Origin of the sequence: Bradyrhizobium sp. Bra78 (assembly GCF_024519855.1) — a bacterium.
GTDB classification, from domain to species: Bacteria; Pseudomonadota; Alphaproteobacteria; order Rhizobiales; family Xanthobacteraceae; genus Bradyrhizobium; species Bradyrhizobium japonicum_G.
Genome location: NZ_JALJRE010000003.1, coordinates 572,249 through 629,919, shown reverse-complemented (window position 1 = coordinate 629,919; position 57,671 = coordinate 572,249). Strand labels below are relative to the sequence as shown.

48 protein-coding genes and 1 pseudogene (2 of these 49 running past the window's edge) are annotated in these 57,671 nt (G+C 64.6%); 27 read left to right on the top strand and 22 right to left on the bottom strand.

The genetic code is table 11. The features are described from left to right. The 3 genes from OC450_RS10235 to OC450_RS10225 all read left to right on the top strand — a co-directional run. Positions 1–471, top strand: the final stretch of a protein-coding gene (locus OC450_RS10235; RefSeq protein ID WP_211382782.1) for a methyl-accepting chemotaxis protein. 1,224 nt of this gene lie to the left of the window's left edge; the window shows 471 of its 1,695 coding nt (coding positions 1,225–1,695); its start codon lies off the left edge, out of view; the stop codon is at positions 469–471. A 169-nt stretch (positions 472–640) separates the two neighbouring features. Beyond that, positions 641–3,820, top strand: a complete 3,180-nt coding sequence (locus OC450_RS10230; RefSeq protein ID WP_262047799.1) for an efflux RND transporter permease subunit — start codon at positions 641–643, stop codon at positions 3,818–3,820. Continuing rightward, positions 3,807–5,003 carry an efflux RND transporter periplasmic adaptor subunit gene (locus tag OC450_RS10225; protein ID WP_262047798.1) on the top strand — a complete coding sequence of 399 codons (1,197 nt, stop codon included), beginning with the start codon at positions 3,807–3,809 and terminating at the stop codon, positions 5,001–5,003. Before OC450_RS10230 ends, OC450_RS10225 begins: the two co-directional genes overlap by 14 nt. 106 nt (positions 5,004–5,109) lie before the next feature. Here the strand turns inward: OC450_RS10225 and OC450_RS10220 are convergent, their stop codons facing one another. Together OC450_RS10220 and OC450_RS10215 are read right to left on the bottom strand one after the other, a co-directional pair. After that, positions 5,110–6,627, bottom strand: a complete 1,518-nt coding sequence (locus OC450_RS10220; RefSeq protein WP_262047797.1) for an acetyl-CoA acetyltransferase — start codon at positions 6,625–6,627, stop codon at positions 5,110–5,112. Positions 6,628–6,741: 114 nt separating this feature from the next. Continuing rightward, complete coding sequence (locus OC450_RS10215) at positions 6,742–7,875, bottom strand: nitronate monooxygenase (protein ID WP_262047796.1); 1,134 nt, start codon at positions 7,873–7,875, stop codon at positions 6,742–6,744. A gap of 249 nt (positions 7,876–8,124) precedes the next feature. On the opposite strand from OC450_RS10215, the gene OC450_RS10210 reads away from it, so the two are divergent. Beyond that, positions 8,125–9,783: a flavin-containing monooxygenase gene (locus tag OC450_RS10210; RefSeq protein ID WP_262047795.1), complete on the top strand. Its 1,659-nt coding sequence runs from the start codon at positions 8,125–8,127 to the stop codon at positions 9,781–9,783. A 115-nt stretch (positions 9,784–9,898) separates the two neighbouring features. Further along, positions 9,899–10,771 carry a glutathione-dependent disulfide-bond oxidoreductase gene (gene yghU, locus OC450_RS10205; protein WP_256806402.1) on the top strand — a complete coding sequence of 291 codons (873 nt, stop codon included), beginning with the start codon at positions 9,899–9,901 and terminating at the stop codon, positions 10,769–10,771. 63 nt (positions 10,772–10,834) lie between these two features. Here yghU and OC450_RS10200 read toward each other — a convergent pair. From OC450_RS10200 to OC450_RS10185, 4 genes and pseudogenes are all read right to left on the bottom strand, one after another. Continuing rightward, positions 10,835–11,453: pseudogene (locus OC450_RS10200) on the bottom strand (flavin reductase family protein). A gap of 146 nt (positions 11,454–11,599) precedes the next feature. Next, a complete protein-coding gene (locus OC450_RS10195; RefSeq protein WP_211382790.1) occupies positions 11,600–12,877 on the bottom strand; it encodes an acyl-CoA dehydrogenase family protein in 1,278 nt (425 codons plus the stop codon). Positions 12,878–13,029: 152 nt separating this feature from the next. Continuing rightward, complete coding sequence (locus tag OC450_RS10190; RefSeq protein ID WP_211382791.1) at positions 13,030–13,410, bottom strand: VOC family protein; 381 nt, start codon at positions 13,408–13,410, stop codon at positions 13,030–13,032. A 123-nt stretch (positions 13,411–13,533) separates the two neighbouring features. Beyond that, complete coding sequence (locus tag OC450_RS10185; protein ID WP_262047794.1) at positions 13,534–14,313, bottom strand: SDR family NAD(P)-dependent oxidoreductase; 780 nt, start codon at positions 14,311–14,313, stop codon at positions 13,534–13,536. 165 nt (positions 14,314–14,478) lie between these two features. Here OC450_RS10185 and OC450_RS10180 point away from each other — a divergent pair, with 165 nt between their 5' ends. The 3 genes from OC450_RS10180 to OC450_RS10170 are packed head-to-tail and all read left to right on the top strand — an operon-like array spanning position 14,479 to position 16,630. Further along, complete coding sequence (locus OC450_RS10180; protein WP_211382793.1) at positions 14,479–15,267, top strand: enoyl-CoA hydratase/isomerase; 789 nt, start codon at positions 14,479–14,481, stop codon at positions 15,265–15,267. Continuing rightward, complete coding sequence (locus tag OC450_RS10175) at positions 15,264–16,250, top strand: phosphotransferase family protein (RefSeq protein ID WP_256806400.1); 987 nt, start codon at positions 15,264–15,266, stop codon at positions 16,248–16,250. The genes OC450_RS10180 and OC450_RS10175 overlap by 4 nt, the downstream gene beginning before the upstream one ends. A gap of 2 nt (positions 16,251–16,252) precedes the next feature. Beyond that, complete coding sequence (locus tag OC450_RS10170; protein WP_256806399.1) at positions 16,253–16,630, top strand: DUF6285 domain-containing protein; 378 nt, start codon at positions 16,253–16,255, stop codon at positions 16,628–16,630. 110 nt (positions 16,631–16,740) lie between these two features. On the opposite strand, the gene OC450_RS10165 is transcribed toward OC450_RS10170, so the two are convergent. Continuing rightward, positions 16,741–17,520 carry an enoyl-CoA hydratase-related protein gene (locus OC450_RS10165; RefSeq protein ID WP_211382796.1) on the bottom strand — a complete coding sequence of 260 codons (780 nt, stop codon included), beginning with the start codon at positions 17,518–17,520 and terminating at the stop codon, positions 16,741–16,743. A gap of 210 nt (positions 17,521–17,730) precedes the next feature. Here OC450_RS10165 and OC450_RS10160 point away from each other — a divergent pair, with 210 nt between their 5' ends. Continuing rightward, a complete protein-coding gene (locus OC450_RS10160; RefSeq protein WP_256806398.1) occupies positions 17,731–19,005 on the top strand; it encodes an acyl-CoA dehydrogenase family protein in 1,275 nt (424 codons plus the stop codon). Positions 19,006–19,181: 176 nt separating this feature from the next. Here the strand turns inward: OC450_RS10160 and OC450_RS10155 are convergent, their stop codons facing one another. Together OC450_RS10155 and OC450_RS10150 are read right to left on the bottom strand one after the other, a co-directional pair. Next, positions 19,182–20,762 (bottom strand): fatty acid--CoA ligase, encoded by a 1,581-nt coding sequence (locus OC450_RS10155; RefSeq protein ID WP_262047793.1) that lies wholly within the window; start codon positions 20,760–20,762, stop codon positions 19,182–19,184. Positions 20,763–20,842: 80 nt separating this feature from the next. Then, a complete protein-coding gene (locus tag OC450_RS10150) occupies positions 20,843–21,715 on the bottom strand; it encodes an SDR family oxidoreductase (RefSeq protein ID WP_211382799.1) in 873 nt (290 codons plus the stop codon). 116 nt (positions 21,716–21,831) lie between these two features. Between OC450_RS10150 and OC450_RS10145 the strand changes: the two genes are divergently transcribed. The 4 genes from OC450_RS10145 to OC450_RS10130 all read left to right on the top strand — a co-directional run bounded on the left by OC450_RS10145 (position 21,832) and on the right by OC450_RS10130 (position 25,790). Next, a complete protein-coding gene (locus tag OC450_RS10145) occupies positions 21,832–22,641 on the top strand; it encodes a crotonase/enoyl-CoA hydratase family protein (RefSeq protein WP_262047792.1) in 810 nt (269 codons plus the stop codon). A 159-nt stretch (positions 22,642–22,800) separates the two neighbouring features. Continuing rightward, on the top strand, positions 22,801–24,345 hold the full coding sequence (locus OC450_RS10140) for an acyl-CoA synthetase (protein ID WP_262047791.1): 1,545 nt from the start codon (positions 22,801–22,803) through the stop codon (positions 24,343–24,345). A gap of 124 nt (positions 24,346–24,469) precedes the next feature. Further along, positions 24,470–25,264, top strand: coding sequence for an enoyl-CoA hydratase/isomerase family protein (locus tag OC450_RS10135; RefSeq protein WP_256806395.1), 795 nt, complete (start codon positions 24,470–24,472; stop codon positions 25,262–25,264). Between the two features lie 121 nt (positions 25,265–25,385). After that, positions 25,386–25,790 carry a YccF domain-containing protein gene (locus OC450_RS10130; protein WP_262047790.1) on the top strand — a complete coding sequence of 135 codons (405 nt, stop codon included), beginning with the start codon at positions 25,386–25,388 and terminating at the stop codon, positions 25,788–25,790. 169 nt (positions 25,791–25,959) lie between these two features. Here OC450_RS10130 and OC450_RS10125 read toward each other — a convergent pair whose 3' ends face one another. After that, entirely contained in the window at positions 25,960–26,406 is a 447-nt protein-coding gene (locus OC450_RS10125; RefSeq protein ID WP_262047789.1) for a c-type cytochrome, read from the bottom strand. A 622-nt stretch (positions 26,407–27,028) separates the two neighbouring features. Between OC450_RS10125 and OC450_RS10120 the strand changes: the two genes are divergently transcribed. Continuing rightward, positions 27,029–27,550 (top strand): HdeA/HdeB family chaperone, encoded by a 522-nt coding sequence (locus OC450_RS10120; RefSeq protein WP_249128937.1) that lies wholly within the window; start codon positions 27,029–27,031, stop codon positions 27,548–27,550. A 279-nt stretch (positions 27,551–27,829) separates the two neighbouring features. Here the strand turns inward: OC450_RS10120 and OC450_RS10115 are convergent, their stop codons facing one another. The 3 genes from OC450_RS10115 to OC450_RS10100 all read right to left on the bottom strand — a co-directional run bounded on the left by OC450_RS10115 (position 27,830) and on the right by OC450_RS10100 (position 30,684). Then, positions 27,830–28,594, bottom strand: a complete 765-nt coding sequence (locus tag OC450_RS10115) for an outer membrane protein (RefSeq protein ID WP_211382806.1) — start codon at positions 28,592–28,594, stop codon at positions 27,830–27,832. Positions 28,595–29,833: 1,239 nt separating this feature from the next. Beyond that, the gene (locus tag OC450_RS10105) at positions 29,834–30,028 is read right to left on the bottom strand and encodes a hypothetical protein (RefSeq protein ID WP_262047787.1); all 195 of its coding nucleotides are present in this window, start codon (positions 30,026–30,028) and stop codon (positions 29,834–29,836) included. A gap of 194 nt (positions 30,029–30,222) precedes the next feature. Further along, the gene (locus tag OC450_RS10100) at positions 30,223–30,684 is read right to left on the bottom strand and encodes a hypothetical protein (protein WP_256806393.1); all 462 of its coding nucleotides are present in this window, start codon (positions 30,682–30,684) and stop codon (positions 30,223–30,225) included. Between the two features lie 591 nt (positions 30,685–31,275). On the opposite strand from OC450_RS10100, the gene OC450_RS10095 reads away from it, so the two are divergent. Together OC450_RS10095 and ppc are read left to right on the top strand one after the other, a co-directional pair. Further along, positions 31,276–31,554 (top strand): hypothetical protein, encoded by a 279-nt coding sequence (locus tag OC450_RS10095; RefSeq protein WP_262047786.1) that lies wholly within the window; start codon positions 31,276–31,278, stop codon positions 31,552–31,554. Positions 31,555–32,440: 886 nt separating this feature from the next. Beyond that, positions 32,441–35,230, top strand: a complete 2,790-nt coding sequence (gene ppc / locus OC450_RS10090) for a phosphoenolpyruvate carboxylase (RefSeq protein WP_211382809.1) — start codon at positions 32,441–32,443, stop codon at positions 35,228–35,230. Positions 35,231–35,272: 42 nt separating this feature from the next. Here ppc and OC450_RS10085 read toward each other — a convergent pair whose 3' ends face one another. From OC450_RS10085 to OC450_RS10075, 3 genes are all read right to left on the bottom strand, one after another. Continuing rightward, the gene (locus OC450_RS10085; protein WP_211382810.1) at positions 35,273–36,187 is read right to left on the bottom strand and encodes an SDR family oxidoreductase; all 915 of its coding nucleotides are present in this window, start codon (positions 36,185–36,187) and stop codon (positions 35,273–35,275) included. A 137-nt stretch (positions 36,188–36,324) separates the two neighbouring features. Further along, positions 36,325–37,464: a thiolase C-terminal domain-containing protein gene (locus tag OC450_RS10080; protein WP_211382811.1), complete on the bottom strand. Its 1,140-nt coding sequence runs from the start codon at positions 37,462–37,464 to the stop codon at positions 36,325–36,327. Positions 37,465–37,467: 3 nt separating this feature from the next. Next, positions 37,468–37,881, bottom strand: a complete 414-nt coding sequence (locus OC450_RS10075) for a Zn-ribbon domain-containing OB-fold protein (RefSeq protein WP_027568974.1) — start codon at positions 37,879–37,881, stop codon at positions 37,468–37,470. Between the two features lie 177 nt (positions 37,882–38,058). On the opposite strand from OC450_RS10075, the gene OC450_RS10070 reads away from it, so the two are divergent. From OC450_RS10070 to OC450_RS10050, 5 genes are all read left to right on the top strand, one after another. Beyond that, complete coding sequence (locus OC450_RS10070; RefSeq protein WP_211382812.1) at positions 38,059–39,408, top strand: amidase; 1,350 nt, start codon at positions 38,059–38,061, stop codon at positions 39,406–39,408. Then, positions 39,401–40,087 carry a DUF2848 domain-containing protein gene (locus tag OC450_RS10065; RefSeq protein ID WP_211382813.1) on the top strand — a complete coding sequence of 229 codons (687 nt, stop codon included), beginning with the start codon at positions 39,401–39,403 and terminating at the stop codon, positions 40,085–40,087. The genes OC450_RS10070 and OC450_RS10065 overlap by 8 nt, the downstream gene beginning before the upstream one ends. A 158-nt stretch (positions 40,088–40,245) precedes the next feature. Beyond that, on the top strand, positions 40,246–40,992 hold the full coding sequence (locus tag OC450_RS10060; RefSeq protein ID WP_262047785.1) for a 2OG-Fe(II) oxygenase: 747 nt from the start codon (positions 40,246–40,248) through the stop codon (positions 40,990–40,992). Between the two features lie 9 nt (positions 40,993–41,001). Further along, positions 41,002–41,655: a DNA oxidative demethylase AlkB gene (gene alkB, locus OC450_RS10055; RefSeq protein ID WP_211382815.1), complete on the top strand. Its 654-nt coding sequence runs from the start codon at positions 41,002–41,004 to the stop codon at positions 41,653–41,655. Positions 41,656–41,710: 55 nt separating this feature from the next. Further along, positions 41,711–42,952: an MFS transporter gene (locus OC450_RS10050; protein WP_211382816.1), complete on the top strand. Its 1,242-nt coding sequence runs from the start codon at positions 41,711–41,713 to the stop codon at positions 42,950–42,952. On the opposite strand, the gene OC450_RS10045 is transcribed toward OC450_RS10050, so the two are convergent. The 6 genes from OC450_RS10045 to hpaH are packed head-to-tail and all read right to left on the bottom strand — an operon-like array spanning position 42,930 to position 49,266. Then, a complete protein-coding gene (locus OC450_RS10045) occupies positions 42,930–44,558 on the bottom strand; it encodes a thiamine pyrophosphate-dependent enzyme (RefSeq protein ID WP_256806390.1) in 1,629 nt (542 codons plus the stop codon). The genes OC450_RS10050 and OC450_RS10045 overlap by 23 nt on opposite strands. A 25-nt stretch (positions 44,559–44,583) precedes the next feature. Then, positions 44,584–45,453 (bottom strand): fumarylacetoacetate hydrolase family protein, encoded by an 870-nt coding sequence (locus OC450_RS10040; RefSeq protein ID WP_211382818.1) that lies wholly within the window; start codon positions 45,451–45,453, stop codon positions 44,584–44,586. A gap of 3 nt (positions 45,454–45,456) precedes the next feature. Continuing rightward, the gene (gene hpaD, locus OC450_RS10035) at positions 45,457–46,440 is read right to left on the bottom strand and encodes a 3,4-dihydroxyphenylacetate 2,3-dioxygenase (protein WP_211382819.1); all 984 of its coding nucleotides are present in this window, start codon (positions 46,438–46,440) and stop codon (positions 45,457–45,459) included. A gap of 45 nt (positions 46,441–46,485) precedes the next feature. Next, positions 46,486–48,024 (bottom strand): 5-carboxymethyl-2-hydroxymuconate semialdehyde dehydrogenase, encoded by a 1,539-nt coding sequence (gene hpaE / locus OC450_RS10030; protein ID WP_211382820.1) that lies wholly within the window; start codon positions 48,022–48,024, stop codon positions 46,486–46,488. Beyond that, entirely contained in the window at positions 48,017–48,415 is a 399-nt protein-coding gene (locus OC450_RS10025; RefSeq protein WP_262047784.1) for a 5-carboxymethyl-2-hydroxymuconate Delta-isomerase, read from the bottom strand. Before OC450_RS10025 ends, hpaE begins: the two co-directional genes overlap by 8 nt. A gap of 44 nt (positions 48,416–48,459) precedes the next feature. Then, the gene (gene hpaH, locus OC450_RS10020; protein WP_262047783.1) at positions 48,460–49,266 is read right to left on the bottom strand and encodes a 2-oxo-hept-4-ene-1,7-dioate hydratase; all 807 of its coding nucleotides are present in this window, start codon (positions 49,264–49,266) and stop codon (positions 48,460–48,462) included. A 112-nt stretch (positions 49,267–49,378) separates the two neighbouring features. On the opposite strand from hpaH, the gene hpaR reads away from it, so the two are divergent. The 6 genes from hpaR to OC450_RS09990 all read left to right on the top strand — a co-directional run. Next, a complete protein-coding gene (hpaR, locus tag OC450_RS10015; protein WP_262047782.1) occupies positions 49,379–49,897 on the top strand; it encodes a homoprotocatechuate degradation operon regulator HpaR in 519 nt (172 codons plus the stop codon). A 118-nt stretch (positions 49,898–50,015) separates the two neighbouring features. After that, positions 50,016–51,101 carry a malate/lactate/ureidoglycolate dehydrogenase gene (locus tag OC450_RS10010; RefSeq protein ID WP_211382824.1) on the top strand — a complete coding sequence of 362 codons (1,086 nt, stop codon included), beginning with the start codon at positions 50,016–50,018 and terminating at the stop codon, positions 51,099–51,101. Positions 51,102–51,243: 142 nt separating this feature from the next. After that, a complete protein-coding gene (locus tag OC450_RS10005; protein ID WP_211382825.1) occupies positions 51,244–52,020 on the top strand; it encodes an HpcH/HpaI aldolase family protein in 777 nt (258 codons plus the stop codon). A gap of 67 nt (positions 52,021–52,087) precedes the next feature. Continuing rightward, the gene (locus OC450_RS10000; protein WP_211382826.1) at positions 52,088–53,611 is read left to right on the top strand and encodes a UxaA family hydrolase; all 1,524 of its coding nucleotides are present in this window, start codon (positions 52,088–52,090) and stop codon (positions 53,609–53,611) included. Between the two features lie 104 nt (positions 53,612–53,715). Continuing rightward, entirely contained in the window at positions 53,716–56,985 is a 3,270-nt protein-coding gene (locus OC450_RS09995) for a DUF2126 domain-containing protein (protein WP_262047781.1), read from the top strand. Positions 56,986–57,012: 27 nt separating this feature from the next. Next, on the top strand, positions 57,013–57,671 hold the beginning of the coding sequence (locus tag OC450_RS09990) for a circularly permuted type 2 ATP-grasp protein (protein WP_262047780.1). Its footprint extends 1,867 nt past the window's final position; only the first 659 of its 2,526 coding nucleotides appear in the window; it begins with the start codon at positions 57,013–57,015; its stop codon lies off the right edge, out of view.

Sequence of the window (57,671 nt, the reverse complement as noted above, 5' to 3'; positions counted from 1 at the left end):
CAGACCAACCTGCTGGCACTGAATGCCACGATCGAAGCGGCGCGCGCCGGCGAGGCCGGCCGCGGCTTCGCCGTGGTGGCATCCGAGGTAAAGGCGCTGGCCGAGCAGACCGCGAAGGCGACCGGCGAGATCGGCCAGCAGATTGGCGGCATCCAGGCGGCGACGCAGGATTCGGTCACCGCAATCAGTCAGATCAGCGACACCATCGCGCGCCTATCGGAAATCTCCTCGGCGATTGCGGCTGCCGTGGAAGAGCAGGGTGCCGCGACCCAGGAGATCGCCCGCAACGTGCAGCAGGCGGCCAACGGCACCCAGCAGGTCTCTTCCAATGTCGGCGACGTCCAGCGCGGCGCATCCGAAACCGGATCGGCGTCCTCGCAGGTGCTGTCGGCGGCGCAGATGCTGTCCCGCGATTCCAACCGCCTCAAGCTCGAGGTCGGCAAGTTCCTGAATTCCGTCCGCGCGGCGTGAGGCGCTCGGCCGCATTGCTGCGATGCCGATTTCGCAGTGCGGTAGCAGGGAAGTGAAAGCAGGAAAGCCGCCGGTCATTAGCGTTTCCGGCGGTGCTCGGGTAAAGGGAAAAGAGGATCCCCGCGGGGGCGGATTCCGTATCCCTGCCTGACCTGGAATTGCCTGGCGAATGATTGCTCTGGTCCGTATTGCCCTGAGCCGGCCCTACACGTTTGTCGTGCTCGCGCTCCTGCTCCTGATCATCGGACCGCTGGCGGCGCTGCGGACGCCGACCGACATCTTTCCGGACATCCGCATCCCCGTGATCGGCGTGGTCTGGCAGTACACCGGCCTGCCGCCCGACCAGATGTCGGGCCGCATCACCACGCCATTTCAGCGCGCGCTGACGACGACAGTCAACGACATCGAGCACATCACCGCCAACTCCTATAACGGCTTTGGCATCATCAAGATCTTCTTCCAGCCCAATGTCGACATCCGCACCGCCAACGCCCAGGTCACCGCGATCTCGCAGACGCTGATCAAGCAGATGCCGCCGGGCGCGACGCCGCCATTGATTCTGAACTACTCCGCCTCGACCGTGCCGATCATCCAGGTGGCTCTGTCGGGCGATGGCCTCACCGAGCAGAACCTCGCCGACATCGGCATCAACCAGCTCCGCACGCCGCTGGTCACCGTGCCCGGCGCGGCGATCCCATACCCCTTCGGTGGCAAGCTGCGTCAGGTCCAGATCGACCTCGACCCGACCGCGCTCCAGTCTCGCGGCCTGTCCGGACAGGACGTCGCCAACGCGCTCGCCGCGCAAAACCTGATCACGCCGGTCGGCACCCAGAAGATCGGCCAGTTCGAATACAACATCCAGCTCAACAACTCGCCGCTCAAGATCGAAGAGCTCGGCAATCTGCCGATCAGGACCGTCAACGGCGCGATGGTATATGTGCGCGATGTCGCGACCGTGCGCGACGGCAATCCGCCGCAGACCAACATCGTCCACGTCGACGGCAACCGCTCGGTGCTGATGATGGTCTTGAAGGCGGGCGCGACCTCGACGCTCGACATCATCGCCGGCATCAAGCAGAAGGTGATCGACGTCAAGGACCAGCTGCCCGACGCGCTGAAGATCGGCTTCATCGGCGACCAGTCGGTGTTCGTCCGCGGTGCGATCGAAGGCGTCGCGCTCGAAGGCGTGATCGCGGCGCTGCTCACCAGCGTCATGATCCTGCTGTTCCTCGGCAGCTGGCGCTCGACCGTCATCATCGCGGTCTCGATTCCGCTGTCCGTGCTCGGCGCCATCATCATGCTGTCGGCGATCGGAGAGACGCTCAACATCATGACGCTCGGCGGCCTGGCGCTCGCGGTCGGCATCCTCGTCGACGACGCCACCGTCACCATCGAGAACATCAACTACCATCTGGAGCAGGGCAAGCCGGTCGAGCAGTCGATCCTCGACGGCGCCAACCAGATCGTGACGCCGGCCTTCGTCTCGCTGCTCTGCATCTGCATCGTGTTCGTGCCGATGTTCTTCCTCTCCGGCGTCGCCCGCTTCCTGTTCGTGCCGATGGCCGAAGCGGTGATGTTCGCGATGATCTGGTCGTTCATCCTGTCGCGCACCCTGGTGCCGACCATGGCGAACTACCTGTTGCAGGCGCATGTCCATCACGAGGGCGGACCGCCGAAGTCACGCAATCCTTTCGTCTGGTTCCAGCGCGGCTTCGAGGCGCGGTTCGAGCGCATCCGCGGCGGTTATCATGACTTTCTCGGCCTCGCACTGGCCCATCGCGCGGTGTTCGTGATCGGCTTCCTCTGCGTGGTCGGCGCGTCCTTCGCGCTGGTGCCGTTCCTCGGGCGCAACTTCTTCCCCGCGGTCGATGCCGGCAACATCCTGATGCATGTCCGCACCCAGGTCGGCACCCGCGTCGAGGAGACTGCCAACCAGCTCGCCGACGTGCAGAAGGCGATCCGCAAGCTGATCCCGGGCGAGATCGAGACGCTGACCGACAACATCGGCATGCCGATCTCCGGCATCAACATGACCTACAACAACACGGGTGTAATCGGCCCGCAGGACGGCGACATCCAGATCAAGCTGAAGGAAGGCCACAAGCCGACCGAAGAGCATGTGCGCGTGCTGCGCGAGCAGCTGCCGCGGCTGTTCCCGGGCGTCAGCTTCGCCTTCCTGCCGGCCGACATCGTCAGCCAGATCCTGAACTTTGGCGCGCCGGCGCCGATCGACCTGCAGGTTCGCGGCGCCAATATCAGTGCCAATTTCGCTTATGCCAACAATCTGCTGGCCAAGGTCCGCAGGATTCCCGGCGTTGCCGATGCGCGCATCCAGCAATCGCCGAACAATCCGACCTTCAACATCGATGTCGACCGCACTCGCGCGCAATTTGTCGGTCTGACCGAGCGCGACGTCACCAACAGCCTCGTGGTCAATCTCGCCGGCTCCTCGCAGGTCGCGCCGACCTACTTCCTCAATCCGGACAACGGCGTGTCCTACTCGATCGTGATGCAGACGCCGCAATACCAGATCGACTCGCTCAGCGCGCTCCAGACGCTGCCGATCACCGCGGCCGGCAATGCGCAGTCGCCGATCCTCGGCGGCATCGCCGACATCAAGCGCTCGACGTCGAGCGCGGTGGTCTCGCAATACGACATCCAGTCGATGGTGCAGATCTTCGCCACGACCTCGGGGCGCGATCTCGGCGCGGTCGCGACCGACATCCGCAAGCTGATCGCCGATACCGCCAAGGAGGTGCCGAAGGGCTCCTCCGTCGTGCTGCTCGGCCAGGTGCAGACCATGAACAGCGCCTTCACCGGCCTGCTGTTCGGCCTGCTCGGGGCCGTCGTGCTGATCTATTTCCTGATCGTCGTGAACTTCCAGTCCTGGTCCGATCCCTTCGTGATCATCACGGCGCTGCCGGCCGCTCTCGCCGGCATCGTCTGGATGCTGTTCGCGACCGAGACGACGCTGTCGGTACCGGCGCTGACCGGCGCCATCATGTGCATGGGCGTCGCCACCGCCAACAGCGTGCTCGTGATCTCGTTTGCTCGCGAGCGCTACGAGGAACTCGGTGACCCCGTCGCCGCTGCCCTCGAAGCGGGATTCGTCCGGTTCCGCCCGGTGCTGATGACCGCGCTCGCCATGATCATCGGCATGGCGCCGATGGCGCTGGGGCTCGGCGAGGGCGGCGAGCAGAATGCACCGCTCGGCCGGGCCGTGATCGGCGGCCTGATCTTTGCAACCTTCGCCACGCTGATGTTTGTTCCCGTGGTGTTCAGTATGGTACACAAGAAGCAAGGCGCCAAGGCCGCCGCCCCCTCGGAGACCCCGCATGTCGCCCACTGAATCCCGCTCCCCGGTGTCGCGCCGGAAACTGGGCATTTTCGGCGTGGTGGTGCTGATTGCGGCTGGCTTCGTCGTGGGCACCGGCATCCGGGCCCGCGAGGAGCAGGGCTCCAAGCTGAAGGAATGGACCGACGATCAGGCGGTTCCCAGCGTCGCGGTGACGCTGCCCAACGCCAGGGCTCTTAACGCCAACCTCGACCTGCCGGGCCGGTTGGAGGCCTATTACCGTGCCCCGATCTTCGCCCGCGTATCCGGTTATTTGAAGAGCTGGAGCGCCGATATCGGCGCCCGCGTCAAGGCGGGTCAGGTGATCGCCGAGATCGAGGCGCCCGACCTCGATCAGCAGCTCTTGCAGGCCCGCGCCGATCTCGCCAGCCAGCAGGCCAGCGCCCGGCTGTCGGAGGCAACGCTCAACCGCCGCAAGACGCTGGTCGCCTCCAATTTCGTCTCCGCGCAGGAGATCGACGAGCGTACCGCCGATCTCGCCAACAAGAACGCCGCCGTGCATTCGGGGCAGGCCAATGTCGAGCGGCTGGAAGCGCTGGCCGGCTACAAGAAGATCACGGTGCCGTTCGACGGCGTGGTCACCGCGCGCGACACCGATGTCGGCGCGCTGATCAATGCCGGCGGCGGCTCGGGCCCGGCGATGTTCGTGGTCTCCGATATCACCAAGCTGCGCGTCTACGTCAACGTGCCCCAGAACTACGTGCCGGCGATCAAGATCGGCGCCAAGGCCACCCTCGTGATGCCGGAATATCCGAACCGGACCTTCCAGGCGACGGTGGAGGCCTCCTCGCAGGCCGTCGACGTTGCCTCCGGCACCACGCGCATGCAGCTTGGGCTCGACAATTCCAGCGGCGAGCTGATGCCCGGCGGCTATGCCAGCGTGAAGCTGAGCCTCCAGCGCGATTCCACCCCGCTCAGTATCCCGGCAAGCGCCCTGATCTTCAACGGCAACGGCTTGCGCGTCGCGACCGTCGGCGCAGACGACAAGGTCTTGTTCAAGCCGGTGACGATCGCGCGCGACCTTGGCCGCGAGATCGAGCTCGCCTCGGGCATTGCTCCCGACGACCGCATCATCACCGCCCCGCCGGACGGCCTGTCCGACGGCGACCCGGTCCGCGTGACCGGCGCCAAGGGCAAGCCGGCCACGGCGTCGGAGAAGCAGGCGCCGAAGGGGTAGGGCTGTCTTGTAGGGTTGGGCAAAGCGAGGCGTGCCCATCACTCTATGCGATCCCGAAAATCATGGTGGGCACGGCGCAAGTGCGCCTTTTGCCCACCTACGAGCGCTACGCCCCCCGCCACTCCGGAACGCCATCGGCGGCCATCGCGATCTCTCCGAGCGAGCCGACCGGCGTGCGGTCCATATTGAGCAGATGCGCCAGCGTCGCCGTGTCGCTCGCCGGAATCCGCGCCAGCGTGCGCCGGTCGTCTTCGGTGCGCAGCATCACCACGCCGTGCTCGACATCGCCACCACGGCCGTAGAGCACCGTAAAGCTCTCGACCTTACCCTTGCCGCCGGCGTCCGTGACGAACTCCGGCACCGCGCGCTTGTTGCGGTCGGCGTCCGCCTGCACGCTCGTCTCCTGCGCCAGCGCCTGACGCGGCGGCATCTTTGAAACCACCAGCGCGTGATGCTTGGTAACGAAGCCGCCCTGGCCGTAGAGCAGGCCAAGCCTTGCGCCGTCGCGCAGGCGCCGCACCATCGCGCAGGCCGCATGCGTCATGTAGGTGTTGAGCGGCGCACCGAAGAAGGTGAGGCCGCCGGTCACGGTCGGCTGCACGTCGGCGGATAGGCCCAGTGTCCGACGCGCCATCTTGGGCACGCACGGGAAGCAGCTGTACAACTCGATCGCGTCGAACGCCTTGCCGTCGCCGCCGGCAAGGTCCATCGCAGCCTTCAAGACGGCGTTCTGCGGATGGCTCTCGAAAAACTGGTCGCGCAGCAGATAGTCGCGCGGCTCTTCCGCCGAGGCGCCGCCGAGCGGGTAGACGAGCTTGTCCTCGGCAATGCCGGCCGCGCGGGCCTTGGCGAGGCTGGTCAGCAGCAGCGCACCGCCCATGTTGACGCTTGGGTTGGCCACCATCAGCTTGTTGTAGGGCCACGCGATCAGGCGGTTGTCCGCGGTCGGCGTCGTGATCTCGTCAGGCGCATAGCGCCGCTTCAGCCAGGCATTGGGATTTTGCGCGGCGGCTTCCGAATAGCGCGACCACAGCGTTCCCGATTCCGCCATCGCTTCGCGCGGCGTCTGGCCCCAGTGCGCGGAGGAGGCCGCCTCATAGAAGGGATAGACGGTGACGGGGCGGAACACGCCGAGCGTCACGGCCAGCGGTTTCTGGAACGCCGCGCCGCGCTTGGGCTCCTCGACGTCATGGGCAAACGGTGTCCATGGCAGCTTCGCGCCTGCGCGCTCCGCCTTGGTCGCGGTCGACTGCGCTTCCGCGCCGCAGATCGCGGCCACCGTGCATTCGCCGCGCGCGACGCGCTTTGCCGCCTCGTGGATGTAGCGGATCGGGCTCTCGCCGCCGACCGGGCCGTAATAGCAATGCGCAGGCGCAATGCCGAGCCGCTGCGCCAAAAGCTTCTCCGGATCGCGATAGCGCCAGCTCAGGAAGTTGACGACGTCGAGCGACTGCACCTCGTCGAGCAGCTTTGCGCCGGCATCCTGCTCGGCGCGCCGCAGCGCCTGTTCAAGCAGGTCGAGCGGCTCGAGGCCCGCGGTGATCTCCTTCGGGCGGTCGACGATCTCGCCGATGCCGACGATGACGGGGATGCGGTCTTCGGGGATATTGGTCTTGTCGGTCATGGCCTCAATTCACGATATCGGTTGTTTCGTCATTGCGAGCGAAGCGAAGCAATCCAGACTGCCTCTGCGGAAGGACTCTGGATTGCTTCGATGCGCTCGCAATGACAGAAGGGATCACTCCGCCACCAGCGCATTCATGTGCTCGACGGCCTCGGCAAAATCTTCCTTGAACTCCTGCACCACGGCACCGGCCGACTTCACGCTGTCGATCAACCCGACGCCCTGGCCGACGAAGTAACTCACGAGATCGCGCGCCCTTGCATTGCCGCTCGCCGCCGCGCGGTCGATCGAGTTGAAGGCGTCGCGGCTGATGATGCTCTGCAGCGGCATCGGCAGCGCGCCGGGACTTTCCGGCGCGCGGTCCCAGGCATCGGTCCAAACCGAGCGAAGCTGCCGCGCCGGCTTCCCGGTGCGGCCCTTCGAGCGCACCGCATCGCGCGAGGACGCCGCAATCATCTTCTCGCGAAAGATCTCCGTGGTCTCGGCTTCGACGGTCGCGAGCCACACCGAGCCGGTCCATGCACCGGCGGCGCCCATGGCCATGCAGGCCGCCATTTGTCGACCCGTCATGATGCCGCCGGCGGCCAGCACCGGCACGTCGCGGATCGGCTTGATCGCCTTGATCACCTCCGGCACCAGCACCAAGGTCGAGACCTCGCCGCAATGGCCGCCGGCCTCGGTGCCCTGCACGACGAGGATATCGACACCGGCTGCAACCTGGCGCAGCGCGTGCTCCTTGGCGCCGACGAGCGCGGCAACCGGCACGCCATGCGTCTTGCCCATCTCGATCATCGCCTTCGGCGGTACGCCCAGCGCATTGGCGATCAAACGGATCGGATGGTTGAAAGAGACCTCCAGGAGTTGCAGCGCCGTCTTCGCATCGAATGGCTGCGGCTGGTTGTCGGCCACGTTGGTTGCGGTCAGCTCGATGTCGTACTTCTTAAGGAGGCCTCGCGTGTAGTCGCGGTGCTCCTGCGGCACGCGCGCCTCCAGGCTCTTCCACGTGACGTCCTTCTCGCCTGCGGTCGAGATGTTTTCGGGGATCAGCACGTCGACGCCGTAGGGCTTTCCGTCGACGTGCTCGTCGATCCATTTCAACTCGCGCTCAAGCGTATCGGGCGTGTGCACGGTCGCGCCGAGCACACCAAAGCCGCCGGCGCGGCTGACGGCGGCGACGACATCGCGGCAATGGCTGAAGGCGAGCAGCGGGAACTCGATGCCCAGCATGTCGCAGATTGGCGATTTCATCGTTCTCTCCCGGCGGCCTCGCGTTCTTGTTGCTTGCGCTGGCGAAGCAAAGGCGACGCTAGCCTATCGCCGCTCGCGATGCCATTCCGGATTCGGCCGAGCATCTTGCGTGTAGACGCCGCGCGGTACGCTGGCCGTTCCGCCGCGCAAAATAAGCAGGGCAGCAGGCGCCGATAAGCCTCTTGCGCTTTCGCCGACCTGAGAGAATGCTGGTGCCAACAACAGAAAACAACAAGGGAGCGCCAGCCGATGTCGTCAGCGCAAGCGAGTCCGGTCCAGGCCACGGAAGCCTATGACGTGGTCGTCGTCGGCGCGGGTTTCGCCGGCATGTACATGTTGCACCGCTTGCGCGGTCTTGGCTTCTCGGTGCGTGTCTACGAGCGGGGCGGCGGCGTCGGCGGCACCTGGTACTGGAACCGCTATCCCGGCGCGCGCTGCGATGTCGAGAGTATGCAGTATTCCTACTCGTTCTCGGACGAGCTGCAGCAGGAATGGGACTGGAGCGAACGCTACGCGCCGCAGCCCGAGATCCTGAAATACGCCAATCACGTCGCCGACCGTTTTGATCTGCGCCGCGACATCCAGTTCGACACCGGCGTCGAACGCGCGGTGTTCGACGAGCATGCGAGGCGATGGGCGGTGACGACAGCCGACGGCAAAACGGTTCAGGCGCAATTCGTCGTGCTCGCGACCGGGTGCCTCTCGAATGCGCGCAAGCCGGACATCGAGGGTCTCGAGACCTTCAAGGGCGCTGTCTATCACACCGGCAGCTGGCCGCACGGAGGCGTTGACTTCACCGGCTTGCGCGTCGGCCTGATCGGCACGGGATCATCGGGGATTCAGTCCGCACCAATCATCGCCGAGCAGGCCAGGCACCTCACGGTGTTTCAGCGCACGGCCAATTTCTCGATTCCTGCCCGCAATGCCGCGCTGACCGACGAGGAGCGCACCACGTTCCGCGACAACTATCCGCAGATCCGCCGCTTCGCCCGTGAAGTCGCGCGCAACGGCATTTTCGCCGAGCAGCCGGACTGCGGCGCGCTCGACGACAGCGACGATGCCAGGCTCCGGAAGTACGAGGCCCGCTGGGAGCGCGGCGGGCTCACCTTCATGTATGCCTACAACAATCTCGGCCTCGACCGCACCGCGAACGATACCGCGGCGAATTTCGTCCGTGGCAAGATCGCCGAGATCGTGAAGGACCCCGAAGCCGCAAAGCTGCTGCAGCCGGACAGCCATCCGATCGGCACAAAGCGCATCTGCATCGATACCGGCTATTTCGCGACCTTCAACCGGCCGAATGTCTCGCTGGTCGACATCAAGGCCAATCCGATCCAGGAGATCACGGCGAACGCGGTCCGTGTCGCGGAGGAGGACCACGAGGTCGACGCACTCGTGCTCGCTACCGGCTTCGACGCCATGACCGGATCCGTCGCGAAGATTGACATTCGCGGCCGTGGCGGGCAGGCGCTGAACCAGAAATGGGCGGAAGGCCCGAAGACCTATCTTGGGCTGATGAGCGCCGGCTTTCCAAATCTCTTTATCATCACCGGGCCCGGCAGCCCCTCGGTGCTCTCCAACATGATCGTGTCGATCGAGCAGCATGTCGACTGGATCGCCGATGGCCTCGTCCACATGCGCAAGCAGGGCCTTGCCACGATGGAGGCGGGCAGGGATGCCGAGGAGAAATGGGTGACCCATGTCAACGAGGTCGCCCATGGCACGCTCTATCCGCAGGCCAATTCCTGGTACATGGGCGCCAACATCCCGGGCAAGCCGCGCATCTTCATGCCCTATATCGGCGGAGTCGGGGTCTACCGGCGGATCTGCGACGAGGTCGCGGCGAAGGGCTATGAGGGATTCGTGATGGAGCGGGCGGAGCAGCCGCGCAGGGTGGTGACGGGTTAGGCCAGATGCATGACGCCGGCCTGAGGCCCGCGCCGGACGCAGAGCCGGCAGGACTTGTCATCAGCCAATCGCGGGCTAATTAATGCAGGCGCATCTTTCCGCCGGAGCCTATCGCATGACCGACACCCCTTACGTGCCGCCCAAGGTCTGGACCTGGAACAAGGAGAACGGCGGGCAGTTCGCCAGCATCAACCGCCCGATCGCCGGCCCCACCCATGACAAGGAGCTGCCGGTCGGCAAGCACCCCTTCCAGCTCTATTCGCTGGCGACGCCGAACGGGGTCAAGGTCACCGTGATGCTGGAGGAGCTGCTGGCGCTCGGGCACAAGGGCGCCGAATACGACGCTTGGCTGATCAGGATAGGCAATGGCGACCAGTTCGGCAGCGGCTTCGTCGACATCAATCCCAACTCCAAGATTCCGGCGCTGATGGACCGCTCCGGCCCTGAGCCGATCAGGATATTCGAGTCCGGCTCGATCCTGCTCTACCTCGCCGAGAAGTTCGGCGCCTTCCTGCCCAAGGACATCAAGACCCGCACCGAGGCGATGTCCTGGCTGTTCTGGCAGATGGGCAGCGCGCCCTATCTCGGCGGCGGCTTCGGCCATTTCTACGCCTATGCGCCGACCAAGATCGAATACGCCATCGACCGTTTCGCGATGGAGACCAAACGCCAGCTCGACGTGCTCGACCGGCGCCTCGCCGACAACGAATATCTCGCCGGCAGCGAGTATAGCATCGCCGACATCGCAGTGTGGCCCTGGTACGGCGCGCTCGCCAAGGGGCTGGTCTATGGCGCCGGCGAATTCTTGTCCGTGCAGGACTACAAGCACGTGCAGCGCTGGACCGACCAGATCGCCAAGCGCCCGGCCGTCAAGCGCGGCCGCATGGTCAACCGCGTCTCCGGCGATCCCGCCAGCCAGCTCCACGAGCGGCACGATGCGTCCGATTTCGAGACCAAGACGCAGGACAAGATCGCGCCCGCGATGTAGGGCGGTGCCGCTTCATCTCGCCCCGCTTGCGGGGCGAGGGAGCGCGCCTTCGCCGCGACGCGCCTACTTCCCCTTCGCGCCTTCGGCCGCCGGAAACACCACGCGATCATCCGTGCGGCAGTAGCGGTCGGCGAACATGCGGCCGATCGGGTGATAGCGGTCCATGTGCACCCGCATCGCCTTGTCGTCCCACAGCTCGTCGCGGATGTGGAAGTGGATGCCTTCGCCCATGATCAGGCGGCGATCGTCGTTGACGTCGATCATCTTCCAGGAGCTTGCACTCCATCGCCCAGGGCGTGTCGGCGAGCCGCGGCACCGCGATCTTGCTCGAGGGCGCGAGCTTGAGCCCGAGATAGTCGGGCTCGCCGATGTCGGGCGGAAAATCGCCGCTGCTCTCGTGCATGGCCTTCGCCAGCGGTTCGTCGGCGATATTGACCACGAACTCACCGGTGCGCTGGATGTTGAGGAAGGTGTCCTTGTCCTGTCCGTTCGGCTTGCGGTTCGCCGCGAACATGCACAGCGGCGGATCCTCGCAAAACGCGTTGAAGAAGCTGAAGGGGGCGGCGTGGACCACGCCGGTCGGCCCGACCGTGGTTACCCACGCGATCGGCCGCGGCAGGATGAAGGACGTCAGCACCTTGTAGCGCTCGCGTGGCGTCAGATCGCTGGCGGCGTAATCCATGGTGGCTCCGTGGAGGTGAAACTTCGTAGGGTGGGCAAAGCGAAGCGTGCCCACCACTTCTTGCGATCTCGCGATGGTGGGCACGGCGCGCGAAGAGCGCGCCTTGCCCACCCTACGCCTCTTCCCGAGCGGGAAGAGGCGAGACCTCACGCCATGCTGAGCTCGTGGCGTCCCACCACCATCCAGTGCACCTCGTCCGGACCATCCGCGAAGCGCAGATGGCGTACGTCCTGGTACATCTCCGCGAGCGGGGTCCAGTGCGAGATGCCGGTGGCGCCGTGCATCTGGATCGACTGGTCGATGATCTTGCAGGCGCGCTCCGGCACCATGGCCTTGACCATGGACACCCAGACGCGGGCCTCCTTGTTGCCGAGCACGTCCATCGCCTTGGCGGCCTTCAGCACCATCAGCCGCATCGCCTCGATCTCGCAGCGCGCTTGCGCGATGATCTGCATGTTGCCGCCGAGATGGGCGATCTTCTTGCCGAAAGCTTCGCGGGTCAGGCCACGCTGCACCATCAGATCGAGCGCTTTCTCCGCTTTGCCGATGGTGCGCATGCAGTGATGGATGCGGCCCGGGCCGAGGCGGAGCTGCGAGATCTCGAAACCGCGGCCTTCGCCCAGCAGAATGTTCTCCTTGGGCACGCGCACATTGTTGAAACGCATGTGCATGTGGCCGCGCGGGGCGTGGTCCTGGCCGAACACGTACATGGGCCCGAGCACCTCGACGCCGGGCGTGTCGCGCGGCACCAGGATCTGTGACTGCTGCTTGCTCGGCGCCGCGTCCGGATTGGTCTTCACCATCACGATGAGGATCTTGCAACGGGGATCGCCGACGCCGGAGATGTAATACTTCTCGCCGTTGATGACCCATTCGTCGCCGACGAGCTTTGCCGTGGTCGAGATGTTCTTGGCGTCGGAAGAGGCGACGTTCGGCTCGGTCATGACATAGGCCGAGCGGATCTCGCCGTTCATCAACGGCTTCAGCCACTTCTCCTTCTGCTCCTTGGTGCCGACGCGCTCCAGCACCTCCATGTTGCCGGTGTCCGGCGCCGAGCAGTTCATGGTCTCGGAGGCCAGCGGGCTCTTGCCGAGCTCGGAGGCGATATAGGCGTAGTCGAGGTTCTTCAGGCCCTGGCCGGTCTCGTCATCGGGCAGGAAGAAGTTCCAGAGGCCTTCCTGCTTGGCTTTGTTCTTGGCCTTTTCCAGCACCTCGAGCTGCTTGGGCGTGAAGCTCCAGCGGTCTTCCTTGGCCTCGCCGGCCTTGGCGAACTCGATCGACATCGGCTCGACGGTTTCGCGGATGAACTTCCTGACGTGATCGTAGAGCGGCCGGACCTGGTCCGACATGCGGAGGTCGTTGAGCTCGTCGCCGGGGTTGAGGGTGTAATTGGTAGTGCGGGGAATATAGGTGTGTTTTGTCATTGTTCCTCCCGGGTCGCTGAGATCGTGCTGGACGACAGAATAGTCGCAGCGCGGCAAAAGTGCGAGCGTGCATTTCCCCGCGCGGGCCATGCCACGCGATGGAATTTCGCGAGGGCGTTTGAAATGTTGTTTGAACGCCGTCGCGTCGTGCGTCAGCTCGCCATCCGGTGCATCGCGCAGATCTTGTTGCCGTCAAGGTCGCGCAAGTAGGCGATATAGAGCTTGTTCCCCGCGCCCTCGCGGATGCCGGGCGGATTCTCAATCGGCGTTCCGCCAGCAGCGACGCCGGCGGCGTGCCACTTGTCGACCTGCTCCGGCGAGTTGCAGGCAAAGCCGATGGTGCCGCCATTCGCGCACGTCGCCGCTTCGCCGTTGATCGGCTTCGTCACCGAGAACACGCCGGTCTTGGTGATGTAGAAGATGCGATGGCCGTCGACCCTGGCCGGCCGCACCTCGAGCGTGCCGAGCAGCGTGTCATAGAACGTCTTGGCCTTGTCGAGGTCGTTGGTGCCGATCATGATATGGGAAAACATTTGCCCGTCCCCTTTTGCGCTTACGAAATCAGACATCGTAGGGTGGGCAAAGCGCAGCGTGCCCACCACCACAATTGCTTATGGTGGGCACGCCGCAAGCGCGGCTTTGCCCACCCTACGAATTTAAAACGCCGTATAGCCGCCGTCGATAACGAACGTATCCGCGGTGTGATACGATGACGCCTTGCTCATCAGATATACGGCAATGCCGCCGAAATCGCTGGGCTCGCCGAAGCGCCGCACCGGAATGCGCGGCATCACGTTGGCGACAAACTTTTCGTTGGCCATGATGCCTGATGTCATGTCGCTCTTGATCCAGCCGGGCAGGATCGCATTCGCGGTGACGCCGTGGCGTGCCAGTTCGACGCCGAGCGCGCGCACCAGCGCGTTGATCGCGGCCTTGGTCGCCGCATAGTGCTCGTTGCGCGCGGTGCCGAAGATCGAGGCCAGGCTCGATGTCGCAACCAGCCGGCCGAAGGGATCGCCCGCATTGGCGCGCTCGGTCATGTGCTTTGCGGCCGCCTGGAAGGCGTGGAACACGCCGTCGAGATTGGTCGCGAACATGGTGCGCCATTCTTCCTCGGTGCGCTCGATGAAGGAACGCCGGCCGCCGCCGCCGATGCCGGCATTGGCAAAGCAGCCGTCGACCCGGCCGAAAGTGTCGAGCGTGGCCTTCATTGCGGCATTGACCGAGGCCGGATCGGTGACGTCGCAGACGCGGGTATCGACCTTGCCGGAGAGGCCTGCCATGCTCGCGGCAGCAGCCTTGTTCTTGTCAGCATTGCGGCCCCAGATCGAGACGTTGCAACCCTGGCCGGCTAGCGCCTGCGCGATGCCGAGCCCGATGCCGCCATTGCCACCGGTGATCACGGCGACACGGCCAGTGAGGTCGAAAAGGTCCATGGCGCGTGTCCTGCTTTTGGTATGCGTCGCATCAGCCGCTGCGCGCAAGATTGCTTGCTATGCTCCGATCACCATGGACAAGACCGCGCCAAAAATCAAATATGCGCCCCGGCAAAAGCAATTCCGGTCTGCGAAACGTCGCTGGCCGCAACTGACGAGGAAACCATGCAGTTCAAACACGTCACGCTCGATCTCGATGGCTCGGTCGCGATCCTCAAGCTCGACCATCAGGAGGTGATGAACGCGGTCTCCGTGGACATGCTCGGCGGTCTCGCGCAAGCGCTCGACGCGATCGAGGAGAGGAAGGACGAGGTGCGCTGCGTCGTGCTGACCGGCGCGGGGCGTGCGTTCTGTACCGGCGCGAACCTCCAGGGCCGCAACGACCAGTCGAAGAAGACCAAGGCCGGCTTGACGCTCGAGACCGGTTTCCACCCCTTCCTGCGCCGCATCCGCAATCTGCACTGCCCGATCGTGACCGCCGTCAACGGACCGGCCGCGGGCGCTGGCATGAGCTTCGCGCTGCTCGGCGACATGATCCTGTGCGCGCGATCCTCCTACTTTCTGCAGGCGTTCCGCCGCATCGGCCTTGTGCCGGATTGCGGCTCGACCTGGCTGCTGCCGCGGCTCGTCGGCCGGGCGCGCTCGATCGAATTGTCGCTGATGGGCGAAAGGCTGCCGGCCGAGAAGGCGCTGGAATGGGGTCTCGTCAACCGCGTCTATGACGACGGCGTGCTGATGGAGGAGGCGATGAAGCTTGCACGCGAGCTCGCCAGCGGGCCGACGGTCGCGCTGTCGCTGATCCGCAAGCTCTACTGGGACAGCCCGGAAAATTCCTTCGAGGACCAGCTCAATCTCGAATTCCAGTGCCAGCTTCGTGCCGGCGACACGCAGGACTTTCGCGAAGGCGTCGGCGCGTTCCTGGAGAAGCGCCCGGCGCAGTTCAAGGGCAAATGATCGAGACGCAACTCTCCCGCAGCGTCGCGCGCTGGTGCCCGGGCGCGACGGGCGTTACCGGAGCTGCAAGACTGTCCGGTGGCGCGAGCCAGGAAACCTGGCGCTTCGATATCGTGCACCCCGATGGGCCGATCGGCGCGATCCTGCGCCGCTCGCCGAAAGGCTATGGCGCGGCGCCGACGCGCGCGGCAGGGCTTGGGGCCGAAGCGCAGCTGATGCAGCTCGCTTATGAAGCGGGCCTGCCGTCGCCGCGGGTGATGCATGTTCTGGTGCCCGAGGACGATCTCGGCACCGGCTTCATCATGCAGCGGGTCGATGGCGAGACCATCGCGCGCAAGATCCTGCGCGACGACGAGTTCGCTGCGGCGCGGCCGCTTCTCGCGCGGCAGATCGGCGGCGTGCTAGCGGGGCTGCACGGGCTGCCGCAGGACAAGCTGCCCGAGCTGCGGCACATGTCGGCGGCGAAGGAGATCGACGAGTTCGAACGTGACTACCGCAGCCTGAACTGGCCAAAGCCGGTGTTCGAGCTGGCGCTGCGCTGGCTGCGCGGCCACGATCCGGGTCCCGCCGCCGAGACGACGCTGGTGCACGGCGATTTCCGCAACGGCAATCTCATCATCGGCGCCGACGGCGTCCGTGCGGTGCTCGATTGGGAGCTCGCCCATCTCGGCGACCCCATGGAGGATCTCGGCTGGGTCTGCGTCAACTCCTGGCGTTTTGGTGAGATCGACAAGCCCGTCGGCGGCTTTGGTTCGCGCGAGGAATTGTTCGCGGGCTACGAAGCCGCGGGCCGCAAATGCGAGCCTGCGCGTGTAAAGTTCTGGGAAGTGATGGGCACGCTGCGCTGGGGCATCATGTGCGGCGGCATGATGCAGCGGTTTCGCGAGGGTCCGGACCATTCCATGGAGCGCGCCATGATCGGCCGCCGCGCCAGCGAGACCGAGATCGATCTGTTGCGGCTGCTCGCGCCGCGAGGGAGTTGACCATGCAGGACGAACCGACCCCGATCGAGCTGACCAGGACGGTCGCTGATTTCTTGCGCAATGACATCGCGCCGCTGGTCTCTGGCCACCAGGCCTTCAAGCTGCGCGTGGCCATCAACATCCTTGATCTCGTGACACGGCACCTGACGCTGGAGCAGGGGAGCGATGCGAAAGAGGTGGAGCGACTGCGTGCTCTGCTGGGTGGTGATGGTTCGGTCACCGATCTCAACCGCGCGCTGGCCGAACGCATCGCCAAGGGCGAGGTAGATCTCGCAACGACCGGTCTCGCCGAGCATCTCTGGCAGACCACGATGGACAAGCTTGCCGTGGATCAGCCGAACTACGCATCGTACAAGCGCGAACTGTCGCGAGACGGCTAAGCGTTCCCACTGTCTCCGTCATTGCGAGCGCAGCGAAGCAATCCAGAGTCGCTCCGCGGAGACAGTCTGGATTGTTTCGCTGCGCTCGCAATGACGAGGGGAGGGACCTCCTACTTCCCCACCCATTTCGGCGGCCGCTTCTCGGAAAATGCCTTCGGGCCCTCGATGTAGTCCTGCGACGCCACCATCGCCTTCACGGCCGGATAGTCCCGCTGCTCTTCAATTGCCTGCTCGAGCGACACACCGAGCCCCTTCTGAATGGTCTGCTTCGAAGCCCGGATCGACATCGGCGAGTTCTTGGTGATCATCTCCGCCCAGCGCAGTGCGCCCGCCAGCGCCTCGCCCTGCGGCACCACCTCGTTGACGAAGCCGAGCTCGTGGCCCTCTTTGGCGCTGACATGGCGCGCGGTGAGGATCATGCCCATGGCGCGCTTGAGCCCGATCTGGCGCGGCAGCCGGTGCAGGCCGCCGGCGAGCGCGGCCAGCCCGACGCGCGGTTCGGGCAGCGCGAAGGTCGCATTCTCTGAGGCAATGATCAGGTCGCAGGCCAGTGCGATCTCGAAGCCGCCGCCCATCGCCACACCGTTGACCGCGGCGATGATCGGCTTGTCGCAGTCGAATCGCGCAGTGAGGCCGGCAAAGCCGCCCTTGTCCCAGCCGCGCTTTCCGCCCGCCGCCTGCCATTTCAGATCGTTGCCGGCGCAGAACGCCTTGTCGCCGGCACCGGTGACGATCGCGACCCACTGCTCGGGATCGGCGGAGAAATCGTCGAAGACCCTTTGGAGCTCGAAATGCGCGTCGGTGTGCAGCGCGTTGTAGACCTCGGGCCGCGACAGCGTGACGATCGTGATTGGCCCCTTGCGTTCCACTTTGGAAAATTTCAGCTCCATCGCTCGCTCCCGCATTTTCTCGTGAAGGAATATTGGCGGCATACTACCGCGCCTCAGTGCTTGGGCACCATCGAATTGCGCAACGCGCCTTGCGCGGCCGGCACGCCTCGCATTGCTTGACTTGAAGGCGCTCTTCTCACCTTAATCGTGCGAAGCAAAACGCGCCTAGCGCCTTAACGCAAAACGATAAAATCATTCGGGAGAGAACCTGTGGATTTTTCACTGCCTGCCGATCTCGCCGCCTATCTCCGAGAGCTCGACGGCTTCATCGAACGCGAGATCAAGCCGCTGGAGCAGGCCGACGACAACATCCGCTTCTTCGATCATCGCCGCGAATGGGCGCGCACCGATTTCGAGAACGGCGGCCTGCCGCGCCATGAATGGGAAGCGCTGCTGCGCAAGGCGAAGGACCTTGCCGACGCCGCCGGCCATCTGCGCTTTGCGGTCTCGAGACAGTATGGCGGCAAGGACGGCTCCAACCTCTGGATGGCCGTGATCCGCGAGCATTTCGCCGCCAAGGGCCTCGGCCTGCACAACGACCTCCAGAACGAGCATTCCATCGTCGGCAATTTCCCCGTCGCGACGATGCTCGACCGCTACGGCCGCGACGACCAGAAGGCGATGATCGACGGCTCGATCAAGGGCAAGTATCGCATCACCTTTGGCCTCACGGAGCCCAATCACGGCTCGGATGCGACCCACATGGAAACGCGGGCGGTGCCGGCGACCCGCGACAACGTCAAGGGCTGGATCATCAACGGCGAGAAGATGTGGACGACCGGCATGCACGTCGCCACGCACTGCGCGCTGTTCGCGCGCACCAGCGGTAATGACGGCGATGCGCGCGGCATCACCTGCTTCCTGGTGCCGGCCAAGAGCCATGGCGTCAAGATTGAAGAGTACATGTGGACCTTCAACATGCCGACCGACCATCCGCGCGTCAGTTTTACGGATGTGTTCGTCCCGGAGGATGCGCTGTTCGGCGAGGTTGGCCGCGGCCTGGCGCTGGCGCAATGTTTTGTCCATCAGAACCGCATCAGGCAGGCCGCGAGCTCGCTCGGCGCCGCCGTCTACTGCATCAACGAGAGTGTGAAGTACGCGCGCGAACGAAAGCCGTTCGGCAAGGCGCTCGCCGAGAACCAGGCGATCCAGTTCCCGCTGGTGGAGCTGGCCACGCAAGCCGAGATGCTGCGCCTGTTGATCCGCAAGACCGCCTGGGAGATGGACAAGCTCAACGAAGAGCAGATCGAGCGCACGCTCTCCGACCGCGTCTCGATGTGCAACTACTGGGCAAACCGCCTCTGCTGCGAATCCGCCGACCGCGCCATGCAGGTCCATGGCGGCATGGGCTACTCACGCCACAAGCCGTTCGAGCATATCTACCGCCACCACCGCCGCTACCGGATCACCGAAGGCAGCGAGGAGATCCAGATGCGCAAGGTGGCGGGGTTCCTGTTCGGCTATATGGGGCCGGGGAAGCATTAGGGGCATTGCGCGCTATCTCTCTCCGAGTCGTCCCCGCGAAGGGCGGGGACCCATAACCCAAGGGAGAAGTTTTGTATGAGCTGGCAATTCTGAGTCGTCGCCAAACTTGATCTAGTGGTATGGGTCCCGGGCTCGCGCTACGCGCGCCCGGGACGACGATGTGGAGGCAGTCGCGGCTAATTCACCCGTCGGTCCTTCCCCGCCCAATACGGCTCCCTCAACTGCCGCCGCAGGATCTTGCCTGAGGGATTGCGCGGCAGCGCCGGCAGGAACTCCACGCTCTTCGGCGTCTTGAACCCGGCGATGCGCTCGCGGGTGAAGTTGATGATGTCGGTGGCGGTCGCCTCCTTGCCCGGCTTCATCACCACGACCGCCTTCACCGCCTCGCCCCATTTGTCATCGGGCACGCCGATCACGGCGGCTTCGGCGACGTCAGGGTGATCGCACAGCGCGCTCTCGACCTCGGCGGGGTAGATGTTCTCGCCGCCGGAGATGATCATGTCCTTGATGCGATCGTGGATATAGAGATAGCCTTCCTCGTCCATGTAGCCGGCGTCACCGGTGCGCAGCCAGCCGTCGGAGCGCAGTGTCGATGCGGTCGCCTCCGGCAAATTCCAGTAGCCTGCCATGTTCGAGCCCGAGCGCGTCGCGATCTCGCCGACCTGGCGCGGCGGCAGCGGCTTGCCGTCCGCGTCCAATATCGCGATCTCGACGCCCGGCAGCGCCTTGCCGGCCGAACGCATCCGTTCCAGCCCCTCGACGTGATCCTCCGGCGGCAGCGCGACGATGGTCCCGGTCGTCTCCGTCATGCCGTACATCTGCACAAAACCGCATTTGAAGATCTCGATGCACTCCTTCAGCAGCGCGGCCGGAATGGGAGATGCGCCATAGAGCATGTATTTCAGCCGCGAGAAGTCGACGGTTTTCGCACGCGGCTGCCGCACCACGAACTGCATCGCCGCCGGCACCATGAACAGCTTTGTGATGCCCGACTGCTCGAAGAAATCCAGCACCTTGGTCGGATCGAACTCGCGTGCGATCACGCCGCGGGCGCCGTGATAGAGCCCCATCACGCCCCAGCCGGAGCCTCCGATATGGAAGATCGGCATCGCCACCAGCGATACGTCGTTGGTTGACCACCGGTTCCACTCCGGCTTGTCCGCGGCGTTTCCGGTCTGCACGAGATTGAGGAAGTTCGCATGCGACAGCATCGCGCCCTTCGGCTTGCCGGTGGTGCCCGATGTATAGAGCTGGATCGCGATGTCTTTCGTGTCGATCGGCACTTTCGGATCATCGCCGCTCTGCGCCTCGCGCCAGGCCGTGAAATCCTGCCATTCCGGCGCGCCGCCCTCGGTCGTGATGACAGTGCGCACGCCCGGCAACTGGTCCTTGGTCTGGCGAACTTGCGCAATGAACTCCGGCCCCACGAACAGAACCGGTGCCTTGCAATCCGCGACGATGAAGGCGACCTCGGGCCCGGCGAGCCGCCAGTTCACCGGCGCCATCACCACGCCGGCCTTCATCGCACCCATCAGCAGCTCGAAATAGAGGTCGCTGTTCTTGCCGAGATAGGCGATGCGCTCGCCCTTCTTCACGCCCGCCGCCAGAAGCGCGTTCGCGACCTTGTTGGTCTTGATGTCGAACTCGGCAAAGCTGGTGATGCGCCCTTCGAACTCGTAGGCGATGGCGTCGCCGCGGCTCTTGCCGCGCTCGCGCACCATGTCGGCGAGGTTCGCCAATGGCTGTGTGGTGGACATGTTTCTCCCGTAGGCGTTTTGTTTTTATGCCGCGGAGTGTGGCGTCATCCGCGGGCAAAGACAATACGGGAGAGAGCGAGCTAGCCCCGCTTCGCCCGGTCCTTTTCGTTCTGCGCCATGATGCTTTCACGCGCGGTTTTCCAGTCGTCGTCACTCCAGTCGCGGAGCTGGTAGAAATTGCCGCCCATCGCGAGCGCCTGGGCGCCGTCCATGGCGATGGTCTCGCCTGAGATCCAGTCGCAGCCGCCGGAGATCAGGAACACGGCGACGTTCTGCAACTCCTCCATGGTGCCGACCCGGCCCATCGGGTTCATCGCCTTGGTGCGCGCGCCGGCTTCATCGCCGGGCTTGATGCGCTTGCTCATGCCCTCGGTCGGGATCTCGCCCGGCGCGATGGTATTGAGGCGGATGCCGTATCGGCCCCATTCGGTCGCCAGCGACATCGTCATGGCGTGGATCGCCGACTTGCTCATCGCCGACGGCACCACATAGGGCGAGCCGTTGCGCACCCAGGTCGTGGTGATCGAGACGACGTTGCCCGGCTGCTTCAAGGCGATCCAGCGCTTGCCGACCGCGTGCGTCACGTAGAACGTGCCGTGCATCACGATGTTGGCGACCGCGTCGAAGCCGCGCGGCGACAGCTCTTCGGTGCGCGAGATGAAATTGCCGGCGGCGTTGTTGATGAGGTCGGTGAGGGGACCGTCGCGGAAGATGGTCTCGATCATTTCCTCGACCGCGAGCGCATTGCGGATGTCGACCCCGTGGCTGCTGACGCGACCGCCATACTGGTCCATCAGCTCGGTCGCGGTCTCGTCGCAGACGATCTTGCGCCGGCCGCAGATATGCACCTCGGCGCCGAGCTGGAGAAACCGCGCCGCCATCGACTTGCCGAGCCCGGTGCCGCCGCCGGTCACGAGGATGCGCCGGCCGGCCAGAAGATTTTCCTTGAACATGGGTGTTTCCCCCGTAGGGATTGTCAGTTAATTGGTCGATTGACTAAATCCGGCCGCCGTACTCCTGTAAAGCGGCACCGAACAAGAACAGGCAGGAACCAGGGGAGAATTCATCCATGGAAGAGCGCGTCTCGATCTCGATCTCGGAAGGCGTCGCCGACGTGCGCCTGGTGCGCGCGGACAAGATGAATGCGCTGGATCAGGCGATGTTCGAGGCCCTTGTTGCCGCAACGGATCGGCTTTCGAAGGACAAAAGCGTGCGCGTCGTCGTGCTGTCGGGCGAAGGCCGCGCCTTCTGCGCCGGTCTCGACATGGGGCGTTTTGCCGCCATGAAGGAGAAGGGCGGCAACGGAATTCCGGGTGGCGAAAATCGCGACCTCACCGCGCGCACCCACGGCCAGGCGAATTTTGCGCAGCAGGCGGTGTGGGGCTGGCGCCGGCTTCCGGTGCCGGTGATCGCAGCCGTCCACGGCGTTGCCTTCGGTGGCGGCTTCCAGCTCTCGCTCGGGGCCGACATGCGCTTTCTCAGCTCAGATGCGCGGATGTCGGTGATGGAGATCAAATGGGGCCTGGTGCCCGATATGGCTGGCACACCGATCCTGGCCTCGCTCGTGCGCGACGACATCTTGCGCGATCTCACCTATACGGGGCGCATCTTCTCCGCGCAGGAGGCGATGACTTATGGCCTCGCCACGCGCATCTGCGACGACCCGCGCGCAACTGCCCTCGACGTCGCACGCGAGATCGCCGGCAAGAGCCCCGATGCGATCCGCGCCGCCAAGCGCCTGCTCAACAACCTTTCGGTCGATCCAGGGCCCGCACTGCTCGCCGAATCCGTCGAGCAGCAGAAGCTGATCGGCAGCGCAAACCAGACCGAAGCGGTGCGGGCGAATCTCGAAAAGCGCGCCCCGAAGTTCGCGGATTAGCAATCTTCCGTCATTCCGGGGCGATGCGTAGCATCGAGCCCGGAATCCATAACCACGATCGTGAGTATGGATTCCGGGCCTGCGCCTTCGGCGCATCCCGGAATGACGACCACGGTTATGACTGAGATCTCAAACCCGACGAAAGATCGGACAGCAAGAATGAGTGAAATGTCAGAAGTCCTCGGCATCGTCTCGGGCGATCGCCGTCGCACCCACGCCGAGGTCGCGAGCCGCGCCGATCGCATCGCTTCCGGTCTCAGCAAGATCGGCGTCAAGCAGGGCGATTGCGTCTGCATGCTGATGCGGAACGACATCGCCTTCCTTGAGGCCGCCTACGCCGCGATGCGGCTCGGGGCCTACGGCGTGCCGATCAACTGGCATTTCAAGCCCGAGGAGATCAACTACATCCTCGCCGATACCGGAACGTCCGTGCTGATCGGCCATGCCGACATGCTGCATGCCTTGCGCGATGCGATTCCGAAAGGCGTGACCGTGCTCAGCGTGCCGACGCCGCCGGAGATTCTCTCCAACTACAAGATCGATCCGGATCATCTGAAGACGCCGGACTTCGCGATCGATTTCGAATCCTGGCTCGCGGCATTGCAGCCCTATGACGGCCCGGTCGTGCCGCAGCCCATGAACATGATCTACACCTCTGGCACGACGGGGCACCCCAAGGGCGTGCGGCGCCATGCGCCGACGCCGGAGCAGGCGGCGGCCGGCGAGCGCATGCGCGCGATGATCTACGGGCTGAAGCCCGGGGCGCGCGCGATCCTGCCGGGTCCGCTCTATCACTCCGCGCCGAACTCGTTCGGCATCCGCGCCGGCAAGCTCGGCGGCGCGCTGGTGCTGATGCCGCGCTTCGAGGCCGAGGAGTTTCTGGGGCTGATCGAGCGCTTCAAAATCGACACCATCTTCATGGTGCCGACCATGTTCATTCGCCTGATGAAGCTGCCGGAGGCGGTTCGCAAAAAGTACGACGTCTCTTCGCTGCGCCACATCATCCACGCCGCCGCGCCGTGTCCGGCCGACGTCAAGCGCGCCATGATCGAGTGGTGGGGCCCGGTGATCTACGAGTTCTACGGCTCGACCGAATCCAGCGCCGTCACCTTCGCAACTTCGCAGGACGCGCTGAACAAGCCCGGCACGGTCGGCAGGATTTCGCCCGGTGCCGAGCTGCGTTTCATCGGCGAGGACGGAAGCGTGCTGGGCGTCGGCGAGATCGGCGAGATCTATTCCCGCATGGCCGGGATGGCCGATTTCACCTATCACAACAAGCCGGAGAAGCGCGCCGAGATCGACCGTGACGGCTTCATCACATCAGGCGATGTCGGCTATATCGACGCGGACGGTTACGTCTTCATCTGCGACCGCAAGCGCGACATGGTGATCTCGGGCGGCGTCAACATCTATCCGGCCGAGATCGAGTCGGTGCTGCATGCCGTTCCCGGCGTGCATGATTGCGCGGTGTTCGGCATCCCCGATGCCGAGTTCGGCGAAGCGCTGATGGCGGTGGTCGAGCCGCAAGCCGGCATCACGCTCGATGCCGCCGGCATCCGGGGCCGGCTAAAGGCTTCGCTCGCCGACTACAAGGTGCCAAAACACATCGAAATCCGCAGCGGGCTGCCGCGCGAAGATTCCGGCAAGATCTTTAAGCGCCTCCTGCGCGATCCCTATTGGGAGCAGGCGGGACGGAAGATTTGAGAAGGAATCCGTAGGGTGGGCGAAGCGAAGCGTGCCCACCATGACGACCGATTGTGCCGATGGTGGGCACGGCGCAAACGCGCCTTGCCCACCCTGCAAGGGAACTGACAGGGAAACATTCGTCATGAGCGATGCTACCAGCGAAGTCCTCTACGAGGTCGCCGACCACATCGCGACCATCACGCTGAATGCGCCGGAGCGCATGAACACGATATCCGGCCCAATGCTGAACGATCTCGCGCGGCTGCTCACCGAGGCCAATGAGGACAAGAACGTTCGTGTCGTCATCCTCACCGGGAAGGGCAGAGCGTTCTGCGCCGGCCTCGACCTGCGCAAGGAGCGCGACGGCAACGGTCTCAGCGCGGCATCCTCGCCGACCACGATCAATTTGCGCAACACGCCGCCGACGGTGTTGCAGGCGATGGACAAGCCGACCATCTGCGCCGTCAATGGCGGCGCCGCCGGTTACGGCATGGACACCGCGCTCGGCTGCGACATCCGCATCATGGCGGAGTCCTCGAAGCTCGCCGCCGCCTTCGTCAAGCGCGGCGTGGTGCCGGAATCCGGCGGTACCTGGCTGTTGCCGCGCATGCTCGGCTGGGCCAAGGCCTCCGAGCTGATTTTCACCGGCCGCACGCTGAGCGCACGCGAGTGCCTGGAATGGGGGCTCGCCAACGAGGTCGTGCCGGACGCCGAGCTGATGACCCGCGCCACTGCCATCGCCCGCGAAATCGCCGCCAATGCGCCGCTCGCGGTGCAGGCCTCCAAGCGCATGATGCGGATGGGCCTGAACCAAAACTTCTCGGACCATGTCCACCACGTCTATCTCCAGCTCCTGCCGCTGTTCAAGACGCAGGACATGGCCGAGGGCATGAAAGCCTTCATGGAGAAGCGCGAGCCGAAATTCGAGGGCCGCTGAGCGCGGCCGAGCGGAACTGCGGCGTCATGCCGGGGGTCACACGCCGACGAGCGCGGACGTGATCGACCATGACGTCGCAGCTCGTGCTATAGGAACGGGGTCACTAACCGCGGATTATGCCATGACCCCCGTTTCCATCCTGCTCAACATCCTCTGGATCCTCATCGGCGGCGCCTGGATGGCGTTCGGCTGGCTGGTCGCCGCGGTCATCATGGCCGTGACCATCATCGGCCTGCCCTGGGCGCGGGCGGCGTTCAACATCGCGGTCTACACGCTGATGCCGTTCGGCTCGCGGGCAGTCAATCGCTACGAGGTCACCGGCGTCGAGGATATCGGCACCGGCCTGCTCGGGGTGATCGGCAACATCATCTGGTTCGTGCTCGCCGGCTGGTGGCTGGCGCTCGGCCATCTCCTGACGGCGCTGGTCCTTGCGATCACCATCATCGGCATCCCCTTCGCATGGGCGCATCTGAAGCTCGCAGGCATCGCGCTCTGGCCGATCGGCAAGGTGATCGTGCCGGCTTAAGGCGCGAACTCGTAGGAAGCGTAAAGCGGCAGCGAAACCATTCAATCGGTCCGCGCGAGACGAAGCATGATGGGTTTCACAAGGGTTCAACCCATCCTACGCGCATTTCTTGCCCTCCGCTTTGGAAGGCGCCAGGCGGGATGAGCAAGCAATCGTAGCTCGTCGGTTGCTACTTCTGCTGAACACGACTCAGGTAATCGACAACGGCGAGGATGCGTTTTCGCACGACGACTTCCGGGCTTTGCTCCGGCCCGGCCATCTTCCAATAAGACGGATCAACATAGTGAGGCAATTTCACAATAGGGTTGAATCGTTCCCCCCAAATTGGCATTTCACGAGTGCCGTGAGCGGGAATTGTTTTCAATCCCTCTATGGCTTCATAAACTGCGTTCGCGGGAAAGTCCCCGTGGTTGTTCCTGGCCAACATCGTCAAATCGGGAGGCGGTGTCTTGAGCTGGTCGCTGACCGGTCCTTTGCCCTTTGCATCCGCGCCATGACAACTCGCGCAGGAAGACTGAAATTCTGACTTGCCGATGTCGAGGTCTTCAGCTCGGGCCGAAGCAGCGAAGCCAGCGGTTAGACCGGCGATCGTCAACCATACACCGAATTTTATCATGTCGCGCTCCGACGCCGGCTAGAAGACCTTTACCACTAGCCGGTTTGCCCTCCGAACGATTGACTCACATCAAGACGGGCTTTCGGCTCAGGGACGAGGCTTCAAGAAAATTGCGACGAACGTATCGACACCCGATTGTTTCAGCCGCCCATGCCGAAAATCATCCGAAAGTTCGCGCCCGGGAGTGCGCACTTGCTGGCGATCTTGCCCGTCCCGGCGAGATGATCGGATAACGGCTATTTTTTGCTGCGGTGCATGAATCCGGTTGTGGCCCAAGCTCGCAGGATGGGTAGAGCGAAAGCGAAACCCATCAATCCATCCGCCGGAGACGAGGCATCATGGGTTTCGCAAGCGCTCAACCATTCTACGCGTGCTGCGCCCGTTGCGATGTCAGCTGCTTGGCCGTTGCCGACCTAACGCGGCGGAATGCGTGTCGGCAGCTTCTGGACTCGAAGCCGACAGAAAGTTGGGTCCGCCGCCGTTGATCTAGATCAACTAGGGCACTCGCCAATAAGGGCGATTAGTTATTGGGGTCACGAGATGCAGATCTTGTGATCATATTAAATCACGAGTGACCTGTCGGTCACCCGTTACTGGGGAGGTCATCACAATGAGATGCAGGTTGATTATCCTCACGTTCGTCTCAATTGTCCCGGGGTTCGCCAGTGAGGCGCTTGCCACGACGGCCGATATTCGCAGCATCACCTGTAGCGAATATCTCGCCATGCCGGCTGCACCGTCGAGCAAGTTTTCGGCTTGGATGACCGGCTGGTTTAGTTATGAAAGTCGGAGGACGTTTGTAGATTTTGACCTGCATCGGACAAATGTCGCAAGCGTAAGAGGGTGGTGCCAATCCAACCCGAGTGCGAGTGTGATGGTGGGGCTGGAAAAGTCGATCGGCGTAACTGCGGTGCCTAACGCTACGCTGGATTTTAACAAGATCACTTGCGGAACTTGGTTGGCGTACGGTCCAGAGGATCAAGACTTTGTAAGATATTTTATGAGCGGCTACTACAACGCGGCGGCAAGCAACAGCGTATTGGATTACGATCGCCTGCAGAGGAATTCCAGAGCGGTCGTCGCGTATTGCAAGAAGAACAAATCCCGCACTCTACCAACGGCCATTCAGAACAGAGCTAGCTAGGCTGGACCAGTTTCCAGCCGCTTACGAGCGACGGAGAGCGCCTTCCGAATGCATGCGAACTCGGCCATTAGCATGGCTTCTGCGAATGGCCCGTCAGAGAAGTAGCGGCGCAGTTTCATTGAGGTTCGCTCAGTGAAGCATGTCGGATTAGGTTTGCTAAGGTTGAGTTCTTCGCAGTTCGACCCCACTCGGACACTGAAAAGTAGCAAAGGCCAGAAAATTCATATCCACAAAAAAGCCCCGGCGAGCCGGGGCTTTGGTTTGCGGAGATGTGTGCGATCAGTATCTGGCTGCGACCGGTGCGCCGTATCCACCGAAGCGGTAGTTCAACCGAAGCGTGACCATATCCACGTCTTGGCTGACCCCGCTGCCGGTGAGGGTGAACCCTCCGGGAGTAACCACGCCTGCGAAGCCGGCATTGTCACGCCCCATCCAGAGATGGTCGTATTCGATACCGAACGACCAGTTCGGCGTGAAGCCGTATTCCCAGCCAACACCCAGAGCGCCGCCCCAGCGCGTGTGGCCTGCCGACGCCAGGCCGACCCCGGTTACGTTGTTGAATATATCGAAGCGATTGCGTGTCACGGCGGCGCCGCCCTTCACGTAGAACAGCGAGGCGTTCCACGCCCAACCGAGTTGCGCCGTGAAGAGTCCGATGGCGTCAATCTTGCCGGTGGTCGAAATCAACGGATCGATCAGACTGACGCGCGTGTTCTTGATTTCGGCCCAATCTCCCTGCGCTTCCAGGCCGAGCACAAACTGATTGGTTTGCCAGCGGTACCCGATCTGTCCGCCCGCGAGGCCCCCGGAGCGATCGGCGCAACCACCTGCGACTATCCCTGCCGGCGTCACGAAATCCACACAACCGTGGCTTTGCCCCCAACCTCCGTTGGCGCCGATGTAGAAACCGGTCCAATCATAGATCGGCGCGACCACCGGGGGCGGGGCCTTGACGTAAGGTCTAGCAGCCAGATCAGCCGCTGACGCGGGTGCCGCCATGCTCACTGCCAGCAAGGCCATGCCACTTAACAAAATCTTCTTCATTATTTTCGCTCCATCCACGTTTCACCCGAACGATGCCGGTTCTTTTCTGGATGTCCGGCATTCCAACTCGAACCTAGCTGATCCGACCAGCATGAGGTGTGCCTACGCCGCAACAGTCGGGAAAATTAGGTAATATGCGCGCTCGAGTTGCGTAAGTGCCATTGACCAATCAACTAAGGAAGTTGCATCTTGGAATTTTGCGCCAGCGATGTCTGTTGTTGGCCCCCGTTTCGGACATGCCTCGTCGCGCTGACGATGTCCGTTGACAGGACAACAGCAGACCTTGCGATTCCAAGCGCTGGGCGTGAGGAAACGATGATAGCGGCTTGCCTGAGTCCATCGTTGGCGGGCGCATGCCTCCAGGTTGATCTGGATCAACACGCACTCTCCGGAACTTGGGCGACCTGCGAGAGGGCGGGAAGACCGGAGTTTGAACGGCGTCAGAATCGACGAACAGGGCGAACAGAACGGCGTCAGGAGCGACGGACAGGGCGCACGGAGCGGCGCGAACAGCGGAATGAGGGTGCTGCCGAAGAGAAAAAGTAGCCGCGCGCCCCAGCACGTCGCAAGAAACCAATTAGGAGCAAGAGCATGAAAAGATCAACGATGCTCGGAGCGGCCCTCGGTGCAGCAATATTGTGTTTGGCTCCGGTGTCGCTTCACTGGTCACCAGCCGGGACTGTCTCCATCTCCGTCGACAAAGCCGACGCTCGTGTCGGTCGCCCGCTCACACCTGGCAGCGTTGCGGGGGTTAATAGGCGAGTGCATCGGCGCGCGTATCGGCGCGGGTACTATGGAGCTGCTGTAGGCGCAGCTGCCGTCGGAGCAGCGGCCACGGGAGCGTACTATTACGGCCGACGCTGCGGTTACTATCCGTATCCGCCGTGCTATTGAGCGCGGCGTCGTTTGCGGGGCTCGACCGTTGGCATCAGCACTGCCGAGAAGCTTGACGCGCGTTGGACGTCGCCGATGCAATTGGCCTCATAGCCGATGCATTGCCGCGCACCATCGGTAGGCGTGTTGCGCGCCTGCATCGGCATGATCGAGCGAAGTCCGTTTCGCATTTTTGAAAGATGCAGCCGCCTCAATTGCGGCAAGGGACTCAGCTATTGATTCGCTCGGTAATCCAGCGTTCGTCGGCCTGGTCCACGATCCCTTAGAACTCACACCTGGATCGGCCAACGATGGGGGTGCAAGGGCGCTTGGTCCCCATCCGGGCGCCCTTGTGCTGAGGCACGCCTAGGCTCCGCGCCAGACGCGCAACACGCCCTCGCGAAAGCCGCCGACGAAATGGTCGGACGTATCCGATGGCAGAATTTGGCTGAGATCGTCGAACGAGCCGCTCACCATGGTCGCAAGCTCATGTGCTGAAGAATGCTCCGCCCATCGGCGCCCCAGCTCTAAACCCCGTTTGCGATCTTCCTCTGCGTCCATCGTCTCGGCTATCTTGCGCGTTAGCCGGCCCCGACGAAGTTGCTGACCGCGCCGGGGCCTTCTACGTTCTCGCCAAACTTAGGAAGCTTGGGGGCTGGAAAGATCGGCGAGGCGTATCGCAGAGAAGCACAATCCCGGTGCGTGGCTAGTGCACTTTGTGCCAATGCGAAGCGGGTGACCGGCATCCGTCGTTTCTATTGGCTGCCTCCAAGGGTACGCCCCAGTCGTTCCAGTTCCAGCGTGACGCAGAATAGCGCGAATAGCGACGCCACCAGTTGCAGCCCGCGACGGAACATGAGCCAGAGATCGGCGCCTTGATTGATCTCGGGCAAATGTCTGAAGAACACGACGCCGAACAGTGAGCCACCGAAAATGAAAGCAAGGCGCCCCAGAAAGAGAAACAGGTGGCTCAGGATCGGATTCGAGCGCTGAGGGGGAAGCGGAACGCATCGAAGGCGATACCAATAGGCGACTTGCATCGCAACGATCATGATTGGCGCTGCAAGATTGTCAGACCGTTCGTAAGGCAGCTGCTCACCGGGATAGGTCATCAGGTGCCTGAATTCGGGCAGCCCGTCCAAGATTATAAAGAGCGCTCCTGTCAGTTGACCCAGGAGAAGAAGCAAATAGAGGGCTCTCGATTTCAAGTTCGTCATGCCAAATACCCGTGAAAGCTTACTGTCAGCGCGGCTGTGCACGTAGGCGTCCTGTATTGGGTTTGGTGACGGCCCGCCGCGCTAAATTGGCACAAACTGCATAGCGCAAAGTCACATAGCTGCATCGCGGCTTCCCCTGATTGTGTCGACTTCCAAACAAGTGTGATGATCGTCTCATCGCCATCGGTCACGACCGGGACACTGATGAGCGCATGGGGACAACGTGCCTACAGCTGAACAATGCCGCGCTTATGCCGTCGATTACAAACTACTTGCCGCTGATCCGAGGAATTCCGCCCGTCGAGCGACTGTGCTGACGAACATCTCACGGAGCTGGGCAGGGCTTGCGAGTCAGCTTGAGAACCTTGCAGAGATCGCGAGGTCGGAAGGCATGTGAGATCGCCTTGCGTCAAAGGGGGCTGGTCGGCGAGTCTCCATCCGCACTTGGCGGTTGTCTCTTCGTGAGCGGGTTCTTGAGTGCTTTGCGCATCGCCGTCCCGTCCGCGATGAATTGGTAGCGACGACCAAGGCTCGCGCGGTTTTCGCAGGAGCTTGAACCATCTGCTTCGTGTTGGCGACCAAGAGCCAATCATGTTCGACGATCTGATGAATCTCTTGATTGTTGTGTCTTTTGGCTTTCCCGCCATGCCATGGTTGTTTGGTGCGCGATGGGGGGCGAGAGGAGTTTGGCTCAGTACAGGATTGGCCGTAGTCATCCTGCTGTGTTTTTTTCCAATATTGTTTTGGGTTGCATGCGGTGCCTGTGGGCAGGGTGCGATAGCCATTTTTGTGCTGGGGCCGATCTGGATTGCATCGGCATTGCTTACAGTCACTTCGGCGGCGGTCGCTTACTACAAATTCGCGCGCTAATTTCCGCAAGACCGCGAGGGCGCTGGGGTGACGATACCGCCCACGCTGGGCATCGCAGATGAAGTGATTGAGTAAGGCATCGCACACAATTCCTCGCACTGCCCGACGGGCAAAACACGCCACATGCAGGTCAAGGGACAGGCCCGCAAATATTCTGATTGATCGAATTCTTAGCTTCGGGTAAACCGTAAAACATCCCGGCCCGCCAAAGGGGCGTTTCGCGATCGTCACGATACGTGAGCCGGAATGCGATGGACGCGGCAGCGCCGGCGCGTGACGAGGTGGCAGGGCGGGCTACGCCTGTGAGCCATCGCGATCCGCGTGAACGACCCGGCGCGGTCACAGCGTTTCTTTTCGGCTTCGGGAGCGAGCACGCGCAAGCTTCCGGATGTCCGGGGAGGGACGTCCGCGGACGGCAAAAGCGTGTGGTCCTGACGCCCGGGGTCTGTGCGTCAAGGCTTGCGGTGGTGTGAGCTGCCCGACCGGGTGGCGCATCGGTCAGCCGCAAGGCGACGGGGGCAATAGTGCATCGCTCCCCGGGGAGAGCGCGCCATAAGCCGTAAAACCATTGCGCAGGGAAGGCTGGGATGTCCCGGCATCACCTGTGGTCACCCCGCGTGCGTTTCCCGCGTGCGGACCCTGGGTGCCAGCCGGCGCCCGGCCTTCCCTGCGCCCTTTTTTCTCGATGAGGGCGAAACGGATCGCAAAGCTCGGGCGCCTGCGCCGCGAGACCGCGGAGGGGCGTGCGCCCGTCAGCAAGGTGCATTCCAGCCCACGACCGGTGGCGTTGCCGCGCCGCCCCCAACTTCATCTTGCGCTGCGGCAAAAAACTTGCACACTCGGTTGAGCCGGGCAGCCAAGCGAGCTCGAACCAGGGGAGCGAGCCATGTCCCTCCAGACATTACCATCCGACACCGCAGATCAACGTCCCAACCGCCCCGAGGACGCCCAGGCGCTGGAAGCGGATGTGCGGCTGCGGGACGACATCCGCCTGCTCGGGCGCATCCTCGGCGATACCGTGCGCGACCAGGAGGGTGCCGATGTGTTCGACCTGGTCGAGCGCATCCGGCAGACCTCGATCCGGTTCCACCGCGATGAGGACCGGACCGCCCGCCGCGAGCTCGAGCAGATCCTCGACAGCATGTCGACCTCGGAGACGGTGCGGATCGTCCGCGCCTTCAGCTATTTCTCCCACCTCGCCAACATCGCCGAGGACCAGAACAACATTCGCCAGATGCGCGCCAACAAGGGGGGCGGCTCCGGCGTGCTGGCCGAGACGCTCGCCCATGCCAGGGCCGCGGGCATCGACCCCGACGCCTTGCGCAACTTCTTCAAGAGCGCGCTCGTCAGCCCGGTCCTGACCGCGCACCCGACCGAGGTTCGCCGCAAGAGCACGATGGACCGCGAGATGGAGGTCGCCAGCCTGCTCGACCGCCGCGAGCGCGTCGCGCTGACGGCGGACGAGACCGCCGCCAGCGACGAGCAGCTTCGCCGCGAGGTGCTGACGCTGTGGCAGACCAATCTGCTCCGCCGGACCAAGCTCACCGTGCTCGACGAGGTCGCCAACGGCCTGTCGTTCTACGATTACACGTTCCTGCGCGAGGTGCCGCGGCTGGTCAACACGCTGGAGGACCGGCTGGAGGAGGGCGGCGAGCAGGCCGCCGGCGAGCTCGCCTCGTTCCTGCGCATGGGCAGCTGGATCGGCGGCGACCGCGACGGCAATCCCTTCGTCACCGCCGACGTGATGCGCGGCACCCTGCGGCTGCAGTCGAGCCGGGTGATGCAGTTCTATCTGAACGAGCTGCACGTGCTCGGCTCGGAGCTGTCGATCGCGGCGCATCTTGCCGATATCTCCGAGGAGCTGCGCACGCTGGCGGAGCGCTCGCCCGATACCTCGCCGCACCGGAGCGGCGAGCCCTATCGGCTCGCGGTCTCCGGCATCTATGCGCGCCTGACTGCGACGGCCGAAATGCTTCAGGTCGAGATCACGCGCCGGCCTGTCGGCAAGGGCAAGCCTTACGAGAGCGTGAAGGAGCTGCAGGCCGATCTCGACGTGCTGCACCGCTCGCTGATCTCCAACAACGCCCGCGTCATCGCCCGCGGCCGGCTGCGGCTGCTGCGGCGCGCGGTGGACTGCTTCGGCTTCCATCTGGCGCGGCTCGACATCCGCCAGAACTCGGCGGTGCACGAGCGCACCATCGCCGAGCTGATGGACGCCGCCAATCCCGGCATGTCCTATCTCGCACTGGGCGAGGAGGCGCGCATCTCGCTGCTCACCAACGAGTTGCGCTCAACGCGCTCGCTGGTGTCGCCGTTCGTCAAGTACAGCGACGAGACCATGGGCGAGCTCAACGTGTTCCATGCCGCCGCGGAGGCGCATGCGAAGTTCGGCTCCGACGCCATTCCCCAATGCATCATCTCGATGTGCAAGAGCATGTCCGACATGCTCGAGGTCGCGGTGCTCCTGAAGGAGGTCGGCCTCGTCCATCCCTCCGGGCGCAGCGCCATCAACATCGTGCCGCTGTTCGAGACCATCGAGGATTTGCAGGCCTCCTCCGGCATCATGGACCGGATGCTGTCGCTGCACGATTACCGGCGCCTGGTCGACAGCCGCGGCAGCGTGCAGGAGGTCATGCTCGGCTATTCGGACTCGAACAAGGACGGCGGTTTCGTCACCTCGGGCTGGGAGCTCTACAAGGCGGAGATCAATCTCGTCGACGTGTTCGAGCGGCATCACGTACGCCTGCGCCTGTTCCACGGCCGCGGCGGCTCGGTCGGTCGCGGCGGCGGCCCGAGCTATGATGCCATCATCGCGCAGCCCGGCGGCGCGGTGAACGGGCAGATCCGCATCACCGAGCAGGGCGAGATCATCTCGTCGAAATATTCCAATGCCGAGGTCGGCCGCAACAACCTGGAGATCCTGGCCGCCGCGACGCTGGAGGCGAGCCTCTTGCATCCGCGCCAGAGCGCGCCGCGACGCGAATACCTGACCGCGATGGACGAGCTTTCGAATCTCGCCTTCAAGGCCTATCGCGGCCTCGTCTACGAGACCGATGGTTTCGTCGATTACTTCTGGGCGTCCACCGTGATCAACGAGATCGCGACGCTGAACATCGGCAGCCGTCCGGCCTCGCGCAAGAAGACCCGCGCAATCGAGGATTTGCGCGCCATCCCCTGGGTGTTTTCCTGGGCGCAATGCCGCCTGATGCTGCCGGGCTGGTACGGCTTCGGCAGCGCGGTCGAGCAGTGGATCGCCGAGCATCCCGACAAGGGCATGCCGTTCCTGAAAGAGCTCTACAGGGAATGGCCGTTCTTCCGCATGCTGCTGTCGAACATGGACATGGTGCTCGCCAAGAGCTCGATCGCGATCGCCTCGCGCTATGCCGAGCTGGTGCCGGACGAAGCCCTGCGCGAAAAGATTTTCGGCCGCATCCGCCGCGAATGGCATTCCTGCATCGAGACGCTGCTGGACATCATGGGCCAGGATCGCCTGCTGCAGGGCAACCCGCTGCTGGAGCGCTCGGTGCGCCACCGTTTCCCCTATCTCGATCCGCTCAACCACGTGCAGGTCGAGCTGCTGAAAGAGCATCGCGCGCAGAACCCGGATGAGCAGGTGCTGCGCGGGATCCAGCTCACCATCAACGGCATCTCGGCGGGCTTGAGGAATACGGGGTAAGTGTTCACCTCTCCCCGCAAGCTGGTGAGAGGTGAAGCCAGGTCAGACCGGATCCCAGGGGAAGATGTCGGCGGAGCGGTCGAGCTTGTAGAACGAGCCCTTCAGCGCCGGCATGCCGTGTTCCGCGATCGATTGCGGCGTCCAGCCTTCGCTCCGATGCACCGAGCGCAGCGGCCTGTTCTGGCTGAACAGGAACAGCTCGTTCATGCGTGCGCCAAAAATCTGCCCGCTGACGTCCTTGGCGGCATCGGAGAGCAGATAGGCGCAGATCGGCGCGATCTTCTCCGGTCCCATCTGCTTGATCTTCTCGACGCGCGCCTTCTCGGCTTCGGTCTCGGTCGGGATGGTGCCGATCATGCGCGTCCAGGCGAACGGCGATACGCAGTTGGAGCGGACGTTGAAGCGGCCCATGTCGAGCGCAATGGATTTGGAGAGTCCGACGATGCCGAGCTTGGCGGCGGCGTAGTTGGCCTGGCCGAAATTGCCGATCAGGCCCGAAGTCGAGGTGAAGTGCACGAAGGAGCCGCTCTCCTGCTCGCGGAAAATGCGCGCCGCGGCGTGGCTGACATAGAACGAGCCCATCAAATGGACCTTGATGACGGCCTCGAAGGCTTCCACGCTCATCTTGTGGAAGATCATGTCGCGCAGGATGCCGGCATTGTTGACGACGCCGTCGAGCCGGCCGAAATGATCGGTCGCGGTCTTCACGATCTTGCTCGCGGGGATCGCTTCCGCCACCGACTCGAAATTGGCAACCGCGGTGCCGCCGCGCTTCTTGATCTCCTCGACCACCTCCTCGGCGGGCGTGGCGCTGGTGCCGGCGCCGTCGGCGGCGACGCCGGGATCGTTGACGACGACCTTGGCGCCCTCGCCCGCGCAGAGCAGCGCGATCTCGCGCCCGATGCCGCGGCCTGCGCCGGTGACGATGATGACCTTGTCTTGCAGTGATTTCGTCATGTGGATTCTCCGCTATGCGTTCCAAATTCCGCCGTCATTCCGGGATGCGCCGAAAGGCGCAGGCCCGGAATCCATAACCACGATCGGGAGTATGGATTTCGGGCTCGTAGCTTCGCGTCGCCCCGGAATGACAGGCATTACCTCTCGTTCGTAAACACGATCGTGCCGCTTGCGGCGAACATGCCGCCGACGCCGTGGCACACCGAAATCTTCGCGTTGGCGATTTGCGCCGGCGCGATGCCGCGCATCTGGCGCACGCTCTCCTGAAGCGCGTACATGCCGTACATGCCCGAATGCATGTAAGAGAGCCCGCCGCCATTGGTGTTGAGCGGCAGCTTGCCGCCGGGGCGCGTGTTGCCGTCGGCGATGAACTTGCCGGTCTCCTCATGCGGCATGAAGCCGAGGTCGCCGAGACCGAACAGCGGCAGATGCGCGAACGCATCGTAGATCATGAGATGGTCGACGTCCTTGTGCGCGATGCCGGCCTCCTTGAAGGCGAGGGGGCCCGCGGTCTTGAACGCGCGCGAGGAATTGAAGGTCTCCATCTGGCTGACCATCGGCGTCTCCACGCTCTCGCCGGTGCCCATGATGTAGACGGGCTTGCGCGGAAAATCCCTGGCGCGGTCGGCCGAGGTCAGGATCAGCGCGCCGCCGCCGTCGGTGACGAGGCAGCACTGCAGCAGGCGGAACGGGTAGGCGATCATGCGCGAGTTGAGCACGTCGGCGACCGTGATCGGGTCCTTCATCATCGCGCGCGGATTCTTCGCGGCCCATTCGCGCTGCACTACGGCCACCGAGGCAAGTTGTTCGTGGGTGATGCCGTAGGTCTTCATGAAGCGCAGCACGGGGATCGGGAACATGCTGGGCGGGCCGTAGACGCCGAACGGCGCCTCGAACTGGCCTTGCAGGCTGTCGGCGGGGATCGAGCGCGGCGCCTTGCCGATCATCGACTTGCCGCTCTCGGCATGGGTGATCAGCACGGTCTTGCAGAGGCCGGCCTCGATCGCCGCTGCGGCATGGCGGACGTGCAGCATGAAGGAGCAGCCGCCGACCGAGGTGCCGTCCACCCAGGTCGGCTTGATGCCGAGATAGTGGCAGACCTGCTGCGGCGTCTCGACCGCGGTGGCAAAACCGTCGATGTCGGACAGCTTCAGCCCGGCGTCCGCAATGGCATTGAGCGCCGCATCCGCGTGAAGCTGCAGCTGCGACACATTGGGGATGACGCCGAGTTCGGTGGTCTCGGCCGCGCCGACGACGGCAACCTGGTTGCTGCGCATGGCCTATCCCTTCGCCGGACGGAAAACGGGGAGGGTGATCTTGTCGTCAAGTGCCTCGAAGGCGACTTCGAGCTTCATGTCGAGTTCGAGTGCCTCCGGGGTCTGCGGGCAGTCGATGATGTTGCTCATCATCCGCGGCCCCTCGGCGAGCTCGACCACCGCGATGGCGTAAGGCGGCGTGAAACCGGGCGCGGCGGGGCGGTGGTTGATCACGTAGCTGTAGAGAAAGCCCTTGCCGCTCGCCTTGAAGATGCTGACCTTGCGCGAGGCGCAGGACGGGCAGAACGGCCGCGGCGGGAAGTAGACATGCGCGCAGGCGTCGCAGCGCTGCAGGCGCAATTCGCCCGCCTTGGTGCCGTCCCAGAAATGCTGGGTCTCCGGCGTCGGTTTCGGTCGTGCGCGTTGCGGTTCGGCCATGTCGGCAGATCCTCCCAAAGGCTCAGGTTTCAGACCTGCCTGTTTCAATCTTGATGCGACAATCGACCATGGCGCGTCAACGGTCCAGCAATGCGCATGCATGCCATCATGCGCACAATGCTTGTGTCGAACTGAGGCCGCGCTATAGATTGCGCGCAAATATTCCGTGAGACAGACATGCCCGATTTTCCGACACTGGCGAAGCTCGCCGAAGACCTCGAAAGCGGCCACACGACCTCCCGCAAGCTGGTCGAGGCGTGCCTCGCCAAAATCGCCGATCCCGCCGGCGAGGGCCGGCGCACCTTCGTTCATGTCGACAAGGAGGCCGCGCTCGCGGCGGCGGATGCCATGGACGGCTTGCGCAAGGCGAAGGCCACGCCGTCGCGCTATGCCGGTATCCCGGTCTCGATCAAGGATCTGTTCGACATCAGGGGCCAGGTGACGCGCGCCGGCTCCCGCGCGCTCGACGATTCTGCGCCGGCCGAGCAGGATGCCGCCACGGTGGCGCGGCTGCGCAAGGCCGGCTTCGTGGTGATCGGCCGGACCAACATGACCGAGTTCGCCTATTCCGGCATCGGCATCAATCCGCACTATGGCACACCGAAGGGCGGCTGGAACCGGGCTGCGGGCCACGTCCCCGGCGGCTCGTCGTCGGGCGCCGCAGTGTCCGTGCTCGACGGCATGGCGCATGGCGCGCTCGGCACCGACACCGGCGGCTCCTGCCGGATTCCGGCCGCCTATAACGGCATCGTCGGCTACAAGCCGACGCAGCGCCGCGTGCCGCTCGACGGCTCCGTGCCGCTGTCGTTCTCACTCGACAGCATCGGGCCGCTGGCGCGATCGGTCAGTTGCTGTGCCATTCTCGATGCCGTGCTCGCGAACGAGCCGATCGCCCCGCTGAAGCCGCGGCCGGTCCGGGGTATGCGGTTGGCCGTGCCGACCGCGATCGCGCTCGATGACCTCGATGCAGCGGTTGCCGAAACCTTCGAGCGCGCGCTCAAGACGCTTTCCGATCATGGTGCGATCGTCGAGCGCATCGAGATGGCCGAGTTCCACGACATCGGCCCGATGAATGCCAAGGGCGGCTTCGCGGCCTCCGAGAGCTACGCCTGGCATCGCTATCTGATCACGGCCAAGGGCGACGTCTACGACCCCCGCGTGTCCGTGCGCATCATGCGCGGCGAGGCGCAGAGCGCGGCCGACTATATCGATCTCCTCAACGAGCGCCGCTCGCTGATCGCGCGCGTCAACGCGCGCATCGCGCCCTATGACGCGCTGGTGCTGCCGACCGCCGCCAATACGCCGCCGAAGATCGCGGATCTTGCCGACGACAAGGCATTCACCAGGGAAAACCTGCGGGCGCTCCGCAATTGCACCCTGATCAACATGATCGACGGCTGCGCCATCTCGCTGCCTGCACATCGCGAAGGCGACGTTCCGGTCGGCCTGATGCTGGCGGGTGCGGGCGGGGCGGATCGTCGTATTTTTGAACTAGCTGCCGGCATGGAGGCCGTAATTCGTGTTTGACCTGACTTTCATCGTCGACGCCCAGGACACCACCACGCCGCTGACGCTGGCGATCGACCAGATGGTCATCGCCGGCTGGACCGGCCGCGACACGATCGCGCGCGACAAGCACATCGCCGAGCTGGAGGCCATGGGCATCGCCCGGCCGGCCACGACGCCGATCTATTATCGCGCCTCGGCGCGGCGGCTGACCATGCAAGACCGCATCGAATGCTGCGGCGGCGACTCCTCCGGCGAGGTCGAATTCGTGCTGATCGGCTGGCAGGGCCGCACCTTCGTCGGCTGCGGCTCCGACCACACCGACCGCAAGGTCGAGGCTTACAACGTCACTGTCTCAAAACAGATGTGCGACAAGCCGATCGCCTCGACGCTGTGGGAGCTCGAGGACGTCATCGGCCATTGGGACAGGATGATCCTGCGCTCCTGGGCCACGATCAATGGCGAGCGCGTGCTGTATCAGGAGGGCACGCTGGACGCGATGCTGCCGATCGCGGACCTCGTCGCGCGCGGCTTCGAAGGTGGGAGGCTGCCAGACGGCTGCGCCATGTTCGGCGGCACCTTTGCGGCCAAGGGCGGAATCCGTCCGGCTGACCGGTTCGACTTCGAGCTTGAGGACCCCGTGCTGAAGCGGACGATCAAGCACGGCTACGACGTGACGACGCTGCCGGTGAGGGGCTGATCTGCCTCCGCACCGTCATTACGAGCGAAGCGTAGCAATCCAGGCTGATTCCGCGGAGGGATTCTGGATTGCTTCGTCGCAACGGCTCCTCGCAATCACGGGGAGGCAGTCGGAAATCGGGTGGCGCAAGGTCGATCGATCCTGCGAAGGTCGTGGCCATGACAGCAACAGCACGCAAATCGCCTCACAACCCGTCCGCCGACCTCACCGCCCATGTCGATGCCCTCGACTGGGCCGAGATCACCACCGAGCTCGACTCCCAGGGCTGCGCCGTCCTGAAAGGCCTGCTCACACCGGGCGAATGCCGCGCCGTCGCCGAGCTCTATCCCGACGATGCCAACTTCCGCAGCCGCATCGTCATGGGCCGCCACGGCTTTGGCCGCGGCGAATACAAATATTTCACCTATCCGCTTCCCGATCTGATCGCGCAGTTGCGCCCGGCGCTCTACGCGCACCTGCGAGGCGTCGCCAATCGGTGGAACGAGGCGATGGGGATCGACATCCGCTACCCCGCCGGGCATGCGGCGTTCCTGAAGCGCTGCCACGAGGCGGGGCAGGCGCGGCCGACGCCGCTGCTGCTGCAATATGAGGCCGGCGACTTCAACTGCCTGCACCAGGACCTCTATGGCGAGCACGTGTTCCCGCTCCAGGTCGCGATCCTCTTGTCCGAGCCGGGGCGCGATTTCACCGGCGGCGAGTTCGTGCTGACCGAGCAGCGCCCGCGCATGCAGTCCCGCGCCGAGGTGGTGCCGCTGGCGCAGGGCGACGCCGTCGCCTTCGCTGTGCATCATCGCCCGGTGCAGGGGACGCGCGGCACCTACCGGGTTAATCTGCGCCATGGCGTCAGCCGTATCAGGTCCGGCCAGCGCCACACATTGGGTGTGATTTTTCATGATGCCAAATGAGCGCAGGCGTTGACGGCTGATCTGTTCGACAGCGTTGCCGAGGCGCAGCCGTCGCGTGAGGAGATCGCCGACGGTGCCGTGTTGTTGCGCGGGTTCGTCAAGCCGATTGAGGACGAATTGATCGCCGCGGTGCGTGCGATCGTGGCACTGTCGCCGTTCCGCCGGATGACGACGCCGGGCGGCTACCAGATGTCGGTGGCCATGACCAATTGTGGCGAGCGCGGCTGGATCACCGATCACACCGGCTATCGCTACGATCCCATCGACCCGAAGACCGCCGCGCCCTGGCCGGCGATGCCGCCCGTGTTCCGCGATCTCGCGCGCCGCGCGGCGGAGCAGGGCGGCTTCGAAGGCTTTGCGCCCGATGCCTGCCTCGTCAATCGCTACGAGCCCGGCACGCGGCTGTCGTTGCATCAGGACAAGGACGAGCTGGACTATTCGGCGCCGATCGTCTCGGTCTCGCTCGGGCTGCCCGCGACCTTCCTGTTCGGTGGCCTGGCGCGCAGCGACAAGCCGCGCCGCTTCCGGCTCGTGCATGGCGACGTCGTGGTCTGGGGCGGGGCTAGCCGGCTCGCCTATCACGGTGTGGCGCCGCTTGCCGACGGCGAGCATGTGCTGCTCGGGCGGAAACGGATCAATTTGACCTTCCGAAAGGTCCGTTGACGCGTTTTCTCACAGCCCTCACTCGTCTAAGCTTGGGGGCGGGGGAGGCCGCGACATGGCGACTAGACAGATATCGGCCGACACCGGGACGGCCAACCGCACGGGCCTGTATCTGGCTGTGCTGCAGCTGGTGTTCACGCTGGGGTGGACCACTTACGTCATCTATCTGCCAAAACTCGCGGCTGAGGTCGGCATTGCACCCTCCGCTGTCATCCTCATCCTGATGCTGGACCAGGCGATCTTCACAATTGCCGACACCGCGATGGGGGTCGCGGCCGACAAGATCGCGCCCTATGTCGGCAGGCTTGGCCTGTTCGTCGCGCTCGTGGCCGCGATCTCGTGCGGCGCGTTCGTGGCGCTGCCCTTCGTCGCCGGAGCAGGCGTGGCCGCGCAGGGTTGGTTCATTGCGCTGATCGTGGTGTGGTCGATCGCGTCCTCCGCGCTACGCGCGCCGCCGCTGACCTTGCTCGGCAAATACCGCGCCAGGCCTCAGGTGCCGTTCCTTGCGGCGCTGGCCCTGCTGGGCTATGGCGTCGCCGGCGCCGTCTCGCCCTATCTGGGGGTGGTGCTGCGCGAGCACGATGCGCGGCTGCCGTTCGTGATCTCCAGCGTCGCGCTGCTGCTCACGGCGCTCGCGATGTCGCGGATCGAATACGATGTCGCGCGCGACACGCCGCCGCCGACACCGGCCGAGGCGGCAAAGCCGCTCGGCATCACGTCCATCATCTTCATCGTTGCGACGGTCGCGCTGGCGCTCGGTTATCAGCTGCACTTTGCCATGAACAGCGCGCCGTTTTATCTGCGCTTTGTAAGGCCTGACGAGCTGCAATGGCTGATGCCGGTGTTCTGGATCGGCTTCAACATCGCGATGTTTCCGGCGAGCCTCGTCGTCAAGCACCGTGGCGGCCTGATCGTGATGGGCGCCGCCGGCCTGTGCGGCGCGGTTGCGATCGTGGCGGCGGAGCTTGCCGGCAGCCTCGACACGCTGGTCGTCGCTCAGTTTCTCGCCGGAGCCGCGTGGGGCTGCATGCTGATGAGCGCGATCTCGGCCGCGCTTGCGATCGGCTCGACCGGCGCGGAAGGCAAGGTGACGGGCCTCGTGTTCTCGGCGCTGGCCCTCGGCACCTTCGCACGGATGGCCGCGGTCGCCGGCGGCTTGCAGAAGATGCCGGACTACGCACCGCTGCTGCACTGGGCCCCGGTCGCCTGCTGGTCGGTCGCAGGCGCCGGCTTGCTGGTGATTGCGGCCGCGCGACTTCAGGGAACGCCCGGCCTCAAGGCTTCGGCGGGTGGATGAACGTCCACGGGCTGACCTCGGAGTCCCGCGGCACCTCGACCGAGATCAGATACGGCCCGCCATGCGCGAGTGCCTTCTCCATCGCCGCCTTGAACTGGTCCGGCGCCGTCACGCGCGCTGCTGCCACGCCAAATGACTCCGCGAGCTTGACGAAATCCGGGTTGACCAGATCGGACGCCACCACGCGGCCGTCAAAGCGTTCGCGCTGGTCGCGGCGAACGTTGCCATAGGCGTTGTTGTTGAACACCAGCGTCACCACGCCGATGTTGAACTGCACGGCCGTGGCAAGCTCCTGCACGCCGAACATGAAGCCGCCGTCGCCGGTGATCGCCACCACCGGCCTGTCGGGATTGGCGACCTTGGCCCCGAGCGCGGTCGGGAAGCCCGAGCCGAGCGTGCCCTGATAGCCCGAGGTGATGAAGGTGCGTGGCTCGTAGATTGGAAAGCCGTACCAGGAGGCGAAGCCGAACTGCGACAATTCATCGGTGACGATCGCGTTCGCCGGCAGCACCTCGCGCAGGATGTTGAGATACGCCATCTGCGGCTGGACGCGCTGGATCTCGGCTTGCGCCGTCGCGGTCGCCTCGCGGATTTCTCCCCGCCGGCCACTGGTCCTGGCATAGCCGGCCTTCGTCACGGCTGTGACGAGATCGGCCGTGCCGGCCTTGGCGTCGGCGACGATGGCGGCATCGGAGGCGAGGCGGCGCATCTCGGCCGGGTCGATATCGACGCGAATGGATTTCAGCCCCTGCGGCTGATACGGCCAGCGGAAGCCCGATGCCGGCAGCTCCGCGCGGGTGCCGATTGCGATCATCAGATCGGTCTTCGGCCACAGTCGGTAGGCCGCCGCCATGGTCAGGCCGAGCTCATGCGCATTGGAGACGATGCCGCGGCCGCTGCGGAAGGCGACGACTGGCGCATCGATCATCTCGGCGAGCTCGAGGATCTCCTCGCGCGCCTCGATCGCGCCGCTGCCGACGAAGATCATCGGCGCCTTGCTGTTCCTGATCAGCGTAGCTGCCTGCTTGACCAAATCAGGATCGGGCCGCGGCGCGGGCAGGGGCTCCAGCACTTGTGCCGCCGCCGTATCGGCTCGCTGGGTAAAGATATCCCACGGCATCTCGACCGAGGCGGGGCCACGCCGTCCGGATGTCATCTCCTGGAACGCGCGCGCCACCACCGTCGGCGCGTTGCCGGGATATTCGATCCGGTCGGCCCATTTCACATAGGTGCGCAAGGTCGCAAGCTGATCCGGCATCTCGTGCAGATGGCCGCGGCCCTTGCCCAGGAACTGCGTCGGCACCTGGCCGGTGACGCACAGCACCGGCTCGTTGCAGCCGAAGGCGGTCAGCAGCGCGGCGCTGGCATTGAGCACGCCGGGGCCGGGCACCACGCTGAACACGCCGGGCCGGCCGCTCGAGCGCGCATAGCCGAACGCCATGTAGCCGCAGGCCTGCTCGTGCCGCGCGCCGATCACCTTGAGCTGGGCCTGGTGGAAGGCGTCGAACAGGCCGTAGACCTGCGCGCCGGGCAGGCCGAACACGGTGTCGACGCCATGGGCGACAAGGCCGCTTACGATCGCTTCGCCGCCGGTGAGGGTAGTCATTGCACTATTCCACTTCGATGGTTCTTCAGGCTTCGTCGGCGACACCGTTGCGCAATTTTCCGATGCCCTCGGCCGCGACCTCGACGACGTCGCCGGGCTTCAGATAGCGCGGCGGATCGAACCGCGCACCTGCGCCGGTCGGCGTGCCCGTCACGATGACGTCACCGGGAACGAGCGTTGCGAAGGTCGAGATATAGCTGATGAGATAGCGGAACGGAAACATCAGCCGGCTGGTACGGTCATCCTGCCGCAGCTCGCCATTGACGTGGGTGGTGAGGCGGATGTCGGCAAGTTGAGATTCCCTCGTGTACGGCACCAGCCACGGGCCGAGGCTGCCGCTGGAATCGAAGTTCTTGCCCTGCGTCACGTTGAACTTGGCGTGGCGCAGCCAGTCGCGTACCGAGCCCTCGTTGCACAGCGTCAGCGCGGCGATGTGATCGAGCGCAGCACTTTCCGGGATGTGCCGGCCGGCTTTGCCGATCACCAGCACGATCTCGCCCTCGTAGTCGAGCTGCGCCGAGGCGCGCGGGCGCACCAGCGGCGTGTCGTGGCCGACGAAGGAGCGGGGCGAGCGCATGAACATGCTCGGATATTTCGGCGCGTCCTGGCCGTCCTTGTACTCGGCATTACGGTCGGGATAGTTGACGCCGATGCAGATGATTTTTTCTGGCGCGGGTATCGGCGGCAGCCAAATGATATCGCCAGGCGCATGGTCCGGCGCGCGGCCGGCGGCTTCTTCGGCAAGGCTTGCGAGCTTTCCAGCCGCGATCACCTCGCGCAGCGTCGGATAGTGTATGGCGTGGTGCGGGGAGAGATCGACGATGCCGTTCTCCAGGACGGCGCCGTAGCGGGTTTCACCCTTGACGGAGTAGGTGGCGAGGCGAGGTAGCTTCATCGCCTAATCCGCCACCAGCACGTCGGCCACGAATTTCGGCTCGCGCACGGCCTGGCCTGCGAACGGCGAGCCCTGCTCGAACCAGGAACGCGGGGCAGGCGCGCCCCACAGCGTCTGACGGCGCGGATCGCGCAGCGACCAGCGCAGCGGCTCGTGGTCGTGGTCGCCCGTGAAGTAGTCGCTGGTGTAGAGCTCGAGGCGGTGGCCGTCGGGATCGCGCACATAAAGGAAGAACGCGTTCGAGATGCCGTGGCGCCCCGGGCCGCGCTCGATGTTCTTGACGAAGCCTTGCGAGGCCATCACGTCGCAGAGATGGATGATGTTCATCGCCGTCGGCGTCCAATAGGCGAAGTGGTGCAGCCGCGGGCCCTTGCCGTTGGTGATCGCGAAATCGTGGACATTGCCCTTGCGATGCATCCAGGCCGCGGCGATGCGCCCGTTCGGTCCGTCCTCCTCGGCATATTCGGTGAGACGGAAGCCGAGCCGCGCATAGAATTCGACGGTGTCCTGCACCTCGGCGGCGAACACGTTGAAATGGTCGAGCCGCTGCGGATGACATCCCCTGTAGAGGTCGTAGCGACGAAGCAGATGCGGGCGCCGCTCCATCGCGGCATACAGCTCGATCTGGAAGCCGAAGGGATCGGTAAATTGAAGGGTGCGGCCCTGGAACGGCTGGTCGACGAAGGCGTAGCCAAGGCCGTTCTCGGACAGGAAGCGGGCCGCCTTGTCGAGATCTCCGTCGTTGCCGACCTTGAAGCCGAGCCGGTTGCAGGCGGGCGCGGCGGCTTTCCGCAGCACCAGCGAGTGATGCTGGTGCTCCTCCGCGGCGCGCAAGTACACGACATTGTCGTCGGCGTCCTCGACATGCAGGCCGACGGTGGTCTCGTAGAACTCGCGGCTCAGCTTCAGATCGGTCACGTCGAGCACGACGTGACTGGAGCGGATGATGTTGAACGGCGGTTCGAAGATGTGTTGCGGTACGGGCATTGCGTTTCCCCTCTCTAGACCCTGCCACTCTGGAGTGACGTTGTGCTAGATTCCCAGTTTCTGGATCTTGTGCGTGCCCCGCGCCAGCGAGACGTGCTTGGTTTCCATGTAGAAGTCGAACGAATAATCGCCGCCGTCGCGGCCGATGCCCGAGGCCTTCATGCCGCCGAACGGCGTCGGCAGATGGCGGACGTTTTCGGAGTTCAGCCAGATCATGCCGGCCTCCAGCGCGTCGGCAACGCGCAGTGCGCGGCCGACGTCGTTGGTCCAGACATAGCCGGTCAGGCCATAGCGGATGTCGTTGGCGATCTCGATGGCGTCGGCCTCGTCGCGGAAGGGCAGCACGGTGAGGAACGGGCCGAACACCTCCTCCTGCGCCACGCGCATCTTGCCGTGCGCACCGGTGACCAGCGTCGGCTCGACATAGTGGCCGCCGCCGGGGCCGTCATGGGCCTTGCCACCGACCGCGATCGTCGCGCCGTCCTGGCGCGCGACGTCGAAATAGGAGCAGACCTTTGCCAGGTGCCGCTCATGGATCAGCGGCCCGATCTCGGTTGCGGGATCGAGGGGATGGCCGACCTTCAGCGCCTTCACGCGCGCGGTCAGCTTCTCCACGAATTTTTCCGCGATGCTGGCCTGGATCAGCAGGCGGCTGGACGACGTGCAGCGCTCGCCGTTGAGCGAGTAGATCATGAACACGACGGCATCGAGCGCGCGGTCGAGATCGGCATCGTCGAACACGATCACCGGGTTCTTGCCGCCGAGCTCGAAATGCACGCGCTTCAGCGTGGGCGCGCCCTGGACCATGATCGCCGATCCGGTCGCGCTCTCGCCGACGAAACCGATCGCCTTGATCGCGGGATGCTCGGTCAGCGCCTTGCCGGCCTCTTCGCCGAAGCCGTGCACCGTGTTGAGCACGCCGTCCGGCACGCCGGCTTCCTTGACGAGCCTTGCCAGAACGGCGGCCGTGACCGGCGACCATTCGGCCGGCTTGTGCACGACGGTGCAGCCGGCGGCCAGCGCAGGCGCGATCTTCCAGGTCGAGAGCATGAACGGCGTATTCCACGGCGTGATCACGCCGACGGGACCGATCGGCACGCGCGTCGAGACGTTCCAATGCTCGTCGCTCGGCGTGTTCTGGCCGTCGCGGGCTTCCGCGCATTTGTCGGCGAAGAAGCGAAAATTTTCGGCGGCGCGGATCGCGGCCTTGGCCATGAAGCGATAGGCCTGTCCAGTGTCGATGCATTCCAGCACCGCGATGTCTTCGGCATTGTCCTCGATGGCGTCGGCGACCCGATGCAGCAGCTTCTTGCGCATCGCCGGCCCCATCTCGCGCCAGGACTTGAAGGCAAGCGCAGCGGCCGTTGCCGCGCGATCGATGTCCTCGGCATTGCCGCGGGCGACGCTCGCAAGCGTCGCGCCGTCGACCGGCGATTTGGTCTCGAAGGTGTCGCCCGAGATCGACGGGACGATCTTGCCGTCGATCATGTGGCCGATGCCGTCGGCCCGCAGCGTCTTCAGCAGCGGCGTGACGCGATCGTGGTTGGCCTGGAACACATCGGCTTTCGGCGTGGGCTTATCCATTTGCGGCCTCCACTTTCAAGGCGTCGTGGATGTTATTGCGCTTCCAGCTGGTGTCCTTGTCGTTGATCTGCATGTCGAACGACAAAGCGAATTTGCTGGCGGCGAAGACGGGATCGAGGTGTTTGGACAACGCCTGGAAGATTTGCTCGCCGGCCTTCTTGCGGGTCGGCAGGTCGCGGCCCTCGCCGATGCGCAGCACCATGTCGAGAAAGCCGTAGTCCTGCCGCGCATCGGCGATGGCATAGTGCTCGCACTTGATCGCGCGGACCCGGATGCCGCCGAGCGGGAAGATGCCGGTCTCGACCGCCGCCTTGCGCACGACCTCGCATACCAGAGTCATGTCGAGGCGGCCATCGAGATTGGCCGAATATTCAATCGTGAAATGCGGCATCGCGGTTTCACTCCTGTGTCGTCTTGCAGCGTGTTCTTGTTCGCCTAAGCGAAGTAGCAGCTTACCGAGCCGTAGGCGCCATAATCGGCCTGGATTGTGTCGCCCTTGCGGGTCTCGATCGGACGGATGAAGGAGCCCGCGAGCACGACCTGGCCGGGCTCCAGCGCAAGGCCGAGCGGCGCGATCTTGTTGGCGAGCCAGGCAACGGCGGTTGCGGGATGGTTGAGCACGCCGGCGGCAAGGCCGGTCTCCTCCAATTGGCCGTTCTTGAAACACAACGCACCGATCCAGCGTAAGTCGGCGTCGAGCGGGCGGATCGGCCGGCCGCCGAGCACGATGCCGGCATTCGCCGCATTGTCGGCGATGGTGTCGAAGATCTTTCGCGTCGCCTTGGTCTGGGGATCGATGCGCTCGATCCGCGTGTCCAGGATCTCCAGCGCCGGCACCACGAAGTCAGTGGCATTGAGCACGTCGAACATGGTGCAGTCGGGGCCAGCGAGACGCTTGCTCATGACGAAGGCGAGCTCGGCCTCGACGCGTGTGGCGATGAAGCGCTCGGTCAGGACGAGGCCGCCATCGGCAAAGAACATGTCGTCGAGCAGCACGCCGGAATCCGGCTCGTCGATGTTGAGCGCGCTCTGCATGGCCTTCGAGGTCAGGCCGATCTTGTGGCCTTTGACGATACGCCCCTCGGCGATCTTGACGTCGACCCAGGCCTTTTGAATCGCGTAGGCATCGGCAATGGTGATGCCGGGAAAATCCTGCGAGAGCTGCCGGATCTGCGTGCGGGTCTTCTCCGCCTGGTGCAGACGCCTCGCGCAAGCTCGGATATCGTCGTCGGAAAGCGCCATGTGTGATCTTGCAAATCGTGGTGCCCGGGAGATACTTAACATGTTAAGTGAATGCGTCAAACAGAATTTGGGCTTGCTGCACTGCAAACGTTTTGCGGCTTGAAAGGGCGTCATGGCGAAGAGACCGGCCGATCCCGCGAACGGAAGCGAGCCCGCCGCACGGCAGGTGCCGATGCGCGACTTCTCGCGTTCGTTGCCGATGTCGCTGCTGCGGGCGCGCGAAGCGGTGATGCGGCAGTTCCGTCCCTCGCTGCGCGAGCACGGATTGACCGAGCAGCAATGGCGCATCCTGCGCGCGCTCGCGGCGATCGAGGCTGCCGAGGTCACGGAACTCGCGCGCACGGCGTTCCTGCTCGGACCGAGCCTGTCGCGCATCCTGCGTGATCTCGAGGCGCGCAATCTGATCGAGCGCAAGACCGCCAAGGCCGATCTGCGCCGCAGCATGGTCTCGATCTCGAAAGAGGGCGTGAAGCTGATGGCTTCCGTGGCGCCGTCCTCCGAAGCGATCTATGCGGAGATCACGCAACGCTTTGGCGCACGCAAGCTCGCAGAACTGCAGGAGATGCTCGGCGAGCTCGAACAGAGTCTGGCGGAGCTGGGCGCGGGCGAGGAGGCAAGTGCCGAGGAGTGAAAGCAGATATGCGCGAGCGCGCGGCGACAATCATGGACATGGCCGCGTTTTTTGGCTCAAACTGCCTCCCAAGCCGATCGCTGCAAAATCGGCGCCGGGTAGAGGCAAACAGACCCTCATGGTCACCGTTCAGGTTCAGAGGCTGATCGACTTCGTCGCCGAAGTCTTCGCCCATGCGCAGTCCTCGCCGGAAGAGGCGAAGCGGATCGCGACCTATCTCACGACGGCCAATCTGACCGGTCACGACAGCCACGGCGTGATCCGCGTCCCCGTCTATATTCGCTGGCAGAAGACCGGCGCGGTCGTGCCCAACCAGAACGCCGAATTGGTGCTCGACACGCCCTCGCTCGCGGTGGTCGACGGCAAGTTCGGCTACGGCCAGACCGTGACGCCGCAAGCAGTCCAGATCGGCATCGACAAGTGCAGGAAGGCCGGGCTTGCCGCGGTGGCGCTGCGCAACGCCGGCCATATCGGCCGCGTCGGGGACTGGGCCGAGATGGCCGCGGCCGAAGGTCTCATTTCGATCCACTTCGTCAATGCCGCAGGCTCGCTGCTGGTGGCGCCGTTCGGCGGCGTCGAGAAGCGGCTCTCCACTGCGCCATATTGTGTCGGCATTCCCCGCGAGGGCCAGGACCCGATCGTGCTGGACTTTGCGACCTCGGTCGTGGCCGAGGGCAAGGTGCTGGTCGCCAGCCGCGGCGGCAAGAAGCTGCCGAAGGGCGCGCTGGTCGATTCCGACGGCAGCCTGAGCGAGGACCCGGTCGTGCTCTACGGCCCCTTCACGCCCGACGGGCCGCGCGATCACACCCGGGGAACGGGCGCGATTCGCGCCTTCGGCGAGCACAAGGGATCGGGCCTTGCCTTCATCTGCGAGCTGCTCGGCGGCGCGCTGACCGGAACCGGGGCCACCTCGGGCGGGCGGCGCTTTGCCAACGGGATGCTGGCGTTCTATGTCGATCCGAAGGTGGTCGACACCTCCAGCCTTTTCGATGAGGAGGTATCGCGCTATGTCGATTTCATCCGCGCCACCAAGCCGATGGCCGGGGTCGACCAGGTGCTGATTCCCGGCGATGCCGAGCGGAAAACCCGCATTGAGCGGACCCGAAACGGCATCCCCTTGCCGGATGACACCTGGGCGGCAATAGTGAATACCGCACGCGAGGTTGGCGTCAGCGAGGTCAGCATCCAGCGCGCGACCGCATAGGCGCTGCGTCATTGCAAGCGTAGCGCGGCGCTCCGGTTCGCGGTAACAGCGGGGCGTGCTGTCGCGGCGCTCGTCATGGTGACGATGGTCCAGATAACGTGGTCCAAACAACGCGGTCCAAACAACAAAGAAGGAAGGCAACGTGGCGAACAAGGTCAAGGAAATCTGGAAGTCGGGCAAGGCCGTGGTCAACGCGTGGCTCGCGATTCCCTCCGGCTTCTCGGCCGAGATGATCGCGCAATGCGGCTTCGACAGCGTCACCGTCGACATGCAGCATGGCGTGCAGGACTATCTGTCGATGGTGCAGTGCTTCCAGGCCATGGACAAGCATCCGGTGACCCCGATGGTCCGCGTGCCCTGGAACGAGCCCGGCATCATCGGCAAGGTGCTCGACGGCGGCGCCTATGGCGTGATCTGCCCGATGGTCAACACGGCGCAGGAAGCCAAAAATCTCGTTTCCTATTCGAAATATCCGCCGCAGGGCGTCCGTTCCAATGGTCCGATCCGCGCCGGCATGTACGGCACCGCGGGCTCCTATCAGAAGACCGCGAATGCCGACACCATCCTGCTGCCGATGATGGAGACCAAGACCGCGGTCGAGAACATGGAAGCCATCCTCGACGTCGAGGGCATCGACGGCGTCTATATCGGCCCGTCCGATCTCGGCTTCTCCTACGGCCTCGAGCCCAAGCTCGATCGCAGCGAGCCCGAGATCCTCGCGATCTACGACAAGATCATCAAGGAGTGCGGCAAGCGCGGGCTGAACCCGGGCATCCATTGCAGCGGCGCCGAAGGCGCTGCACGCGCCATCAACATGGGCTTCAAGCTGGTTACGCTCTCGAACGAGGTCGGCCTGATGACGACCTACGCCAAGATGCAGGTCAACGCGACCCGCAAGGACGCAGGCGGCAAGGCCTGAACTCGCCTCTCTTTCCCTCTCCCCGTTCTTACGGGGAGAGGTGAAGCAAGACCCAAGGAGACCTCGCATGACCATCAGCCCCGTCATCCGCCTGCATCCCGATGATGGCGTGCTGATTGCGCGCGCCAGCCTGCCGCCGGGCACACTGGTGGCTGACGGCGTGACGACGGTCGAGCGCATTCCCTCCGGCCACAAGGTCGCGATCAAGCCGATCGCGGTCGGCGAGCCGGTCAAGCGCTACGGCCAGATCATCGGCTTTGCAACGGTGCCGATCGCGCCCGGCCAGCACGTGCACGTGCAGAACTGCGGCATGGGCGATTTCGCCAAGGACTACGCCTATTGCGCCGACGTCAAGCCGACGCCGAATTTCGACCTGCCGGCGACCTTCGAAGGCATCCGCCGTCCGGACGGCCGTGTTGCCACGCGCAACTATATCGGCATCCTCACCTCGGTGAATTGCAGCGCGCATGTCGCAGGTCTCGTCGCCGACGTCTTCAAGAAGAATCCCTTCACCGGCGACAATCCGCTGGCCGATTTCCCCAATGTCGACGGTGTGGTCGCGCTGACCCACAAGACCGGCTGCGGCATGACGCAGAACGAGCCGCTGGCGCTGCTCCGCCGCACGCTCGGCGGCTATGCGCGGCACGTCAATTTCTCGCACGTCATCGTGCTCGGCCTCGGCTGCGAGGTGAACCAGATCGGCGGCCTGATGGAAGAGCAGAAGCTCGCTGGCCGCCTGCGCGCGATGGACATCCAGGAGGTCGGCGGCACCCGCAAGACGGTGGAGGCGGGCATCGCCTTCGTGCGCGAGGCACTCGCCGATTCCAACAAGGTCAAGCGCGAGTCCGTCCCGGTGAGCGAACTGACCGTGGCGCTGCAATGCGGCGGCTCCGACGGCTATTCCGGCGTGTCCGCCAATCCGGCGCTGGGTGCGGCGAGCGATCTCATCGTGCGTCACGGCGGCACCGTGATCCTGTCGGAGACGCCGGAGACCTATGGCGCCGAGCATCTGCTGACGCGCCGCGCGGTCAGCCGCGAGGTCGGCGAGAAGCTGGTCGATCTCATGCGCTGGTGGGACGAATACACCGAGCGCGAAGGCGCCGAGATGAACGCCAATCCGAGCCCCGGCAACAAGGCCGGCGGCCTCACCACAATTCTCGAGAAGTCGCTCGGCGCGATGGCGAAGGCCGGCACCACCAACCTCGTCGATGTGCTGCGCTACGCCGAACCGGTAACGAAGCGTGGCTTCGTGTTCATGGACACCCCCGGCTACGACCCCGTCGCCGCAACCGGCCAGGTCGCCGGCGGCGCCAACCTCGTCTGCTTCACCACGGGCCGCGGCAGCGTGTTCGGCTGCAAGCCCGCGCCCTCGATCAAGCTCGCCACCAACACGCCCATGTACAAGCGCATGGAAGAGGACATGGACGTCAATTGCGGCACCATCCTCGAAGGCGAGGAGAGCGTCGAGCAATGCGGCCAGCGCATCTTCGATCTCATCCTGAAGACCGCGTCCGGCCGGCCGACCAAGAGCGAAAGCTTCGATTTCGGCGGCGCCGAGTTCGCGCCCTGGGTGCTGGGCGCGACGATGTAATGCGCGTGCAGCCCGTGCCGTAGGCACGGTCTGCCCGTTGTTAGTGCTTGATCGCGCTGACATCAGGTGTTCTGCTCAAAAAAGCTGCTGGAGCACCGTACCCCGTGTCGATCTACGTCGCATTACACCACGTTACGCACTACAAATACGACCGCCCGATCGATCTCGGCCCGCAGACCATTCGTCTGCGGCCGGCGCCGCACACGCGCACGCCGGTCCTGAGCTATTCGCTCAAGGTCACGCCATCCAATCATTTCGTGAACTGGCAGCAGGATCCGCAGGGAAACTGGCTCGCGCGCTACGTCTTTCCCGAGAAGACCACCGAGCTGAAGATCGAGGTCGATTTCACGGCGCAGATGACCACGGTCAATCCGTTCGACTTCTTCGTCGAGCCCTATGCCGACAGCTTTCCGTTCGACTATCCGCAGGACCTCAAGACGGAGCTCGCGCCTTATCTCGAGACCGTCAAGCCGGATCGCCTGTTCGCGAAATATCTCGACACGATCCCGCACGAAGCCCCGAACACCGTCAACTTCCTGGTCGATCTCAACCGGGAGCTGCAACAGAGGATCGGCTACGTCATCCGCATGGAGCCGGGCGTACAGACGCCGGAGGAGACGCTCACCTCCGCGGCCGGCTCGTGCCGCGATTCCGCATGGCTCCTGATCCAGACCTTCCGTCATCTCGGGCTCGCCGCCCGTTTCGTCTCCGGCTATCTGATCCAGATCCGTCCCGACATCGATCCGATCGAGGGACCGCCTGAGGTCGAGAACGACTTCACCGATCTGCACGCCTGGGCCGAGGTCTATCTGCCGGGCGCAGGCTGGATCGGTTTCGACGCGACCTCGGGCATGCTCGCGGGCGAGGGGCACATCCCGGTTGCCGCCACGCCACACTACCGCTCGGCGGCGCCGATCTCGGGCGGCGCCGGTTTTGCGGAAGTCGAATTCGACTTCGACATGAGCGTCAAGCGCATCCGCGAGGCGCCGCGCATCACAAAACCGTTCTCGGACGAATCCTGGACACGGCTCAACGACCTCGGCGAGCAGGTTGACGGCGATCTTGCGGCGCAGGACGTGCGTCTGACCATGGGCGGCGAGCCGACCTTCGTCTCCGTCGATGATCTCGAAGGGGCCGAGTGGAATACGGACGCCGTCGGTCCGACCAAGCGCGGGCTCGCCGATGATCTGATCCGCCGCCTGCGCTCGCGTTTCGGGCCGGGTGGCCTGCTGCACTTCGGTCAGGGCAAATGGTATCCCGGCGAGAGCCTGCCGCGCTGGGCGTTCGGCCTGTACTGGCGCAAGGACGGCGTGCCGATCTGGAAGAATGCCGACCTCATCGCCAGCATCGAAAATCCGCGGCCGGCGCAGGCCAAGGACGCCAAGGCGTTCGTGGAAGGCGCGGCGTTGCGGCTCGGGCTCGATCCCGGCTACATCATGCCGGCCTATGAGGACACCGCGTACTGGCTTCAGAAGGAAGCCGAGCTTCCCGTCAACGTCGATCCGTCCGACTCCAAATTGTCCGATCCGGAGGCCCGCGCGCGCATGGCACGGGTGTTCGAGCACGGGCTCAACAATCCTCGCGGCTTCGTGCTGCCGGTGCAGCGCTGGAATGCGCCGCCACGCTGGCGCAGCGAGCGCTGGAAACTCAGGCGCAATCATCTGTTCCTGATGCCGGGCGATTCGCCGCTCGGCCTGCGCCTGCCGCTCGACTCGCTCGGCTACGTCCCGCCCGATCAATATCCCTACATCGTCGAGCGGGATCCGACGGAGGCCCGCGGCAAGCTGCCGGTGTTCAGCCTCCCGGCGCGTCCGGACGCGCCGGAGCGAGTCGAGCCCGAGCATCTCAACACCTCCGTCCCGGTTCGCACCGCGATGTCCATCGAGGTCCGCGACGGCGTGCTCTGCGCCTTCATGCCGCCGGTCGAGCAGATCGAGGATTATCTCGAGATGATCGCAGCGCTCGAAGCGACGGCCGAGGAGATGCAGCTCCAGGTCCATGTCGAAGGTTATCCGCCGCCGTTCGATCCGCGCGTCGACGTCATCAAGGTGACGCCTGATCCCGGCGTGATCGAGGTCAACGTCCAGCCGGCAAAGAACTGGCGCGAGGCGGTCGACATCACCGCCGGCCTCTATGAGGATGCCGCCAAGACACGCCTCGGCGCCAACCGCTTCCTGGTCGACGGCCGCCACACCGGCACCGGCGGCGGCAATCACGTCGTGGTCGGCGGCTCCAGCCCGCAGGACTCGCCGTTCCTGCGGCGGCCTGATCTGCTCAAGAGCCTGGTGCTGTACTGGCAGCGGCATCCGTCGCTGTCCTATTTCTTCTCCGGCCTGTTCATCGGGCCGACCAGCCAGGCGCCGCGCATCGACGAGGCCCGTCACGACAGCATCTACGAGCTCGAGGTCGCGCTCACGCACGTGCCGCCGCCGGGTTACCAGGCGCCGCTATGGCTGGTGGACCGGCTGTTTCGGCATCTGCTCGTCGATATCACCGGCAACACCCACCGTGCCGAGATATGCATCGACAAGCTCTATTCGCCCGACGGGACCACGGGCCGGCTCGGCCTCGTCGAATTCCGCGCGCTCGAAATGCCGCCCGATCCGCGCATGTCGCTGGCGCAGCAGCTCCTGATCCGCGCGCTGATCGCAAAATTCTGGCGCGAGCCGCAAGCCGGAAAATTCGTGCGCTGGGGCACGGCGCTGCATGACCGCTATATGCTGCCGCATTTCATCTGGGAAGATTTCCTGGACGTGCTCTCCGAGCTCAAGCAGTCCGGCTATCCGTTCGAAGCGGAATGGTATCTGGCCCAGCTCGAATTCCGTTTCCCCGCCTTCGGCCGCGTCCATCATGGCGGCGTGACGCTGGAGTTGCGCCAGGCGCTGGAGCCCTGGCATGTGCTGGGCGAGGAGGGCTCGGCCGGCGGCACCGTGCGCTATGTCGACAGCTCGGTCGAACGGCTCCAGGTCAAGGCGGAGGGGTTCGTCGAAGGTCGCCACGTCGTCGCCTGCAACGGCCGCCGCCTGCCGATGACCTCGACCGGACGCTCGGGCGAGGCCGTGGCCGGCGTCCGCTTCAAGGCCTGGCAGCCAGCCTCCGGCCTGCACCCGACCATTCCGGTCCACGCGCCGTTGACGTTCGACCTGATCGACACCTGGAACGGCCGCTCGCTCGGCGGCTTCGTCTACCACGTCGCCCATCCGGGCGGACGCAGCTACGACACCAAGCCCGTCAACACCTATGAGGCCGAGGCGAGGCGGCTGGCGCGCTTCCAGGACCACGGCCATACGCCGGGGCCGATGCAGCCGCCGCCGGAGGAACGCACAAATGAGTTTCCGCTGACCCTCGACTTGCGGACCCCGCTCCTGCAATGAGTATGATGCCGGGGCAGGGAGAGGCGCATGGGCGAGGGCGCAGCCGAAGAGGACGACAAGGCGGGTAAGGCGCAAAGTCAGCGCGAAGGCCAGCGCCGCCTTGCGCAATGGGTCCGCGACTATCGCCGCCTGCCGGGCATCCCCGACGAGTTCCTGGGGCCGGACGGAGCCCCCCGCGCGGTCTGGAGCCGCTTTTTCGACGCCTTCGGCGCGCTCGCGCCCGACGAGGTCGAGCGCCGGTTCGGCATGGCCGACCGTCATTTGCGCGAGGCCGGCGTCACCTATCGCGCGCCCGGCGACAGCGCCGACCGTCCCTGGTCGATCAGCCATCTGCCGCTGCTGATCGACGAGGCCGACTGGAAGCAGCTGTCCGCCGGCATCACCCAGCGCGCCGAGCTGCTCGAGCGCGTGCTGGCCGACATCTATGGCGAGGGCCGGCTGGTTGCGGAAGGCGCGCTGCCGGCGGCCGCGATCGCCGGCAGTCCCGAATATCTCCGGCCCGTCTGCGGCGTGCCGCCGCCGGGCGGGCGCTATCTCTCGCTCTATGCCGCCGATGTCGGCCGCGGGCCCGACGGCCGCTGGTGGGTGCTCGGCGACCGCACGCAAGCTCCCTCGGGCGCGGGCTATGCGCTGGAGAACCGCCTGGTGCTGTCGCGCGCCTTCTCCGATCTCTACAAGTCGATGAA

Coding starts and splice junctions, on each gene's coding strand:
- OC450_RS10215 (WP_262047796.1), bottom strand. CDS start 7,875: ATGAAATCGCCAATCTGCGACATGCTGGGCATCGAGTTCCCGCTGCTC.
- OC450_RS10045 (WP_256806390.1), bottom strand. CDS start 44,558: ATGACTACCCTCACCGGCGGCGAAGCGATCGTAAGCGGCCTTGTCGCC.
- OC450_RS10025 (WP_262047784.1), bottom strand. CDS start 48,415: ATGCCGCATTTCACGATTGAATATTCGGCCAATCTCGATGGCCGCCTC.
- OC450_RS10140 (WP_262047791.1), top strand. CDS start 22,801: ATGAGTGAAATGTCAGAAGTCCTCGGCATCGTCTCGGGCGATCGCCGT.
- hpaE (WP_211382820.1), bottom strand. CDS start 48,024: ATGGATAAGCCCACGCCGAAAGCCGATGTGTTCCAGGCCAACCACGAT.
- yghU (WP_256806402.1), top strand. CDS start 9,899: ATGACCGACACCCCTTACGTGCCGCCCAAGGTCTGGACCTGGAACAAG.
- OC450_RS10175 (WP_256806400.1), top strand. CDS start 15,264: ATGATCGAGACGCAACTCTCCCGCAGCGTCGCGCGCTGGTGCCCGGGC.
- OC450_RS10145 (WP_262047792.1), top strand. CDS start 21,832: ATGGAAGAGCGCGTCTCGATCTCGATCTCGGAAGGCGTCGCCGACGTG.
- hpaH (WP_262047783.1), bottom strand. CDS start 49,266: ATGGCGCTTTCCGACGACGATATCCGAGCTTGCGCGAGGCGTCTGCAC.
- OC450_RS10220 (WP_262047797.1), bottom strand. CDS start 6,627: ATGACCGACAAGACCAATATCCCCGAAGACCGCATCCCCGTCATCGTC.
- OC450_RS10000 (WP_211382826.1), top strand. CDS start 52,088: ATGACCATCAGCCCCGTCATCCGCCTGCATCCCGATGATGGCGTGCTG.
- OC450_RS10105 (WP_262047787.1), bottom strand. CDS start 30,028: ATGGACGCAGAGGAAGATCGCAAACGGGGTTTAGAGCTGGGGCGCCGA.
- OC450_RS10225 (WP_262047798.1), top strand. CDS start 3,807: ATGTCGCCCACTGAATCCCGCTCCCCGGTGTCGCGCCGGAAACTGGGC.
- OC450_RS10170 (WP_256806399.1), top strand. CDS start 16,253: ATGCAGGACGAACCGACCCCGATCGAGCTGACCAGGACGGTCGCTGAT.
- OC450_RS10075 (WP_027568974.1), bottom strand. CDS start 37,881: ATGGCCGAACCGCAACGCGCACGACCGAAACCGACGCCGGAGACCCAG.
- OC450_RS10190 (WP_211382791.1), bottom strand. CDS start 13,410: ATGTTTTCCCATATCATGATCGGCACCAACGACCTCGACAAGGCCAAG.
- OC450_RS10125 (WP_262047789.1), bottom strand. CDS start 26,406: ATGATAAAATTCGGTGTATGGTTGACGATCGCCGGTCTAACCGCTGGC.
- OC450_RS10150 (WP_211382799.1), bottom strand. CDS start 21,715: ATGTTCAAGGAAAATCTTCTGGCCGGCCGGCGCATCCTCGTGACCGGC.
- hpaD (WP_211382819.1), bottom strand. CDS start 46,440: ATGCCCGTACCGCAACACATCTTCGAACCGCCGTTCAACATCATCCGC.
- OC450_RS10085 (WP_211382810.1), bottom strand. CDS start 36,187: ATGACGAAATCACTGCAAGACAAGGTCATCATCGTCACCGGCGCAGGC.
- OC450_RS10155 (WP_262047793.1), bottom strand. CDS start 20,762: ATGTCCACCACACAGCCATTGGCGAACCTCGCCGACATGGTGCGCGAG.
- OC450_RS10165 (WP_211382796.1), bottom strand. CDS start 17,520: ATGGAGCTGAAATTTTCCAAAGTGGAACGCAAGGGGCCAATCACGATC.
- OC450_RS10210 (WP_262047795.1), top strand. CDS start 8,125: ATGTCGTCAGCGCAAGCGAGTCCGGTCCAGGCCACGGAAGCCTATGAC.
- ppc (WP_211382809.1), top strand. CDS start 32,441: ATGTCCCTCCAGACATTACCATCCGACACCGCAGATCAACGTCCCAAC.
- hpaR (WP_262047782.1), top strand. CDS start 49,379: ATGGCGAAGAGACCGGCCGATCCCGCGAACGGAAGCGAGCCCGCCGCA.
- OC450_RS10130 (WP_262047790.1), top strand. CDS start 25,386: ATGACCCCCGTTTCCATCCTGCTCAACATCCTCTGGATCCTCATCGGC.
- OC450_RS10180 (WP_211382793.1), top strand. CDS start 14,479: ATGCAGTTCAAACACGTCACGCTCGATCTCGATGGCTCGGTCGCGATC.
- OC450_RS10135 (WP_256806395.1), top strand. CDS start 24,470: ATGAGCGATGCTACCAGCGAAGTCCTCTACGAGGTCGCCGACCACATC.
- OC450_RS10230 (WP_262047799.1), top strand. CDS start 641: ATGATTGCTCTGGTCCGTATTGCCCTGAGCCGGCCCTACACGTTTGTC.
- OC450_RS10185 (WP_262047794.1), bottom strand. CDS start 14,313: ATGGACCTTTTCGACCTCACTGGCCGTGTCGCCGTGATCACCGGTGGC.
- OC450_RS10195 (WP_211382790.1), bottom strand. CDS start 12,877: ATGACAAAACACACCTATATTCCCCGCACTACCAATTACACCCTCAAC.
- OC450_RS10115 (WP_211382806.1), bottom strand. CDS start 28,594: ATGAAGAAGATTTTGTTAAGTGGCATGGCCTTGCTGGCAGTGAGCATG.
- OC450_RS10070 (WP_211382812.1), top strand. CDS start 38,059: ATGCCCGATTTTCCGACACTGGCGAAGCTCGCCGAAGACCTCGAAAGC.
- OC450_RS10080 (WP_211382811.1), bottom strand. CDS start 37,464: ATGCGCAGCAACCAGGTTGCCGTCGTCGGCGCGGCCGAGACCACCGAA.
- OC450_RS10100 (WP_256806393.1), bottom strand. CDS start 30,684: ATGACGAACTTGAAATCGAGAGCCCTCTATTTGCTTCTTCTCCTGGGT.
- OC450_RS10040 (WP_211382818.1), bottom strand. CDS start 45,453: ATGAAGCTACCTCGCCTCGCCACCTACTCCGTCAAGGGTGAAACCCGC.
- OC450_RS10010 (WP_211382824.1), top strand. CDS start 50,016: ATGGTCACCGTTCAGGTTCAGAGGCTGATCGACTTCGTCGCCGAAGTC.
- OC450_RS10050 (WP_211382816.1), top strand. CDS start 41,711: ATGGCGACTAGACAGATATCGGCCGACACCGGGACGGCCAACCGCACG.
- OC450_RS10060 (WP_262047785.1), top strand. CDS start 40,246: ATGACAGCAACAGCACGCAAATCGCCTCACAACCCGTCCGCCGACCTC.
- OC450_RS10095 (WP_262047786.1), top strand. CDS start 31,276: ATGTTCGACGATCTGATGAATCTCTTGATTGTTGTGTCTTTTGGCTTT.